Here is a 47,394-nt window from a genome sequence, read left to right as displayed (position 1 = left end):
GGTTTCCTCCTGCTCATCCTGTACGTGGGTTTGAGCCGCTATTACAACGCCCAAGAGCTCGACATGCTTGTGGAAGGTGCCAACGCCAACGGCCAGAACTACTCGGTGACAATCCACAACCAGCTCACCGGCAGCTACTCATTCAATGCCGAGTGACCCAGCCGGAGCACCAAACTAGGTAATACGCAGAGCTGAGTGCCTGTTGGGCTCTGCCTTCCACAGAGCTAGATCATGCGAGCTCGTGCGGACCAATCCAGCCCTCGACGTGGGCGAGCCGGAGCGAGGGTGAACTTCCGCCAGCGCGTGGGCGTGGGGCCTGCGCCGTCAGTGCAACCAGTGCCGGCCGTGACCACGCTGATGGCTTTTGCAGGCCCGATGCCGTGCTATGGGCGACGGCTTCCTTATTCAGCGTCCGTGGACAGCGCCGCCACGAAGGCCTCCTGCGGCACGGACACGGAGCCGATGGACTTCATGCGCTTCTTACCGGCCTTCTGCTTCTCCAGCAGCTTGCGCTTACGGGAGATATCGCCGCCGTAGCACTTGGCCAGCACGTCCTTGCGCATCGCGCGGATGTTTTCACGCGCGATAATCTTCGAGCCGATGGCCGCCTGGACGGGCACCTCGAACTGCTGGCGTGGGATGAGCTCCTTGAGCTTCTTCGTCATCTTGTTGCCGTACCACTGCGCGGAATCGCGGTGCACGATGGCGGAGAAGGCATCCACCGGGTCACCGTTGAGGAGGATATCCACCTTCACCAGGTCCGCCAGCTGCTCGCCGGCCTCCTCGTAGTTGAGGGAAGCGTAGCCCTTGGTGCGGGACTTCAACATGTCGAAGAAGTCGAAGATGATTTCACCCAAGGGCATGGTGTAGCGCAGCTCCACGCGGTCCTCGGACAGGTAGTCCATGCCACCCATCTGGCCGCGCTTGGACTGACACAGCTCCATCGTCGAACCGACGAACTCCTCCGGCACGATGATGGTCATCTTCACGATCGGCTCGTAGACCTCACGCAGCTTGCCGCCGGGCCAGTCCGACGGGTTGTGCACCATGGACTCCTCGCCGTCCTCTGCCACCACGCGGTAGGTCACCGACGGTGCCGTGGAAATCAGGTCCAAGCCAAACTCGCGCTCCAGACGGTCGCGCGTGATTTCCATGTGCAGCAGGCCCAAGAATCCACAGCGGAAGCCGAAGCCCAGGGCGACGGAGGTCTCGGGCTCGAAGGTGAGGGAGGCGTCGTTAAGCTGCAGCTTCTCCAGCGCATCACGCAGGTCCGGGAAGTCCGCCTGGGAGATGGGGAACAGGCCGGAGTAGACCATGGGGTTCGGGTCGGCATAGCCCTTAAGGGGCTCGCTCGCGCCATTCGACGCCCACGTAATCGTGTCACCCACCTTGGTCTCACGCACGTTCTTCACGCCGGTGATGAGGTAGCCCACCTCACCCGGGCCCAGCCCCTTACACTTCTGCATGGTGGGGCTGACGATGCCCACCTCGAGCAGCTCATGGTTGGTACCCGTGGCCATCATGGTGACCTTCTGGCGCGGGGTCAGTTTGCCATCCATCATGCGGATATAGGTCACCACGCCGCGGTAAGTGTCATAGACGGAGTCGAAGACCATGGCACGGGCCGGGGCATCCTCGCCGAACTCGGACGTCGGTGCCGGGATGAGCTCAGCCACCTTATCGAGCAGCTCCGGCACGCCCTCGCCGGTCTTGCCGGACACGCGCAGCACCTCCTCCGGCTCGCAGCCGATGATGTGGGCAATCTCCAGGGCGTACTTCTCCGGGTCGGCCGCGGGCAGGTCGATCTTGTTGAGAACCGGGATGATTTCCAGGTCATTTTCCATGGCCAAGTAGAGGTTGGCCAAGGTTTGGGCTTCGATGCCTTGGGCGGCGTCGACAAGCAGGATGGCGCCCTCACACGCCTCCAGCGCGCGGGAGACCTCGTAGGTGAAGTCCACGTGGCCAGGGGTATCGATCATCTGCATGACGATCTCCTGGCCCTCGAACTCACCGGAGCGAGGAATCCAGGGCAGGCGCACGTTCTGCGCCTTAATGGTGATGCCGCGCTCGCGCTCGATATCCATGTTGTCGAGGTATTGGTCACGCATGTCGCGCTCCTCCACCACCTGCGACAACTGCAGGATGCGATCAGCCAGCGTCGACTTGCCGTGGTCGATGTGGGCGATAATGCAAAAGTTTCGGATCTTGGACGGATCCGTAAACGTAGTGGCCGCGAAGTTTGTAGACATGTGTTTAGAATAGACGACATGTCTAGGTTGGCACGCATTCTCGGTATCGGAGGCCCTGAGCCTGTCGACGTCGGTCTCGAGCGCATCACCGAAGGCTTGGGGTTGAACCAGAATGATTCCGTGACGGAACCGCGCAAAGCCGCCGACATTCGCGTCGAGTGTGCCGCCGCCCACCCGCGCAGCGTTTTCTTCACCCCCGACATGGACGGGCAGGCAGACTCCGGCGAGGTTGTCTGGGTGTGGGCGCCCTCGGATGGCAAGCAGTCCCCGCCGCGCGAGCGGGCCGTGCTCATTGTCTCGCGCACACGCACCACCGTGCTGGGTCTGCTCATCTCCCCCAACCCGGGCCACGCGAACAAAGAGGAATGGCTCGATATCGGCACCGGCGAATGGGACGAATCCGGCCGGCAGTGCTGGGTGCGGATGGACCGCGTGTTGGAAATCTCCGAGGAACAATGCCGCCGACAGGGCACGCTCTTCCCGGAACGCCGCTTCGAACGCATTGCCAACCGGCTGCGCTCGCGTTATCACTGGGCCTGATTTGGGGATTCGGTCCGAGCCCTGCTAAATTTTTTGGGATGCCGGGGCACGCTGGCGGTCAGGACCTTGGGTCCGCCTTCCTCGGTTGCACATTCCTACGACTCTAAGAGGTATAACGATGGCAAACATCAAGTCCAAGCAGAAGCGCATCCTGACCAACGAGAAGTCTCGTCAGCGCAACAAGTCCGTACGCTCCGCCGTGCGTACCGAGATCCGCAAGTTCCGTGAGGCCGTCGCCGCTGGTGACAAGGCTGCAGCCGAGAAGCAGCTGCGCGTTGCCTCCCGCGCACTGGACAAGTCCGTGTCTAAGGGCGTCTTCCACCGCAACACCGCGGCTAACAAGAAGTCCGGCATGGCCACCGCCTTCAACAAGATGGCCTAAATGAAACCGCTCCTGAAGTGGGTCGGGGGAAAGCGCCAGCTGCTACCCGCTATCCACTCCGTGCTGCCCGAGAGCTTCGATACTTATGTCGAGCCTTTCTTGGGCGGCGGAGCGGTTCTTTTTTCTTTGGCGCCCGAACGCGCCCGGGTCAATGACCTGAACACCGAGCTCATCACCGTCTACGAGGTGGTCCGCGATAACGTGGACGAGCTCATCGCCCTGTTAAAGGGCTATCCGAATGATTCGGATTTCTTCTACGAGATGCGCGCCCGCGACCGCGAGCCGGGTTTTGCGCACTTGAGCCCCGTCGAACGGGCCGCCCGCACGATTTATTTGAATAAGACCTGCTACAACGGGCTTTATCGGGTGAATAACTCGGGCCAGTTCAACGCCCCGTTTGGCCGCTATGCCAACCCGAAGATTTGCGATGAGCCCAATCTGCGTGCGGTTTCGGAGTACCTGTCCTCCCACGACGTGACGTTTTATAACGGCGACTACGCCGCGGTGGAGGCCAACGAGGGGGATTTCGTTTACTTCGACCCGCCCTACGATCCGGTCAACCCCACGAGCAATTTCACCGGCTACCAGTCGGGTGGTTTTGGCCGCGCGGACCAGATTCGTCTGAAGGAAACCTGCGACGACCTCAACGCCCGCGGGGTGAAGTTCCTGCTGTCGAATTCCGCGACGGACTTCATCAAGGAGCTGTACGCGGACTACCACATCGACATCGTGGGGGCCACGCGCGCGGTGAACTCCGTGGCCTCGAAGCGCGGCAAGGTCGATGAGGTGCTCGTGCGCAATTATGCTTAACGACGCCGCCTGGGACCTCGTTTACCCCCACATCGCCGCCGGCATCGCGGACCAGGGCTTTGCGGTATTGCCCGCCGCGAAGCTTAAGGAGCTATCGGGCCGCGAGCCGCGGTTGATGGCCAAGCATGACTTTTCGGCAGCGCGCCCCGAAGTGTTTCGAAAGCACGGTTTGTCCATGCTGCCGATTCGCCGCGATGCCTACCTGATTGGCCGCTTTGACCTGTACCAGCCTTTCCCGGAGCAGGCCGGGCCGCTGAAGTCGATGCCGGTTCCGAGCCACATCCAGTCCATTGACTTCGAGAACCTGACCTCGGAGGCAGCGGCACTGACCGCGGCGAGCTTAAGCGGCATGCTCGAAGATTTCCTGGGCGGTAAGCTGGTGCCGACGGTCAGCGGGCGCATGTCGACGCTCACGCTGCCCATGCGTATCGGCGGGCGCGACGTGGTGGTGGACCGCGCCCAGATGGAGATCGATGCCGGCTTCGAATCCGCCGAACACCTCGTGCTCGTGGAGGCGAAGAACCACCTCTCCCCCGACTTCAACATCCGCCAGCTTTATTTCCCTTTCCGCCGCTTCTCGCTGGCTCTGGATAAAGAGGTGGTGCCGGTGTACCTGGTCTACTCCAACGGCATTTTCCATTTCTACCGCTACGCGTTTAGACAGCCGGAGGACTTCCGCAGCATCGAGCTCGTAAGCGCGGCGCGCTATGTTTTGGGCGAGTCTGGCGTGACCGACGCGACGGTGCGCGCGGTGCTGGCGCGCACGCAGGTCGAGGGCACGCGCGTTCCCTTTCCGCAGGCGGACTCCTTTGCGCGGGTCATCAGCTTGCTGGAGAACCCTGTGCCCAAGGCGGAGATGCCCGAGGAATTTGGTTTTACTCCACGCCAGGCGGATTATTACACCAACGCCGCCCGCTACTTGGGCCTGAGCAAGCTCAACGGCACCCGCGATGAACGCAACCTCACCCTCATCGAGGCACTGGCCTGCCGCCCGGTGTTCCGGGACATGGTGCGGCACGTCGTGGATACGGGCCGAGCGGTGGATAAAGAAGAGGCAATGGTCTTCATGCGGGCGGCGAACCTGGGCCTGGGTGATTCGACCCTGCGCCGCCGCTCCGCCACGGTCGCGGCATGGTCGCAGTGGCTCGCGGAGCTGCTGGAACAGGCCTAGGCAGCCTGGATGCCGGCCCACACCAGAGCGCAGCCGGCCACCACGAAGAAGGCGCCGGAGGCTATGTCGATCCACGGGCCGGCGGCCAGGAGGCGGCGGCGAATCGCGCGGGTGGAAATAACCGTCGAGAGAAAGACGAAGAGCAGATAGCTCGACAGCGATAGGCTCAACACCAGTGCCACCGATACCCACACCGGCGGGTGCGGCGGCAGCAGCGGGGCGACCATAGCGGCGAGGAAGAGCACGATCTTCGGGTTGGACAAGTTGGTAGCCAAACCCGTGCGGAAGACCTTGCCCACCGACCCCAAGCGTGCGGCCGCCTCCTCCTCATCGACGGGCGGCTGCTTGCGCAGCTCCAGCCCGGAGCGAATGGAGAGCACGCCCATAAACACCAGGAAACAGCCACCGATCACCTGAATCAACGAGAGGACACCGGGGAAGGCGGTGAGCAGGGCGGCCGCACCGAACACGGTCAGCGTGCACCAGAACAGCACGCCGACCTGGATGCCCGTCGCCGCCGCAATGGCGTGGCGGCGCGAGCGCGTGGCATAGCGCGTCACTAGGACGATGTCAGGGCCGGGTGCTGCCGCACCGACGAGATTCATCAGGAGGATGGCCGCAAACGCGGACCAGCTCATGACAGGCGCTCGAGGAGGTCCTCGCGGCCGAACATGCGGGCCGAGTCGAGGGCGTTGGGCTGGCCGGCGGAGGGGTCGGCGCCGGCGTCGAGGAGGGCGTCGATCACCGCGTCTTCTTTCTTAAAAATCGCTCCGGCCAATGGCGACTGGCCACGGTCGTTGAGGAGGTTGACGTCGGCCCCCGCCGCGGCGAGCTGGCGTACCAGCTCCGCATGGCCGTGGTAGGCGGCGAGCATGATGAAGGACTGCCCGTCCTGGTTTACCATGTCCACGTTGACGCCCTGCTTGATGTACTCGAGCAGCGTGGCATCGCCGTTGCGGGCAAAGTCAAAAAGCTTGGTGGCAAAGTTCTGGATGTCATCCATGGAGGGTTAGTCTAGCGCGCTAGCTCCGCCACCCGTTTAACGGCCGCCTCGATGGCGAAGTCCTCGTCCCCGCCCTGGCCCTTGACCGCGGCATCCAGCTCCGCCATGAGGATCACGGCTTTGGTGATGTTCTCCCCCGACCAGCGCCGCGCCACCGGTTGGGTGAGTTTTACCGCGTAGGGCGCCATGCCGGTCTGGGAAGCCAGCGAGTACTGATCCCCGCGCGCGGAGTAAAGCCGCGCGATATTGCCCACCTTGTTAGCCAGCGCCGAGGCGATGGCCACGGGGCTCGCCCCTAACTGCAGCGCCCGACGGCACGTGGAGACCGCCGCCTCCACGCGGCCAGCCACAGCAGCATCCGCGATATCCCAATTGGCTACCTCTGCCACACCTACGTAGTACGCGTGTACCGCCTCGCGGGTTACCTTGCCTCCTGTGTCGAAGACCAATTGCGAGATGGCGGAGGCGAGTTCGCGGAGGTCGGAGCCGACGCCGTCGAGAAGCGCCTGCACCACATCCGGGGTCGGTCGCACCCCGTGCGAGGCGAACTCGCGGGTGGCCCACTGCGCGAGCTCGTTCGGGTAGAGGGAAAAGACCTCATGCACCTCGGCCGCCTTGCGCAGCGCCGCGATGAGCTCCGGCGGCTTCTTCTTTTTCTTCAGCGTCTTCGCCGTCACCGAGTAGATCAAAATGAGCGTGATGCCGGGCATCGGGTTGGCGCAGGCGTCGAGGAGGATCTTCGTGACCTCCTTGCCGGCCCGCTCCACATCACTGATGACGATGACGCGGTCCTCCCCAAACAGGGAGGGGCTGGTCGCTTCCAGGATTTCGCCTTCGCTCACCTCGGAGGCCTTGAGCTTGGTTACTTCGCCGTGTTGGATACTCAGGCGGGCGCGCTCGGCCAGGAATTCGTCATCGCCGAGGATGAGGTGCACGGGGGCTGAAGACATACCTGTCATCTTAGCAACGCCGCGATGATCCACCCGCCGAGCAACAGGACCGCAATAGGGCCGGCGGCCACGGTGGTCACGGGCATCGAGGAGGCGACAAAGTGGATCCAATCCGCCAAGGGCTCAATGAGGATCACAAGCGGCCTGCCCAGCCCCACCTGCGCCAGGGCGGCGGCGATAAGCCCCACGACGGTGATGACCGGCACGACCGGAGCCACCAGCACGTTGGCGATGACAGAGACCACCGAGACCCGCCCGGACATCAGCGCGATGAGCGGCATGGTCACGATATCCGCGGCGATGGCCACGGCGAAGGCGCGGGCGACAATACCTGTGCCCAGCACGCGCAACAGCAGCGGGGTCAGCGCCACGATGCCGGCGGTCGCCGCCACGGAGAGCGCGAACCCAAAGCTGACCGCTAGGTCGCTGTCCGCCGCGAGCAGGAACAGCACGCCGAGGGAGAGCGCATGGAGCGGTTCCATCTTCGAGGAGTGGAGCACCGCCACCAAACCGGCCAGCCCAGCGACGGTGGCGCGCTGGACGGAGGGCTCCCACCCCACCAGCGCCACGAATAACGCCAACGCGCTTGCCGACGCCCCCACCCTCGCCCGCGGCCCCGGCACCACCAACGCGGCCGCGGTGCACACGATGGCGACGTTAGAGCCGGACACGGCACTCAAGTGCGACAGCCCGGTGTCGATGTAAAGCTGCTTGTCCTCGGGGCTTTGCAGGCTGGTATCGCCCAGCACCATGCCAGGGATAAGGCCGTTATCGCACACGGCGCGGAAGTTCTCCGCCACCGCGGCGGTCCAGCTATGGGCGTGCGCGGTGAGTTCACCGCTGAAGACGGTCTGCCCTACCCCTACCCGGTCAGACGGACCGGGGTGACCGTGCACCGTAACGAGGGAGCCGCTGAAGGCCTCCGGTTCCTCCTTGAGGAAGACCGGCAGCTGCGCCGGATAGCCGGGCACGCGCAAGCGCACCATCCATCCGGAGGCGGTCTGGGTGGGCTCGGCGGCAAGTTTTCCCGTCACCTCCGAACCAAAATGAAAGCCCGCCGCGCGCACCGAGCGCACATGCGCAAGGGTGGCGAAGATGGCCCCACTCGCCGCGCACAAGATGCCCTGGCCGCGCCACTGCCCGCCCAAGAACGCGAACGCCACGAGCCCACCCAGCAGCCAGGGGTAGCCGAAAAGTACTGCGAGCGTGGCCAACCATGCGACCACCGCGGCGGGTACGAGCCGCAGCTCTCTCACGGCCGAACCTTGTCCTTGAGCTTCGCGAACTTCGCCGGGCCGATGCCGGAGACGTCCATGAGTTGCTCCACGGTGGTAAAGCTCCCGACTTCCTCGCGGTGCGCGATGATCGCCGCAGCCGTGGCCGGCCCTACCCCGGGAAGCTCAGTGAGCTCCTCCGCGGTGGCGGAGTTGAGGGAGATAGTGTCTTCGGCCGTGGCACCTGGGGCAGCGGGAGGAGCGCCGACGGTGATCTGTTCGCCGTCGTTAAGCTTCTGCGCCAGGTTGAGGTTGTCGGTGGGCACGCGCGGGCGTGCCACCTCAAGGGCGTCGTTGATGCGCGCGCCCGGTGCCAAGGTCACCAGGCCCGGCTGCTCGACGTCGCCCACGACGGAGACCACGATGTCGGCCGCCACCTCGCTGCTCGGCGCGGCCACCTCATAAGGGTTCTCCGCGCTGCGGCTCAGCCCCAGCCAGGCGAGGAGCGCAACGCCGGCTAGCCCCGCTACGACAAGCGCCAGCCAGGGTGGCACGCGCACGCGCGGAAAGTCGACGTTGAGCAGTTCTTCTTCCCCGGTGGGGCGGGTGAGGTCACGGAGGCGATCAGCAATGGCGTTCATGCCCGCGACGCTACGCAGCGCCCGCACCCCCGTCGAGGGCTTAAGCCGCAGCCTGTGGATAACTTGTTGAAGACATCAACAACGTCTTTAGCTCGGCTCCGCCGTCAGCTAAAGACTGCGGAGACGCCGATGGCTCCGGGGCCGACGTGGACTGCGAGGACGTCGGTAAGCGGCACCAGCATGAAGGAGGAATCCGGCAAGGCCAAACGCAGCAAGTCCTCCAGCCGGCGGGCCGAGACCTTGTCCTCGTTGTACTGCACCACGATGAACGCCGGCTTGCCCTCCGCGCGGGAGGCCACCAGATCCACGAGCTTGGTAAAGGCCTTGGTTTGGGTGCGGGTCTTGCCCACCATCTCCAGCTTGCCGCCCTCAATCGCCATGATTGGCTTGGTGGCCAGCAGCGCGGTCGACAGCATCGCCGTGGCCGCGGACATGCGCCCAGAACGGCGCAGCTCCTCCGTCGAGCTGAGATAGACCAAGGTGTGCCCGCGCTCGAGGGTGTTGATGGCGGCGGCATAGCACTCGTCGAGTGAGGCGCCTTCCTGGGCAAGCTTCGCTGCGGCCATGGCAGCGGCACCCATGACCATGCCCGCGGTGCCGGAATCGATGACGCGCACGGTGTCGGGGAAAACGCCGGAGGCAGTCACCGCCGCCGACCACGTCGAGGACAGTTCCTTCGACAGGTGGATGGCTAGCACCCCGTCATCGCCGGAGCGCTCCATCTGACGGCCGTATAAAGCGGCCAATTCGAGGGCAGTCAGACCCGAGGTGGACAGCTCCGCGCCATCCTTGCCGTGGCTTTCCATGACGTGCAGGTCCACGACGCAGATGTCGAGCTCCTCGACGATATCCGCCGGCAACCCCGCGGCGGAATCGGTGACGACGCGAATCACTAGACGTCCGCCCCGGCGCCACCAACAACGGCGCCGCCCATGTTCCAGCCGTCGAAGTACCACTGGGCGCGGCTGACGTTCTCCGGGGTGAATTCCAGCGGGGAGAGCGGACGAGCGGCATCGAACTCGGGCCGCGCGGTCAGCTGCGACCAGTGAGTGTTCTTCAAACCGGAGAGAATCCCGTACTGGTGGTGCTCAAGGCCCAATAGGTGGCAGGTCAGCGCGGAAATGGCGCCGCCGTGCGCGACGACAAGCACCGCGCCTTCATCCCAGTCGAAGTGCTCCTGCATGAGCTCATCAATGACCGGGCGGGCTCGGTTGGCCACATCGACGCGGCTTTCGCCCTGCGGCGGCGCCCAGGTGGGGTCGTGGCGCCACAGCGCACGCGCCCCGGGGTACTGCTCATCCACCTCGGCGGAGGTCATCCCCTGCCACTCACCGAGGTGGGTTTCACGCAGGCGCTTATCGACGGTTACCGCAAGCCCCAAGTGACGGGCGATGATCTCAGCGGTTTCGCGGGCACGGATGAGGTCCGAGGCGACAACCGCGGTGATGCCTTTATCCTCGAGCAGGTCAGCGGCAGCGCGCGCTTGGGAGTACCCTACGTCCGACAGCTCGGTGTCCAGGTGCCCCTGCATCCGTCCGGTGGCGTTGTAGGTGGTTTGCCCGTGGCGGATGAGGAGGAGACGGCGGGTCATAATTCGTCATCTTCCGGCTCTGGCTGGGCCAGGGGAATCTCATCGATCGAGTCCACGTCGCGCGGGTTGACTTCATCAGACCACTCGCCGGGGCGTTCCGGGGTGTCCAGACCGGGGATGTCGAGAAGCGGGCAGTCGTGGTAGAGGCGATCCAGGCCGTAAAACTCGCGCTGATCGTTGCGCTGGACGTGGACCACGATGGGGCCGTAATCGAGCAAGACCCACCGGTTCTCACGATTGCCTTCGCGGCGCTTGGGCTCAAAGCCCTGCTTGGTCAGCTCGTCCTCGACTTCCTCGACGATGGACGCCACTTGGCGCTCGGTATCGGCGGAGGCCAAGACGAAGACCTCGGTAATCGCCAGCACGTCGGAAACGTCAATAGCGGCAATGTTGGTGGCCAGCTTTTCATCCGCAGCCAAGGCGGCGGTTTCCGCCATCTGGCGTGCTTCATCAGTAATCGACATGACAATCCCTACACAAGTACTTTTCTCTTAAGAACTCTAGTCTTACACGACAAGGCGCATTTTCCTAGTCGAATTCCCCCCGCCTCTGCGCGGATACTACAGCGGTTTTTCCGGGTGCGGGCTGTAGAGGTGATTCTTGGCGATGTATTGCACCACCCCATCCGGCACCAGGTACCACACCGGCTGGCCCTGCTCGGCGCGGGCGCGGCAATCGGTGGAGGAAATGGCCATGGCGGGAATCTCGATCAGCTCGATGTCGTCTTGGGAGCCCTCCGGCAACATGTCCTTGCGTAGCTCGTAGCCGGGGCGGGTCACGCCAACGAAGTGCGCCATCTCCAGCATCTCTTCCCAGTTCCGCCAGCTCATGATGGAAGCGACAGAATCCGCACCGGTAATGAAGTAGAGCTCGGCATCGGGGAAAAGCTCGCGCAAGTCCCGCAGCGTATCGATGGTGTAGGTGGGGCCCTCGCGGTCAATGTCTACGCGGGAGACGGTAAAGCGCGGGTTTGAAGCGGTGGCCACCATGGTCATCAGGTAGCGATGCTCGGCGGCGGTGACCTGCTTATCTGCCTTCTGCCAGGGCTGGCCGGTGGGCACAAAGACCACCGTATCGAGGCGGAAACGGTGGGCTACCTCGCTAGCAGCGACGAGGTGGCCGTTGTGGATCGGATCGAAGGTGCCACCCATGATGCCGATGCGTTGTGGACTAGTCATGGCTGGTGAGTATACCGGCCACAGCATCAATGACCTGCACGTCCTGCTCGGTAGGCTCCCCCAGGAAGTAGGAGGCATGGCGCTTGGCCTTCGTGGCTAACGCTCGGTTGGCGGCTTCCGGGGAGAAGTCGCAGACGAAATCACCGTCCAAGCAATAATCGACGGCGCGGTGTTCCGGCAGCCCGGCGCGGTTCTTGGTCCACGGTACTTGGTGGAGCGGATTGCCGAACGTCAGCACCGCATGCAGGCGCCCGGTATCAGCGAGGTAGCTTTGGGCGCTTGTCGCGACGAGCGCGCCCTGCGAGTAGCCAGCGGCCACCCAGCGCGGGCGGCAGCCGGTGGTGGCTTCATAGTCTTCGACCACCTTTGGGGCGTTGCGGACACCGGTGCGCAGACTATCGACGGCTCTCAGCGTCACCGAGTACGCCAAGTCCCCAATGGGGTGATTCTGGAGGATCTCCATGATTCGCCGCACGACGTCACGCGGGCTGAGGACCTCTCCCTCCTGCGCCAAGGGCGGCAGGTTCATGGCGGCGGGGTATGCCTCCGGATCGAGCGCAAGTACATAGACGCCATCCATAGCGCCCGGGTGGCGCTGCTCGACCTGGTGAAACAGCGCAGCAAAGTTACGCCCCTCAAAGCCCGTGGATTCTGGCGCACGCGCGGAGTAGCGCTGCGGGCCCACGTATTCGCCGTGCTCCTCGTTCTGATCCGAGCCGCGCGCGACAAGCACTGCGGTCTCGGGGCAGGTGTCGATACCGCCCGCCGAGGCCGCAGGAACGTTCAGGAGAAACGCTGCTGCGCCAAGCGCGGCACACATGCTAAGAGAAAGAGGCTTCACCCTTTCCTGTTTAGCGGAAACGAACGCTGTCTACCATGCGGCCGATGGAATCGTAGACCTGGTTATCCCACTCGTGGTAGGTGAAGAAGTACTGGCCGTGGGAGCCGCCAGTGGGCTTAGCGGCGTAGAGGGTATGGGCGGAGAGATCGCACACGGCATCGAGGGGCAGGCAGTAGTCCACGCGGCTGACGTTGGCGCGCATCTGCGGGAAGTGGCCCATCGGGCCGCCTGCGCCCTGGGTCGCACCGACAACGGCCGGATCCCCGGCGCGGGTCAGCGGGTTGCCAAAGGTCACGACACCGGCGAGCTGGCCGCGGTGGGCTAGCTCCAGCTCGTGGTTGGACAGGACCATAGCACCTTGGGAGTAGCCGGACAGGATGTACTGCGGGTGGCAGCCGGTAGCGGCCTCGTAGTTGTTGATGGCGCTGGTCACGCCGCGCTTGCCGGTCTGTACGGAGTACATGAACTGGTTGATGGCGGAGACCGCGGTGTTGATGACCGGGTTGGCGTACTGTGCGGCTAGGCGCACCAAGTCGGCCGCGGTGGTGGGAAGCGACTCGTTCGGCACGGAATACTCCGGGTACGTCGCCGGATAGTATTGCGGCTCCAGCCCCAGCACGTAGACATCCTTCATCAGCGAGTTGCCACCGTGTGTTGCCTGATAGCGCGCTTCAGCGCCGTGCAACATAGCGCGGATGGATTCGCCTTCCCACCCATTGGAGGCTCGGCCACCCTGGTTGGAGTACTGCGTGGGATAGATCTGGCCGTTCTGGCCGGAGCCGCGCGCGGCGACGACGACCACGGCGGGGCACTGTTCGTCGGCATGCGCGGCGGGTGCAGATACGGTGTTCGGGACGATGAGGGCGGCCGCGGCCACGATGGCGGCGGCGACGGAGGAAGCAATGCGGGACAGCATGAGCGGAAGGCACCAATCAGTTCTTTGTTATTACCGCGCTTTAGAGTACCCAGTCCTGTCCCGCCGCGCAGCACGAACCCCACACAAGGCGAACAATCTACTCGAAAAGTTTTCGAGTAGGATGTTTTGCGCAGGTCAGGCTCGAAAAATTCCTTTCGAGTAGCTTTCGAGTAGCTTTCGAGCTCTACTCAGCTCACCCAAAAGGCCCCTCAACAAACCACACTGCCCGCGGATCGCGCGGACCATTACCCCTCCATTTCACAAGCCCCTTGTCACGCATGGCTTGCAATGCACGACGCACAGATGGAATTGACACGCCAAGAGCTTCGGCCACTTCTCCCGTAGACATTGGACGTGCGCTCGTTTCCAACGCTGCCAACGCCCCTTCAGCATGGCGGGGCAAATCCTGCAGCACTTGCTCGTTCAATCGTTGAATTGCCTTCAACGTCAGAACAACGCTGCCACTGGTCTGCACATAAGAGGGATCAGCAAAACCGACGCGGCGCATACCAGCGAACATACGCCGGATGCCCTCGCCCAGTTCTTGGCCTATGCGTAACTCAGCAGTAACGCGTGCAATGAGGGGGTTACGCGCGAAACGTGCTATCGATTCAGGCTTAGCGGGATCAACAAGACCCGGAAAACGTCCGGGGCTAGAAATCTCAATCCGACTGGGGTACACCTCAAATCGAATATGATCACCCGACATACTGTATGAACGGTGCACAACAGCGTTAACTAGGCCTTCCAGCCACACATCATGCGGAATGAGATTCTCGTCCTCAAATAACCCCGCCCCCGACAACCTACGAACCGTCGGCAGCATCCCACCGATTACCTCTTGTGCTGCACGGATCTGATCAGGCAACGGACCATCAAAGCGACGGTCTTCCATCAACTGCTGTTGCTGACCTGGCAGGCGCTCATCTTCTGCGAAGCGAAGTACTCGGATGTGAGCATTCGGGAAAAACTCTTGCGGATTCTTTCCAAACAGCAAGAGCGCGGCGGTCCGCGGACGCCCCTGGCGGTCAATCAGATTCCGCGCGTTGAGTGAATCTACGCCGGAAGACGAACCGATAATGTCAGCGTAATTTTCGACTAAGGACATATCGAGATCTTCTGAGCTAGCATGCGCCGGCACAGTAGCATCGTACTGCTGCTCGCCCTTGGTGTATCGAAGCTCGAGGATGTCATCGGCCTTGAGATGCCTAGACTCGTCTCCCACCCGCAGGTAGCACTCCCCCGACCTCAAATAGTGAACACGTTCGCTGGGCAGGATATGAAAGAGGAACACCTCTACGCCTTCGTCAATTTCGAGCGTTTCAATGCGAACTTTAACGGTCGGATCCGTATGGTCCAACGCGGTCTGCCGCAAATCGTTCCCCTGCCCCGCTGTGGGGCGGCCGTCAAACTCACGATCCGTAATCCCCACGGCAACAATGCCACCCTCAGCGTTAGCCATTCCGACGATTGTCTTTGCCAAATCCTTGGGCTTGATTCGGAACGATTTACGATCGAACCACTGATCTTCGGGCACGCTCAAGAGCAGCTGTGGCTCTTCGTGAAAGTTTCGAGTTACGCTCACAGAGCAACATCCTACTCGAAAAGTTTTCGAGTAGGATGTTTTGCGCAGGTCAGGCTCGAAAAATTCCTTTCGAGTAGCTTTCGAGCTGCCTCTAGGGGCGCGTCTGGCCGGTGCCCTGCAGCACCCACTTGGTAGACGTCAGCTCCGGCAGAGCCATCGGGCCGCGCGCGTGCAACTTCTGAGTGGAGATGCCGATTTCCGCGCCCATGCCGTAGACCTCACCGTCAGTAAACGCGGTGGAGGCGTTGAGCATGACGGCCGCAGCATCCACCTCGTTGGCGAAGGTCAGCAGCACGTCAGCGTCCTGGGCGGCGATGGCTTCGGTGTGGCCGGTGGTGTACTCGGCGATGTGCGCGATGGCGCCATCAACACCGTCGACGACCTTGGCGCAGATATCCATGGAGAGGAATTCTTCGCGCCACTCTTCGTCGGTGGCCTCCACGGCGTCCTTAACGCCGAAGGCTTCGAGCTCCTTCACATCGCCGTGGATGGTGACGCCTGCCTCCTGGAGGGAGGTGATGATGCGGAGCTTTGCGGCGTCGTCAAGCGCGGCGTCGATCAGCACGCCTTCCGTAGCATTGCACACCGAGGTGCGGCGGGTCTTGCCGTTGATCACCATATCGGTAGCCTTGTCCAGGTCAGCGGAGGCATCGACGTAGAAGTGGCAATTGCCGGTACCCGTCTCGATGGCGGGGACGGTAGCGTTTTCCACCACGGCATTGATGAGGCGCGCGCCGCCGCGCGGGATGACCAGGTCCACCAGTCCGCGGGCGGTGATGAGGTCCTGCACAGAATCGTGGGTCTCACAGGGCAAAAGCTGCACGCCTTCGCGCGGCAAATCGAACTCCACGAGGGTGTCCTGGAGGAGCTCCACGAGCTTAGCGTTGGAGTTCTTCGCGGACTTGGAGCCGCGCAGCAGCGGCACGTTGCCGGACTTGAGGGCCAGGCCGAAGGCATCGACGGTGACGTTCGGGCGGGCCTCGTAGACCATGCCCATCACGCCGAGCGGCACACGGACCTGCTTCATCTGGATGCCGTTATCCATGGTGCGGCCCTGCAGAATCTCCCCTACCGGGTCCTGGAGGGAGGCCACCTGGCGCAGGCCGCCGGCAATGCCCTCGATGCGGTCGGCGTCCAGCGACAGGCGGTCGATGAGTGACTCGGACATGCCGTTGGCGCGGCCGGCCTCGATATCGAGCTGGTTGGCAGCGAGGATATCCTCGGTGTGCGCGATGAGGTTCTCGGCAGCGCGGTTGAGGATTTCATTCTTGCGCGGGGTGGGCAGCTGCGCGAACTGTGGCGCCACCGCCTTGGCGGCGCGGGCTTTGGACAGAACTTCTTCACGTTCGGTGTTGCTCATGCCATACCAGCGTACGGAAGGTCTGCCCGCTTGTCAGGGATTTTGTGCAGCTATGGCTTTAAGCAACGCCAGTCTTAGGCCCCGAGCTCGCGGCGGCGCTCAGCGGCGGCACGCAGGCGCTCAGCGCGCTTTTTCTTTTCCCCTTCGGAAAGCTCATCGAAGAGCTCTTCATCCGACTCGCTGAACTTCAACACCCCGCGCGCAGCCCAGGAAGCGAAGAACGCGATGACGGGCGAGATCCAGAAATAGCTCCAGTCAAAGACGAAGAGGCCTAGGAAGAGCGCGATCATCGCCACCGACCAGATGACGGAATCCGCTATCTGCACCTTGCGTCCGCGGGAGAGCATATCCTCCAGCTCCGCCTCGTGGCGGGTAGCGGGTGCTGTAGCACGTGGGGTGGAAAGCTCCGGCAGGTCCGCAAAGAGCTTTTCGACGTCTCCGCGCGTGCGCGCCGCGGCAGCCTCGCCGGTGCGCTGCTCGAATTCATCGGGGCCCAACGCACCGTTGACGAAGTGCTGGCTCAACTGCTCCAGGGCCTCAGAGCGCTCCGCATCACCAACGCGGATATCGGGGTTCTCCATTAATAACCTGCCTTCGGGTCAACCAGAGTGGGCAGCTCCTCCCCCGCCGCGAAAGCCTTGGCCACCTTGATGGTGTGCGCGCCAATCTTCTCGCGCACGGAGCGCTGCGTATTGGCAATGTGCGGGGTGATAACCACGCGCTGATCCCGCCACAGCGGGTGATCCTCCGGCAGCGGCTCTGGGTCGGTGACGTCGAGCGCGGCACCCGCGATCTCGCCCGACTCGAGTGCTGCGAGGAGGTCCTCGGTGTTGATGAGTGGGCCGCGGCCCACGTTAACCACCACTGCATGCTCCGGCATCTGTTGGAAAGCCTCCGCATCCACCATGTGGCGGGTCTCCGGGGTCAGCGGAGCGATAAGGACGAAGTAATCAGCCTTCGGCCAAACCTTGTCCACCTGGGAAATCGGGTAAGTTTCCTCAGCGCCCTCAACCGGGTTGCCGGAGCGGTTGACCGCAATGATGCGCGGCCCGAAACCAGACAGCATGCTAATCAGACGCTTGCCAATGCCACCGGCACCAATAATGGCCACCGTCTTATCGTCGTAGAGGTAGGAGGTGTGGGCCTCCATGTCCGCATAGGAATCGAACGTGCCGTTGACGCGACGGTGCGCGTGCAGCTGCGCCAGAAGCAGCGCGATGGTGGATTCCGCCACCGTGTTGTCATAGACCCCGGCGGCGTTTGACCACGGCACGCTGCTCCCCTTCATTGCGTCGAGCACGTGGTCCACGCCCGCCGAAGGAATCTGCACGAAACCAATGTTCTCCGGCAGCGGGTCCGGGAAGTCGGTGCCGTCGCCGGTGTAGATGAGGAAGGAGGCCTCATCTAGCCGGGCGCGCTCAAAGCCCGCGGCGTCAAGCACCTCGATGGTTTCCTCCCACGGGTGTGGTTCGATGGCGTACTTCATGCACATCCTCCTTAGCTAGTATCCGGCGTCCGGGTCGACGCGCGTGGGCATATCCTCGCCGCGCTCCCACGCGGCGGCGTTGGCATTGAAGATAGCACCCAGGTGGTACTGGGCCACGTGATCCGAGGCCGCCATGTGCGGGGTCAGCGTAGCGTTGGGAAGCTCATAGAGCGGGTGGCCATCCGGAAGCGGCTCCGGATCCATGACCTCGAGGCCCGCTCCCGCGATCTCGCCCGTGCGCAGTGCATCCACGAGATCATCAGTGACTACGGTGCTGCCGCGGCCGACGTTGATAAACACCGCCGAGCGCTTCATGGCGCGGAACACCGCAGCATCAAAGAGAGCTTCCGTCGCTTCTGTCGCCGGCAGAATGCTCACCACGAAATCCGCCTCGCCCCATGCTTCGTCGACGCGCTCGATAGGGAGTGTTACGTCCGCGCCGTCCACTGGGCGGCCCGAGCGGTTCACCGCGGTGATGTGCACGCCAAAGGGCCGGAGATAGGCCATGAGCTGCGTGCCGATTCCTCCCGCGCCCACGATGAGCACGCGCGTAGGCCCCTGTTGGTCATAGAGCCAGGCCTGGGATTCATCGAGCTCACGCGCCACCGACCAGGACTTCGCCAGCGCGAAAGCCTTGTGGTGGTGCGCCTGGGAGAGCATGAGCCCCAGCGCGGATTCCGCCACGGGCTTGGCAAAAGCGCCGGCGGAGTTGCACCACGGCAGGCCATCCGGCCGGATGAGCCCGGCCTCGATATGGCGGTTCACCCCGGTGAAGCAGTATTGCACCCACTGGATATTCTCCGGAATCTCCGGGGTCTGCGCCGGGTCCGAGGCGGTGTTCACAAAGACCTCGGCTTCCGCCAAGCTCTCCACGCGCTCGTGCCCGGCTGCGTCGATATCTGCCACGGTCGCTGCCCACACATCGGGGCCCATGAAATAGCGCATTAAATTCGGGACGCGAAATTGGACAGGTAGTCGGCGTGAACAACCGGGCGGCGCATGTCCTCCGGCAGCTCCTCGGTGTGCTTGCCCAGCAGGTTGCGCAGCGTGGCGGAGTCATAGCCCACCTCACCGCGGCCAATGACCTGGCCCTTGGGGCCCATAATGTCCACGATCTCACCGGCGCTGAACTCACCCTTGATATCCGTGATGCCCACGGCCAACAGGGAGTTTCCGCCGCGGACCACGGCTTCCATGGCGCCCTCGTCGAGGCGCAGCGAGCCGCCGGTATCCGCGCAGTAGAGCGCCCAGAACTTCCACGCAGACAGGCGGCGCTCCTCACGGGTGTGGAAGACGGTGCCTACGGAGGCGTCGTCAAGCGCCTGTCCGATGTTATCCGCCGAGGTCAGCAGCACGGGAATGCCGCCGCGGGTGGCCAAGCGCGCAGCAGAGACCTTCGTGGCCATGCCACCGGTGCCGACCTTGCCGCCGTCACCAGCAACAACCGCCTTGAGGTCCTTGCCGGTGCGCACCTCCTCGACGAACTTGGCATCGGGCTCCGCCGGGTTCTTGTCATAAAGGCCGTCCACGTCGGAGAAGAGGAAGAGGGCATCCGCGCCAACCAAGTTGGCCACGAGCGCGGAGAGGCGGTCGTTATCACCGAAGTGCATCTCGGAGGTCGCGACGGTGTCATTCTCATTAACGATGGGCACCGTGCGCATCTGGCGCAGGCGGTCAATGGTGCGCTGGGCGTTGCGGGCGCGATCGCGCTTGCCGACGTCCGACGCGGTCAGCAGCACCTGCCCAATGGTGCGGTTATAGCGGGCGAAGGACACGCCCCACTCGTAGGCGAGGTGGACCTGGCCCACCGCGGCAGCTGCCTGCTTGGTGGCTAAATCGGTGGGGCGCGTGGTCAGGCCCAGCGGGCCCATGCCCGCAGCCACCGCACCGGATGAGACGATGATGATGTCCGAGACATTCATGCGGGCGCACACAGCGTCAACGATCTTGTCGATCTTCTCAGTCGAGGTCACGAAGTCATCGCGCGTCAACGACGAGGAGCCGATCTTGATGACGATGCGCTTGGCCTTGGAGATCTCCTCACGCAGGGGTGAGGAAAAACCACTGGATTTTTCCGACAGCGTGGTCGTCTCCGGATAGTCCATGTCCGGGGTTGGACCCTCAAAGGGTTCGAGGGGAAGAGGATAGTCGATCTGGTTGTCGTGTTCGGATGACATACCGGCTCAGTATACCGGGCTAGCCCTGCCAGCGATCGCGGTTTGCGGACTCGCGCGTGACCTCCCCATCCGTGCCAAAGTCGAACTCGTCGACGAGACCGCGGCGCGCCTGGGAAGCGCGCTTACGCTCGGCAGCCGAGACTCGCTCGGTGCTCATGAGGCGGCCATCCTGTCCGCGGCCAGCGTCGGTCGCGCGGCCACCAGCCATGGGCTCGTACTCGAAGGTGATGTCCCCGATGGTCACGGGGCAGCCTTCCTGCGCGCCTTGGCGGTGCAGTTCCTCTTCGACACCGGCCTTGGCAAGGCGGTCCGCAAGGTAGCCCACGGCCTCGTCGTTTTCGAAGTCCGTCTGGCGGATCCAGCGGTCGATCTTTTCGCCTTCGACGATGAAGCCGCCCTCCACCTCGGGGTCTGGGGTGACGGTGAAGTCGGCGAACCTGCCCTTCTTTTTCTTGCCCACGGACTTCGGCTGAATAATGGTGTGGTTCTTGTCCGCGGCGACCTTGGGCTGAGCCTTGCGGTGCTCGTTGACCATCTCCATGAGCTTGTACTTCAGCGGGTCGAGGCCCTTGCGCGCGACTGCGGAAATGATGAAGACGGGCCAGCCGTACTTCTCTTCGAGGTCACCCTTGACAAATTCTGCTAGCTCTTCGGCCTCGGGAATGTCCGCCTTGTTGAGGATGATGACGCGCGGGCGCTCGCGCAGATCCCCCAGGCCGGTGTCCTGCTCCAGCAGCTCTTGGTACTTGGCCAGCTCGGTCTCGAGGGCCTCGATATCGGAGAGCGGGTCGCGGCCCGGCTCGATGGAGGCGGTATCCACCACGTGCGCGAGCACCGCGGTGCGCTCGATGTGGCGCAGGAAGTCGAGTCCCAAGCCCTTGCCCTCGGCGGCCCCAGGGATCAGGCCCGGAACATCCGCCATGGTGAAAGACTCATGGCCCATGTCCACTACGCCCAGGTTGGGCTGGAGGGTGGTGAAAGGATAGTCACCAATCTTCGGCTTGGCCGCCGAGAGAACAGAAATAAGGGAGGACTTACCCGCGGAAGGAAAGCCCACGAGGCCGACGTCCGCCATGGACTTCAGCTCCAGGATGAGATCGCGCGCCTCACCAGGTTCTCCCTGCAGCGCAAAGCCCGGAGCCTTACGAGCAGCCGAGGCCAGTGCTGCGTTACCAAGTCCGCCGAAACCGCCCTCCGCAGCCACGAAGCGGGTCCCCGGGACCGTGAGGTCCGCGAGCATCTCCCCATCCTCGGTATAGACCACGGTGCCTGCCGGCACCTCCAGAATGAGGTCCTTGCCGCGCGCGCCGTTGCGCCAGTCGCCAGCACCGTTGCCGCCACGCTCGGATTTGATGTGCGGGCGGTAGTGAAAGTCCATCAGCGTATGGATTTGGGTTGAGACCTCCAGCAAGATGTCTCCGCCGTGGCCGCCGTTGCCGCCATCGGGCCCGCCGAGCGGCTTGAACTTTTCGCGGTGAACGGAGGCGCAGCCGTGTCCGCCATCGCCTGCCTGCAGGTGCAAAACCACTCGGTCAATGAATCGTGCCATGCCCGTTAGTCTAACGGTTCCTGGCATACCGTCCTAGTTGAGCACTGCCGGGGATCTGAAGCCCACGGCCCCTTTAGTCTTCTCCACGCTCTCCCGCCACGCCGGCCGCGTGAAAACGACAAAATCCCGAGCAAACGCTCGGGATTAAGCCATGAAGCTCTTAGGCAGTTGCTTCTGCAGCAGCCTCTTCAGCCGGAACAATGTTGACCAGACGACGGCCACGCTTGACGCCGAACTCAACAGAGCCTGCAGCGAGAGCGAACAGGGTATCGTCGCCGCCGCGACCAACGTTCTCACCCGGGTGGAACTTGGCGCCGCGCTGACGCACGATGATCTCGCCGGCCTTAACCTGCTGACCACCGAAGCGCTTGACGCCGAGACGCTTGGACTCAGAATCGCGACCGTTGCTGGAGCTGGAAGCACCCTTCTTGTGTGCCATGTGGTTTTCCCTCCTTCAGGGATGAATTAGTGCCGGTTAAGGCTTACTTGATACCGGTAATCTTCAGCGTGGTCACCGGCTGACGGTGACCGAGGCGACGCTTGTAACCAGTCTTGTTCTTGTACTTGAGGATGTCGATCTTCGGGCCCTTGCCCTGCTCGACAATTTCAGCGGAGACGGAGACCTTCTCGAGGTCTGCGGCCTTCGACTTGACGGTTGCGCCATCGACGAGCAGAACCGGGGTGAGAGCAACGGAGGAACCCGGCTCACCCTCGATCTTCTCGACCTTGACGAGGTCACCTTCAGCAACCTTGTACTGCTTTCCGCCGGTCTTGACGATCGCGTACATAGAGGGCTACCCCTTATCTAAACTCGGCTCGCTAGCAGCTGGGTGGTGCCGCTAACGAATGGACATTGGACATTGGCGTTTAGAACCACATCCGCGAGAGACGTGCGGAAACCGCAGCGCGTCCCATCGAGCGCATTCATGGTCTAAACAGCGACTGTCAAAGACTACCCCGTGAGGGGGCGAAAAGGCAAAACGCCTTTTCTAGCGCGACCTGCGCCGTGCTACTCGACGCCTCCCGCGCCCGCCCCTGCGCCTTGTCGACGCCGTAGTCTCCTCGCGCTCCTTCGCCTCAGTGCTGTGCTCCGCGCCCCTACCGCGTTCCTTCGGTGCCGGCGCGGATTGGCTCTGCGCCATCTTGCGCACCACTCGGCGGCGACCGCGGCTGCGGGTCGCGCGCACGTTCATGTTCTCGCCCGACTCCGCGGCCTTGCGCTCTGCCTTGGCCTCCTTTTTAGAGGTGGCCAGCGGAGCGTCCTTGGCTGGGGTCTCGTCCTGTGCAAAGTCTTCGCGCTTCGGGCGAATATCCGAACGGGAATTTCCGCGTGTGCGGCGCTTGCGGCGCGGCGAGTTCTCGAAAGCCTCGACGGCTTCCTCGTAGGTTGGCTCCGAGCGCTGTGCGGAGGACTTCTTCTCCGCTTCAGCGTTCTTAGCGTTCCTATCCTGCTTGCCTTGCTGCGCGCGCAAGCCCTCACTCGTCTCCTCGCGCTGTGGCTCCCGGAAGGTACGCGTTGCCCGGCGCGGCTTGCGCGAGCGCTTCTGCTTGGATTTCGGCTTCGATCGCTTCGCTTCCAGGCTTTCCGCTACCGCGTAGCCAATGGACGCGCTATCCGGCGTCTCCGCGTCATCGTCGTCCACGACGACCACGCTGGCCACGAGTTCCTCCAGCGAAGATTCTTCGTCGCGCGCTGCTTCTTCATTGTCAGCACGGGCAGCCTCATGCTCGGAAGCGGCATCGTCGTCCTCGCGATGCATACGGACGGCGGCCGGGTGCTTCTTCGGATCGCGCTGCGGTGCACGGCGTTCCTTACGGCCGCGGCGCTGCGGCTTCGAGTTATCCTCTTCCGTCTCCTCATCAACCGGGTACTCGTGAATGATGATTCCTCGGCCATGGCAGGCCTCGCACTCGGTGGAGAAAGTCTCGATGAGGCCGGTGCCCACGCGCTTGCGCGTCATCTGCACCAAGCCCAGTGAGGTGACCTCAGAAACCTGGTGACGAGTCCGGTCGCGCCCCAACGCTTCCTTGAGGCGGCGCAGCACCAGATCCTGGTTTTCCGGCAAGACCATATCGATGAAGTCCACGACGATCATGCCGCCGATATCGCGCAGGCGCATCTGGCGCACGATCTCCTCGGCCGCCTCGAGGTTATTTCGCGTCACCGTCTCTTCCAGGTTGCCGCCGGAGCCGGTGAACTTGCCCGTGTTGACGTCAATGACCGTCATGGCCTCAGTGCGGTCGATGACGAGGGTGCCGCCAGACGGCAGCCACACCTTGCGGCCCAGGGCCTTCTGCAGCTGCTCATCAATGCGGTAGGCGCTGAAGGCATCCTCGCCATCGTGCTCGCGGGCGTCGTATCGCACCACGCGGTCGGCCAAGTCATGCGCCATGGAATCAACGTAGGCGCTGACCGTGTTGTAGGAACGCTTGCCGTCCACCACCAAGGTGCTGAAGTCCTCGTTGAAAAGGTCACGCACCACCTTGATGAGCAGGTCCGGCTCTTCGTACAGGGTGACCGGCTTGGCGCCCTTCGTTGCCTTTTCGTGCGCGGCGCGGGCGCTAATGTCCTCCCACAATGAGTGGAGGCGGTTGACGTCGGACGCGATGTCCTCCTCCGACACGTTTTCCGCTGCGGTGCGGATGATGGCGCCGCCATCCCCCGGGATGACGCGCTCCAGAATCCCCTTGAGGCGCTTGCGCTCCGGCGCCGGCAGCTTGCGGGAAATGCCCGCGCTGCGCCCGCCCGGCACATACACCAGGAAACGACCGGCCAGGGAAATCTGAGTGGTCAAACGTGCGCCCTTGTGCCCGATGGGATCCTTGGCCACCTGGACCAGGACTTGGTCACCGGACTTCAGCGCGTTTTCCACCTTGCGGCTGCGCCCACCAATGCCCAGGGCGCGCCAGTCGATGTCTCCCGCGTACAGCACGCCGTTTCGGCCCTGTCCGATATCGACGAAGGCGGCCTCCATCGAAGGCAAGACATTTTGCACGCGGCCCAAGTAGATATTGCCAATCTGGGAAGGGTGCGTCTCGGTCGTGACAAAGTGCTCGACCAGGAGATCATCCTCCAGCACACCAACCTGGGTGATGATGCCAGCGCCGTCGGTACGCTGCTTATCGCGCACCACCATGGTGCGCTCTACAGATTCGCGGCGCGCCAAAAACTCCGCTTGGGAGACGATGTGCTGGCGCTCGCGGCCCTTCTCCCGCAGCTCCGCACGGCGGCGACGCTGCGCCTCGATGCGGGTTGAGCCCTTAATCGCCTTCGGCTCGTCGATGTGCTCGACTTCCTCGCGGACTACCCCGCGGCCTTCTGCTCCGCGGCCACGAGAGGTACCGCGGCTGCCGCGACGGCGACCGCGCGGCTGGCTTGCCGGTGCCGAATCTTCCTCGATTTCTTCCTCGCGTTTTTCTGACTTCTGACGCTTGGCCAGCGGAGTGATCTTCGGCGCCATGAAGACCGGCGCGAAGTCGTACACGTCCGGGTCTTCCTCAGCCATCGGGGTGATCAGCGGAGTGAGCTCGTCGTCCTCGTCGCTATCACCGGCCTCGGCGAGCGCCTCGTGCAGCATTTCGGCATCGACCTTGTCGACGATCTGCGAAATCTCGTTATCAACGTTCTTGCGCACGCGCTCGCGCAGCTTTTCTTCTTCCTCGCTCAGCTGCTCCGGCTGCCCGGCCTGTTCAGTATCCTGTGTCGAGTCCTGTGCCTGTGCAGCTTCCTGCGGCTCCCCCGCGCCATCCTGTTGCGCAGCAGACTCTTCCGGTGCGGGTTCCTCTGCCTGCTCCTTCGGCTCAGCCTTCTTGCCTGCCTTGCTCACGCGCTTCGCCGCGCGCTTGGTGCGCTTCTTCTTCACCGTCTTCTCCGGCTTTTCCTCAGCCGGGGCTTCAGTAGTTTCTTCGACAGGTTCTTCGGGGGTCTGCGCAGCATCGGCCGTGACTGCAGCCTGCTCGGCGTCCTCGGCGGCGGCCTGATTGGTGTCCTCAGTGGCTGGCACGAGGGCATCGATAAGCTGACCCACCTCCTCCGGCGTAAGTGTGGATTGTGCGGACTTCTTGATGCCCATCTCCGCGAACTGGGCCACCAATTCCTTGGAGGCCACGCCCACCTGCTTAGCCAAGGCATAAAGGCGAGTCTTAGGCGCGAGCGCCTCGCGGTCAATCCCCGCTACAGCCGCGGCCAACGTCGATTCAGTGCGTGCTTCTTCTGTTTCTGTTTTCTTCTTGGATGCCATCAGTGGCTAATCTCCTGACGTTGTGCTCACCCCGGGCGCAGGTTGCCGCCACACGGCGGTGAGACTTTGAAAAAATTCTCTTCATCTTTATTTAGTTGTCAGTGCCTTCCATTCTGGCACAGAGCTCGACCGAGGCTCACATGTTAGTATCGCCGCTATGTCCGACAGCGCGCCCACAAACACACCGGCAGAGCGGAAAATACCTGTCCACGCGCCACGCACAGTGGCGCAGGCGCGCGCTCGTAACGAGATTGCACTGCGGGATATTGTGACCGTGGCCGTGCCCGCGGGCATCGCCTCCGGCCTTCGCGCCGTTGACCTCCCTTACCCCTACGCGGTCCCGGTCTACGCGGTACTCATCATGGTGATGCTCTACGGAGTCTTCCGCATCATTCGCAGCGAGCCGAGGTTGGTGCAGGCCTCCCAAGAAGAGTACCGGGCGGGCGATTACCCTCTTCTCGCCTATTTTCTACCGGTGCTTGCTATCTTCTCCCCTCTCATCACTGAGGGAATTAAATCCACCGGGATTATCGGCGATGTCTCACCCAACCCTATCCTTATCGCCGCTGGACTTACTGCTTTCTCCATCCCTGCGTTCATCTTCGGTGGCCGCGCTTTCGGTACCACCTCCTACCGAGTGGGCAAGCGACGCATCAAGGCCATCACCGAACAAGGAAGCCTCGAAGGCGTCACTCAAGCGAGCATCGCCGCAGTAGAAACTCACCCGGAAGTCCTCAGCGGGCTAGTCGCCGCCGGTGCAGTCACTGGCAATACCACCTCCATCTCTGAGCTGGGGCGGCTGATCGGCTACGAGGAGGGGCTCGAAGAAGAACTCCGTGAACTCGAAGCGGCCGGCGTGGTGAAACTGCCTGGTCTCATCAAGTGGAGTGGTGAGCGGACCTTTAACATCACTCTGACCGAAGCTGGCGTGCGCAGCATGGACGCTGCACGCACGCGCTAGCGCGGAAGAGTGGCATCTCCCGGGAAGAGTTTCGGGCCAATCCAAAGTATGAAATAGACCAGACCAACGAGGACTGGAATCTCAACAAGAGGACCAATCGTTCCGGCAAGGGCTTGAGCAGACATCGCTCCGAAGGTGCCGATGGATACTGCAATAGCAAGCTCAAAGTTGTTTCCTGCTGCAGTGAACGCCACGCTGGCAGACTGCGCGTAATTCATGCCAACGGCCTTTGCTACGCCCAGCGACAGCACAAACATGCCCACGAAGTAGATAACCAGCGGCACGGCCACGCGCACTACCGTTGCTGGCTGCTCCACAATGTGCTCGCCCTGCAGGGAAAAGAGCAACACAATTGTGTACAGCAGACCAATCATGGCCAGGGGCGATACGGCTGGGAGGAAGCGGTTCTCAAACCATTCCCGTCCTTTTACCTTTTCGCCCCACACGCGAGACAGCGCACCCAACAGGAACGGTATGCCCAAGAAGACGAGTACGGCCTTGACGATGGCCCAGAAGGAAAAGTCAGCGCTCGTCGTGTCCAGGCCCAGCCATCCGGGGAGGACGCGCAGGTAGAACCAACCCAGAACACCAAACATAGCGACCTGGAAGATGGAGTTCAGGGCGACAAGCACAGCCGTTGCCTCGCGGTCAGCGCATGAGAGGTCCGACCACACAAGCACCATGGCGATACAGCGAGCAAGGCCCACAATGATGAGGCCGGTGCGCAGCTCCGGCTGGTCCGCCAAGAACAGCCACGCCAGGGTAAACATAAACGCCGGCCCCACCAGCCAGTTGAGGACGAGCGATACCGCCATGAGGCGGCCATCCGTGGCAATTTCCTTGGTCTTCTCGTAGCGAACCTTGGCCAAGGGTGGGTACATCATGACGAGGAGACCAATGGCGATCGGGATGGAAATCCCGCCGATTTCAACGGCGCCCAAGGCTTGGCCAATCCCGGGAATGAAGTGGCCAATGAGCAGTCCGGCAGCCATCGCCAGAATGATCCACATGGGTAAAAATCGGTCAAGAAAAGACAACTTCGGGCGCTGCGACACAGCCATGTCCCCCCCTCCTTCGACGTTAAACAATGGACAATACAAACATGCAATATACAGCACGTATTGATACGCGTCAATATAACGTAGGGTGCAAGGATAACCCCTATACTGATCGCATGGCTTCCTCTTCCACGCCCGAAACCAGCGCGCCCAGCACTGAGTGTTGCTCCTTAAGCACAGGCCCGCTCAGCGACGCCGAGGCGAGGCATTTTTCGCAGCAATTCAAAGTGCTGGCAGACCCTGCCCGCCTGCGTCTTTTGTCCATCCTGTGTGATGAAGGCTGTGGGCCCATGAGCGTCACGGAACTCACCGAGCTCACTGCGCTGAGTCAGCCCACGGTCTCGCACCACCTAGCGCGCCTGCGGGAAGCCGGCTTGCTATCCAGACAGCAATGCGGCCGCACCGTCACCCATCAGGTGCACAAAGACGCTTTTGCGGCCTTGCGCACGCTGCTGTCGTTCGACTAACCGGTACCTGATCGGATCTGCGCTCGAGCACACAGGACGGGTTCGGGTTAAGGGTCAGAAATGACAAAAGCCCGAGCGCTATGCTCGGGCTTCGTTACGCGCTCAGCGCGGTAATCATAGTTAGAGGTTCGGGAACCAGATGGAGATCTCGCGCTCAGCGGACTCCGGGGAGTCGGAACCGTGGACGACGTTCTCGCCAACGGTCAGAGCGAAGTCACCGCGAATGGTACCCGGGGTAGCCTTCTCCACCGGGTGGGTGCCACCGGCCAGCTGACGCCATGCGGCGATGGCGGACTCGCCCTCGACGATGCCAGCAACCAGCGGTGCGGAGGTGATGAAGTCAACGAGCTCGCCGAAGAAAGGCTTGTCCTCGTGCTCGGCGTAGTGCTTCTTTGCGGTCTCCTCGTCGGCGACGCGCAGATCCATGGCGACGAGCTTCAGGCCCTTGCGCTCGATGCGGGAGATAATCTCGCCCACGTGGCCGTTCTTGACGCCGTCCGGCTTGATGAGAATCAGTGTACGTTCAGTCATAGGGCACATAGTACAGAATGGGTGCTCCCGCGTCCTGCCAGTGGGCCAATTATTAAGCGCTACGTAAGACGTTGCACGATTTCCTCCGCGCGCTCATGGCTCGTGCCACGAAACCACAGCTGCACTTGGCGCACGGCCGTGCCGTATTGACCGCTCTCCAGCAGGCCTTTCAGATCCTCGCGCTGCCACTCCTCCAGATCCGCAAACTCCACCGGCTTCTCATCGCGCTGCTGCTTGAGCATGCCCACGACGAGGAACACAAAGGCCGGGAGCATCAGCGCAAGCGGGAGCGCAAAGCCCCCAACATACAGCTTGGCCACGAGTGCGGCGATGCACAGCAGCGCGGAAAGACCATAGAGGAGAAAGAGCATGCCCGTTAGTGTAGCGCGTCCAGCGTCGACTGCAGCCAGGCGCGAGAACTCATGAGCAGGCGCTTTGCCACCGCGGTATGGGGAGCCCACAGCTCGAAGGCATGCACGCCGCCGTCTACGACCTCGCATTGCGTGGGCACGCCGGCAGACTTCAGACGCTCGGCGTAGTCCACAATTTCGTCGTAGAAAAGCTCACTGCTCCCCGCATACAACCAAGCCGGTGGCAGACCTGCTAACTCCGCGCGGCGACCGGGCACGGCATAGGGTGCGTCTGGGTTGCCGTTGGTGTAGTAGCGCCAAGCCTGCGCATTGGAGTCCGCGTCCCAGATGGGATTGCGGTCGGTGGAGGCAGCGCGGTCATCGAGCATCGGGCAAAAGAGCCACTGCCCCGCCGGCTGAATTCCGCCTTCATCTAGGAGGCGCTGGCACAGTGCGGCGGCGAGCCCTCCCCCGGCGCTTTGGCCGCCGATGACAATCCGATCTGGGCTGATTCCCAGATCTTCCGCATGCGTGAGGAGCCAGTGGTGGGCCGAGTGGACGTCGTCAAGCGCGGCCGGATAGGGGTTCTCCGGGGCATAGCGGTAGTGCGGCGCAATGACGGTGACACCGACTTCCGCGGCGGTCTCCTTGAGGTGTTTAACGTCTTGGCGCGGATGGCCCATGAGCAGCCCTCCGCCGTGGATCCACAGCACAGCGCCGCGCGGGTTCTCCGGGCTATAGATGGTCGCGCGGATATCGGAATTCTTCACCTGCTGCGTGCGCACGCCCTGGATATAGGGTGCGGGCCACAGCGCGGGAACTACACGCCCGGCGCGGCGGATCAGCGGATTGGTTGGATCCCACAGTGAGATGAACGCCGCGCCCGCGCGCAGCTCCGGGCGAATATACACCGCTGCGGCCTACTTCTCAGTCAGGTGCTGCGTGGTGAGGTAACCGCGTTCCATGCGGGCGACGATCACCGAGCGCATATAGGCCGCGAGTGCCCAGAGCAGGGCGAAAATGATAAAGATCGTGGCGACGGACCAGTGGACCATGAAGCCGAGAACAATGCCGATGACGTGGAGGACAATCTGCACGCCGACGATCCAGGGCTTGTTCATGAAGGGGAAAGACGCCAGGAGTAGCACCATGAAGCCGATAACCACGCCGTAGTTGAACGGGGTCCACAGAGTGCCGTCATACAGCTTGTACAGCATTGGCAGCGCCAGAACCAGGGTGAGCAGCTCCAGGGTTAGGGAGCTGGCCACCACCATGCCGCCGAATTGCTTGAGGGGATCCTTGGCCGGTGCTTGGCCAAGTCCAAGCGGACCGATCTCATCCTCGGGAACGGGTTTGCGGGGGCTCATGCGGGCTCCTTTCCAAAGAGTGCGCGGGCGTCGCCGGCGGTGACCACTGAGCCAGTAATCACGATGCCGGATCCGGACTGCACGTCGGCGTCCTCCGCCAATTCAACGGCCTGAGTATAGGCACTAGGCAGGTCGGGCTCGACGTACACCCGTTCCTCACCGAAGATGTCGCGCGCCAGCTCCGCTAGCTCATAGGCATCGCGGGCGCGCGGCGAGGTGTTCTGCGTGATCACGACTTCCGTGAGGACCGACTCGAGGGCAGTGAGGATGCCGGCGGCATCTTTGTCCGTGAAAATGGACACCACGCCGATGAGGCGCGCAAAATCGAAGTCGCGGTCGAGCGCTGCGGCCAACGCCTTGGCGCCGTGCGGGTTGTGGCAGGCGTCAAGGAAGGTAGTAGGGCTGGTGCGCACGCGCTCCAAGCGGCCGGGGGAAATGGCCTTGGCAAAGCCGGTACGCACCGAAGCAATGTCGAGCGGATGGCCTGCCGACGCCCCGAAGAAGGCCTCCACCGCAGCCAAAGCCACGGCCGCGTTCTTGGCTTGGTGCTCGCCGTGCAGCGGCAGGAAGATGTCTTCGTACATCCCACCCAGGCCCTGGATGGTGAGCTGCTGGCCGCCCACTGCAATGCGGGATTCCAGCGCGGCGAACTCGGAGCCCGCGCGCGCTACGCCGGCGCCGACGTCGACGGTGCGCTGCAGCAGCACGCGCATGGCTTCTGGGTCTTGCTCGGCAATGATGGCGATGTTCTCCCCCGGCGTGAGCACGTCGTCGGCATCGTGCTCACGGGCCTTGATAATGCCGGCCTTCTCACCGGCGATCTCGGTGATGGTGTCACCGAGGTAGTCCGTGTGGTCGAGGCCTACCGGCATGACCACGGCCACTTCCGCGTTAACCACGTTGGTGGCATCCCACGTGCCGCCGAGGCCCACCTCGACGACGGCGACGTCGATGGGGGCATCGGCAAAGGCTGCGTAGGAAATGGCAACAAGCACTTCGAAGGTGGACATGGGAATGTCGGAGCGGGAATCCACCATCTCCACATAAGGCTTGATTTCGCGCCAGATGCGCACGAAGTCGCGCGGGTGGATGGGGTGGCCGTCGATGCCGATGCGCTCGGTCACCAGCTGTAGGTGGGGGCTGGTGACGAGGCCTACGCGGCGGTGGAAGGAGCGCAGCAGCGAATCGATCATGCGGGCGGTCGAGGACTTGCCGTTGGTTCCAGCGACCTGGATGACGTGGAAGGAACGCTCCGGATTGCCCAACAGATCCATGAGCATCTCGATGCGCTCGAGGCTGGGCTCAATGATGGTCTCTGGGGCGCGCGCGTTGAGCTCCGCGGTTACCTGAGCCAGCTCCGCGAGCTCCTCCGGCGTGGCCTGCTCGGGCGCTGCCTCCTCGTAGTCATCCTCGCCGCCGAGGTTGAGTGTTAGGCCGGAGTCGGTGATTTCGACCGGCCCGCCATCGGTGCCCTCCGCGAGGGCATCGACGACCTCAAATTCCTCGCGGTCTTTCTCCCCCGCCACTACTTGAGTCCCTTCAGACGTGCGGTGATGCGCTCGACTTCTTCCTGGGCCACCTGCTGGCGAACGCGGATCTTCTCCACGACTGCCTCCGGCGCCTTGGACAGGAAGGCCTCGTTGCCCAGCTTCTTGCCGGTCTGGTCCAGTTCCTTCTGGGCCTTGGCCAGATCCTTCTCCAGGCGCTTGCGCTCGGCTTCGACGTCGACGGCGCCGGAGGTATCCAGGGTGACCTCGACGGTGGCCTGGGACAGGCGCACCTCGATGGAAGCAGAGGCGGTGAAGTCTTCGCCCGGCTCCGTGGTGTTGGCCAAGTTGCGGATGAGCCCCTCCTGCTCCTGCAGGTCGGCCGCGGCGAAGTCGAGGCGGCCCGGGACCTTCTGGGAAGGCTTGACACCCTGATCGGAGCGGAAGCGACGCAGCTCGGTGATGAGCTTGTCGGCGTCCTGAATGCGGCGCGCGGCCACCTCATCCTTCTCCGCGCCACCGTTGGTGTGCTCCTGGGTAGGCCACTGCGCGGTGACAATGGTCTCCCCGCCAGTCAGAGCCTTCCACAGGACCTCGGTGACGAAAGGCATGGTCGGGTGCAGCAGGCGCAGAACCAGGTCAAGAACGCGGCCCAGAACGATCTGGGTCGTGCGTCCGGTGGCCTGCTCCTCGGCGCTCGCCCCATCGAAGTCACGCGGGATCTGGGTCTTGGCAATCTCCAGGTACCAGTCACACAGCTCATCCCACACGAAGTGGTAGAGCAGCTCATTGGCCTTGGCGAACTGGTAGTCATCCAGGTAGGCGTCCACCTTGGCGCGGACCTCTTCGGAACGGTCGAGGATCCAGCGGTCGGCGTCGGTCAGCGCGTCGCGTGCCGGCAGCTTAGCCACACCCGCGCCGTTCATGAGCGCGAACTTGGTGGCGTTGAAGAGCTTGGTGGCAAAGTTGCGGCCGGCAGCAGCGGCGTCGACAGCCAGCGGCAGGTCCACGCCCGGGTTCGCACCGCGAGCCAGGGTGAAGCGCAGCGCATCCGCGCCATAGTCGCGGACCCAATCCATCGGGTCAATGCCATTGCCCAGGGACTTCGACATCTTGCGGCCCTGCTCATCGCGCACCAGGCCGTGGAGGTAGATATCCGTGAACGGAACCTGCGGGCGGCCGTTCTTGCCCTCACCGAGCAGCTCCGGGGTGTGGGCGCCGGCGAAGGTTCCGAACATCATCATGCGGGCGACCCAGAAGAAGAGGATGTCATAGGCGGTGACCAGCACGTTCGTGGGGAAGAACTTCTCCAGATCGGCGGTCTTTTCCGGCCAGCCCATCGTGGAGAAAGGCCACAGCGCGGAGGAGAACCAGGTGTCCAGAACGTCCGGGTCCTGGACGTAGCCTTCCGGTGCTTCCTCGTCGGGGCCGAGGCAGACAATATCTCGCTGGCCGTCCTCGCCCTGCGGGCCGTACCAGATTGGAATGCGGTGGCCCCACCACAGCTGGCGGGAGATACACCAATCGTGCATGTCATCGACCCACTCGAAGTAGCGCGGCTCCAGGGACTTCGGGTGGATGGTGGTATCGCCCTCGCGGACGGCATCGCCGGACATCTTTGCCATCTTCTCCACGGCCACGAACCACTGCAGGCTCAGGCGCGGCTCGATGGGCTCGCCGGAGCGCTCCGAGTGACCCACGGAGTGGACGTAGGGGCGGATCTCCTTGACAATGCGGCCCTGCTCGCGCAGCGCCTCACGGATCTCCACGCGGGCTTCCTCGCGGGTCAGGCCGTCAAACTTCGTGCCGGTATTCGCGATGTGTCCGGTGGTGTCCATGATTGTGGGCATGTCCAGGTCGTGGCGCAGGCCCATGGCGTAGTCATTCGGGTCATGCGCCGGGGTGATCTTCACTGCACCAGTACCGAATTCCATATCCACGTAATCATCGGCGATGATCTTCAGGCTCAGGTCATCGCGGAAGGGGTGCGGCAGCTCCTTACCCACCAGGTGGGCGTAGCGCTCGTCGTCGGGGTGGACGGCGATGGCGACGTCGCCCAGCATGGTTTCCACACGGGTGGTGGCCACGATGAGGTGCGGTTCATCGTCGTTCAGCGAGCCATAGCGAATGGACACGAGCTCGCCCTCGACGTCCTTGTACACGACCTCGATGTCGGAGACGGCGGTCTCCAGCACTGGGGACCAGTTGACCAGGCGGTTGGCCTGGTAGATCAGACCCTCGTCGTAGAGGGTCTTGAAGATGGTCTGCACGGCGCGGGAGAGGCCATCGTCCAGGGTGAAGCGCTCGCGGGACCAGTCCACCGAGTCACCGATGGCGCGCATCTGGTTCTGGATGGTGCCGCCGAACTCTTCCTTCCACTCCCAGACCTTGTTGATGAATTCTTCGCGCTCATAGTCCCAGCGCTTCTTGCCTTCCTGCTCGCGCAGGCGGGCCTCCACCTTGGTCTGTGTGGCGATACCGGCGTGGTCAGCACCCGGCAGCCACAAGGTGGCATAGCCCTGCATGCGCTTGCGGCGAATGATGGAGTCGATCAGAGTGTGGTCCAGGGCGTGGCCCATGTGCAGCTGGCCGGTGACGTTCGGCGGCGGCAGCACGATGGAATAAGGCTCCGCCTCCGAGGACGCGTCCGGGGTGAAGTAACCGGCGTTCACCCAGCCTTCGTAGAGGTCCTTCTCTACTGCCTGCGGCTCCCAGGACTTGGGAAGCTGGTCCGCGCGGTTGGTGCCAACGAGTTGCTCTTTATTCTGATCAGTCACCTGGCCAACTCTACCCTGTGCGTCAACTGGCACCAGCGCTCTGTCTAGAGTAAGGGCATGTCTCACAATCCTGGCCACCGCGCCCGTCTCCGCACCCGCCATTTCGCCCGTGCCAAAGAAAACTCTCAGGCCTTCGCGTGCTTGACGAGCTATGACTGCATGACCGCCGAAATCTTCGACGAAGCCGGGGTGGATCTCCTGCTCGTCGGCGATTCCCTGGCCAATGTGGTTCTGGGCCGCGAAACCACGCTGTCTCTCACCCTCGATGAGATCATTCCGCTGGCCCGCGCCGTGGTCTCAGCCACCTCCCGCGCCTTCGTGGTGGTGGATCTGCCCTTTGGTTCCTATGAGGCCGGCCCCACCCAGGCCCTGGAGTCTGCTGTGCGCATCATGAAGGAAACCGGCGCGCAGGCCGTGAAGCTGGAGGGTGGTGCGGAGCGCGCACCGATTGTCGCCGCGCTTGTCGCCGCCGGCATCCCGGTCTGCGCCCACATCGGCTTCACGCCCCAGCAGGTCCACGCCTTGGGCGGCTTCGTGGTCCAAGGCCGCGGTGCCGGTGCGGAGAAGCTTCACGACGACGCCCGCGCCCTCGCCGAGGCCGGCGCCTTCGCCGTGGTGCTGGAGATGGTCCCCGCCGCGTTGGCTGGGGAGGTCACCAAGGAGCTGCCCATTCCCACCATCGGCATCGGCGCGGGTGCGCAGACCGATGGCCAGATTCTGGTGTGGACCGATGCCTTCGGCCTGGGCGGGCCCAAGGCGCCGCGCTTCGTGCGCCGCTACGCGGACCTGCGCGGTGCGCTACTGGAGGGCGCGAAGGAATACGTGGCGGATGTGGGCGAGCGCTCCTTCCCCAACACCGAGGAATCCTTCGAGGACTAGGGTTTAGCCATGCAGATCCTGAAAACTAAAGCTGAACTCCGTGCCTTCCGCGCCGCAGTCTCCGGCACCGTGGGCTTGGTGCCCACGATGGGCGCGCTTCACGACGGCCACGCGTCCCTCCTCCGCCGCGCCCGCGAAGAGAACGACACCGTGGTGTGCTCGGTCTTCGTCAATCCCCTCCAGTTCACCGACCTCGGCGACTGCGAAGACTACCGCGCTTACCCGCGCGATCTGGATGCGGATGCCGCGCTGCTGGACTCGCTGGGTGTTGATGCCGTCTTCGCCCCCGGCGTGGAGGAGATGTACCCGGGTGGCACCCCGCGGGTGTGGGTGCGCACGGGTGAAATGGGCTCGGTTTTGGAAGGTGCCTCGCGCCCCGGCCACTTTGACGGCGTGGCCACCGTGGTGAGCAAGCTGTTCAACCTCGTTTCACCGGACCGCGCCTACTTTGGACAGAAGGATGCCCAGCAGGTGGCCATTATTCGGCGCTTGGTAGCGGACCTTGACCTGCCGCTGGAGATCATCAGCGCGCCCATCGTTCGCGCAGCGGACGGCGTGGCCGAGTCCAGCCGCAACGCTCGCCTGAGCCCTGCCGAGCGAGAGCAAGCCGTGGCGCTGTCCCAGGCGCTCTTCGCTCTGCAAGACGGTGCTTCCCTCGAGGAGGCTGAAACCCAGCTCGCCTCCTCCCCCGGCGTCACGGTGGACTACCTCACCGTGGTGGACCCGGCCACGCTGGAGCCCATTGATGCGCAACACCGGCCCGCCCTGGCGCTGGTTGCGGCGCAGGTGGGGCCGGTGCGGCTCATCGATAACTTGGCGCTTGAGGCCTAGCCCTCGAGCAGGTGGGCTACAGCCTCGCGCTCCTCACGCAGCTCCTGAACCGAGGCCTCGATGCGTTCCTTCTGGAAATCGTTGAGCTCGAGCCCCTGAACGATTTCCCACTTGCCGTCGCGGGCGACGGTGGGGAAACCTGCGACGAGGCCCTCGTCCACGCCATAGGAGCCATCCGAGACGACGGCTGCGGTGCGCCAATCCTCAGTGCCGTGGATCCAATCATGCATGTGATCCACCGCCGCAGACGCTGCGGAAGCGGCTGAGGACTTACCGCGCACGGCGATGATCTCGGCACCGCGCTTAGCCACCTTCGGAATCATCTCCTCCTTGTACCAGGTCTCATCTACCTCGGCGTTGGAGAAGGTCAGGTCTGGGAACTGGGATGCAGAGTGGTTGCCCCAGACGGCAACCTTGTTCAGCTCCGCGGTGGGCATGCCCGTCTTGAGGGAGACCTGGCTCTGGGTGCGGTTGTGGTCCAGGCGCATGAGCGCGGTGAACTGGCTCGGGTCCAGGTCCGGTGCACTGTTGGCAGCGATATAAGCGTTAGTGTTGGCCGGGTTGCCCACGACGAGGACGCGGACGTCGCGCGCGGCGACGTCGTTCAGCGCCTTGCCCTGCACGGTAAAGATGGCACCGTTGGCCTCCAGCAGGTCTGCGCGCTCCATGCCCTTGGTGCGCGGGCGGGAGCCCACGAGGAAAGCGGCCTTGGTGTCCTTGAAAGCCACGTTTGGATCATCGGTCACGGTGATGCCGCGTACCAGCGGGAATGCGGAATCATGAAGCTCCATCGCCACGCCTTCAGCTGCGTCAATGGCGTCCGGGATTTCCAGCAAAGCCAGCTCCACCGGGGTGTCCTTGCCATAGACATCGCCCGCAGCGATGCGCCACAGCAGGGAGTAAGCGATATTTCCGGCGGCGCCGGTCACGGTAATCTTGACGGGTTGGGAAGCAGTCATGTGTGAATCCTTTCGGCTCGGTACTCACCTTCCCAGCCTAGTCCCGTTTTTCGCCCCCATGGGGTGTAATTTTACCCCCGAAAGATGCGAGTTCTTTGTACTTGAGCTCCATGACCGTCTTTTTTCGGCATAGTGGACAACTGTACGCATATTCATCGACTAGACGGGACTTTCCATGAGCACTGAGACTGCATCGGTCGACTCCGGCTCTGTTGAGCGCGTGATCGATGTTGCGATTGCAGAGTTTGCTGAGCACGGCTATGCCGAGACCAAGCTCGAATCCGTGTCGAAGCTGTCTGGGATGTCCAAGCGCATGATCCACTACTACTTCGGGGACAAGAAGGGCCTCTACCAGCAAGCCTTGGCGGCGGCGGCGCGGCGCCTCAACCCGCCGGAGGGCAGCCTGGAGATCAACTCCGCCGTTCCGGTCGAGGGCGTGCGCACCTTGGTGGATTGGTTGTTCCGCCAGCATGTGGATAACCCTGAGGCCATTCGGATGCTGACGATGGAATCCTCCCACAGTGTGCTGGAGTCCTCGCAGGCGCTTGTCGACGTTTCCGAGATCTCCCTCCACCTAGACCGGCTGCTTATGCTGGGCCAAGATTCCGGCGCGTTCCGCCCAGGCATTTCCGCCAACGACATCTTCACGTTGATTTCTGCGCTCACGATGTACCGGGTGACGAATCACGCGATGATGAGCAACCTGCTCGACATCGACATGCATACCCACAACAACACCGAAGGCCTACACCGCATGGCCGTCGATGCCGTGCTGGCCTTCCTCACAGCAAATATCCCCGACATCGGTTTTGAGTCCTACCTCGCTCAGAACGAAACTGAGCTTGACGCCGAGTCTGCGCCCTTGGATGTCTACTCCACCGAGGACGAGGGCGACGTGCCCACGGGTCTCTACGAATAGCTCATCACCCCCATATGGCGCCAGCGGCCCATAGTCCCCGCCCTACCCGCTCAGCATGCACGCAAAGACCCATCCCGGCGCCGTTTTGGTGTGGAGATGGGTCCTGGCCCCCGGAAAGTAGACACGTCGGGGGTCAGACCCGTGACCCGCTGAACTCGTCGTGGCCAACCTCACCTCACTACGCACTCTGAAACCGGAAGAGCCGCTTAATGGCCACCAGTGTGTGTTAACCTTGACGAGCTCACTGAAAAGATTGTGGGCTTCGTCGACGCAATCAAACACGTCCGTGCCGTTTCGCAGCCAGCAGTCAAGCCGCCGGGATCTCTTTGAAGAACACGAACAGCATCTGCTTACGGATCTGCCGACAACCCCGTGGCAACACACCGAATGGAAACGGGCAAAAGTGGCCCCGGATTTCCACATCACGGTTGCAACAGTGGGCTACTCCGTTCCGCGCCAGCTTGTTGGCCGCACTGTCGATGTGCGTATCACCGGCCAACTGTTGACCCTCTTTGACCGGGCAACCGTGTCAACCCACCGGGTTTCGCATAAGCGTGGGGCCTATGTCACTGGCTACGAGCACATTCCATCTGGAATGGACTCCAATCGTGGACTGTGGACAAGCGACTACTTATATCGCGAAGCCAGCAAAGTTGGTCCGGTAACACGCAAAGTCATCGGAAGAAGTGAGTGTCTGATGCAGCGGCTGAATGAAGAAGTGGTTGCATTCTCTAGCCACTTGCAGACGACCAGCCGAAGAGAAACATGCTTCACTTAGTTCCTCGAACGGTGGTCAGCGATGTACTTGTGGTGAAGGTATTTCCAAAGGGAGTAGAAGAGCCCGAACAGGATGAAAGATAAATAGAGTGCCCCGGCTAATAATAGCGAGACCATCATTGACAGCCCGGCGATTGCAAATTTTATCGACGAACCAAGAACTATCACATGAATGATCGAGCTGACCAGTGCGAATATAGCTGCAATCCCAAGGCTGACACACATAAACAGAAATGGTAAACCTGCGAATCTGACAAGATAGATCACCGAGACAGGAAACCCAATTTTATTAAGTCGGTCAGTTGTAATCGTGACCTGATCTACAGCCATTAGAAATGATGTGACCGACAATATTCCTACAAAGAACAGGGGCAAACCAAGCATTACAAGAAAATCCCAATTCTGGATTCCCCCACCCACTTGATTTAATGCGTCAGCCTCTGTGTGTGAAACTGAAAGGACAATAGCTGGAATGCCCAGCACGTAGGACAACGGCAAGACGATAGACTTCGTCATATTATGAAGCTCTGCAGAGAATGCGCCCAGTACAGCTATCCCGGGAGTGACACCAGCCAATCGGGTAGTACCTTTCTCTATCGCTCTGACGATGTGCAGAATAAAGCGACTACATAGCCAAAACAAGGCAGATACCATAGCTAGAATGACAAAAAGTCCTGCTTGAGCACCAGCCTGGACCGCTATTACAAGAAAGACGACGGGCAGTACAGCGGCCAAGTCTCCCCACCGCAGCCTATTGAGCCCGTCAATTGAAACACGTACAGGCTTCGCTCCCGATGCCTGAGTCTTCTGCTTCAAAGCGTAACCAATGAACGTGATAATGCCGACAATGAAAACGCTAACAGTGATTATGAGCGTAGCCATCAAAATTGAATTCAGCGATATCGGCTCAAAAAACTGACCAGGGTACAACAAATCGTCAGAGTCCCGACGGGAAATCAGCATCACTAACCGCTGAAAGAGTACAGCTACAGGATAAGAAAGTAAGATAGCCAAGACTTCGATGAATAGGAGCTGTGCGATGAGCATGACAAGGTACCGTCGAGCCGGCCATCCCACAATTTGTAGACAACCGATGAAATAGTCAAGTTTGGTAAACGCTCTATTCACTATCTGCGGAATGCAGAAAATCGAGGCAATCGTCCAAGAGATAGCAACATTTGTCGCTACATTCACCGTGACAGCCTCACCCACTGCTGTACCTTCAGTCGCGGCTCGGGTATTAAGAACAGCTGCAAGTACGCCGATTGAAAAACCGATAGCTACCGCAGCTGCAACGTTGGGACCTAACGACGCTCGAAAATACGATTTTGTAACTTTAAGCGAGATTGCTTGATCGCGATTGGGATTATCCATTGATTGTCCCGCCGTCCAAACGAACAATACGATCACATAGCTTTGCAATGACCGGATCATGGGTAACGATTAGACCGTGTCCCCCCTGTGAACCGCACCAGTTTTTGATTTCACCAAAAGCCCGATGTGCGTTCTTTTCGTCCAAGCTCCCTGTCGGCTCATCGGCGAATAACAACTTTGGGCCACTAGCCAAGGCCCGCGCGATTGCTGCCCGCTGTGCTTGTCCACCTGAGACTTCTTCAGGCAGAGAGTTCCTTTCTGTTCCAATAGCCAAGCTGTCTAAAACTGTTTTGGGGGAGATCCCCTTCGGCTTACCCGACAAGGCCCAAGACAACTCCGCGTTCTCAAGCAGGTTTAATCCCGGAATCAATAGGTGGTCTTGGAAAACTATTGATACAGAATCCCTTAGATGTTTACGCACCTTTCGTTTTGGCAGGCCCGATATCTGGATTCCATCAAGCACGCTCTTACCTTCGGATAACCGCCCAATACCAGCGAGTCCATTAAGCAGAGTGGTCTTGCCTGACCCAGACGGCCCCATGAGGGCTACCACTTCGCCATTCGCAATCGAGAAGTTCACATTCCGGAATAGCCAATCCTTCCTGTTCTGCACCGTGAATTGAAATCCAGCGTCAATAACCTCAAACATCTACCGGTCCTTCACTGTAGGAAGAAAATTTATCAAGAATGCCATGCCAATGATTCTCTTTAACCGATCAACATCCCATGGCGTATTGGCATGTCCCCCGGAAACATGTAGTTGGATAAGGTCTTCGCGCAGATTCAAGCCGAAGCGGAGCTGGTCCCTGTTACTAATACGTGAATCGTACATAGATGAAAATGACAAGATTGGTAGGTCTTTTTGAGCGACTTCGAAGCCTTTTCTGAGCAAACGTCGGGAAGAGAATGGCAACCTTTGTAAAATATGTTGATTATCAAGGTCTGACAAATATGAGGAACCCTTTGCTGAGATGCATCGATCAAATATCAGGCCCGAATAGGCGGTTCGCTCCTTAGCGATCGACAGAGTAAGGGGCACCGAACCAGCAGAGACGGTGCTAGCAACCACCCGACCTTTGGTCGCAAAATGTTTTGAAATGCAGCTCAAATCATCGGCATAGTCTGCGAGACAGTCTCGTGGCTGAGGCAAAAGCAGCTCCCGAACCCTAAGTAGATTCGAGCCTTCAAACGTAGTTGTGGCGTCTGCAACTCGTTGGCCATAAACCCCATACGAGTGCACTAAGTACGTGTCACAATCATTGTTGACAGAATCTGCTGTGGAAATCTCAACATCACAGATGCTAGATGAGTGTGCTAAATCAAAGACTGGCCAAGAAAGTGATGACCTCCAATACTGTTGGATGTCGCACGATAGCCGTTGAAGAAAGTCGGAGGACACCTCATCTGTAGCCCTGATAGATTGTTGCAATAGCGATTGAGCATCAGTCGCGGAGAAATTTTCTGAAATGTAATGAATTGAAGCTCCAGATTCCAATACTTCCGGTGGGAGTTTTCTAAATGGCCAGGTTTCAGAAATTACGCGATACTCTGCGTTTGCATCCGGAGAGCAAAATTCCCACTCAAGTTCGCCATGCACAAACCTGCACCGCAAAGACTCAATATGTCCCGACCTCCAAACTTTTATAAAGATTTCAGGCTTGTTACGATCCACTAGGAGTACTGGCTCCGCTACAGGGAGAGTCTCGGCTCGAGTTGGAGCATCTGCAAACAACACACGCAAGTACCATCTTTCGTGGCCAGTTGGATCATAGATGCACAGAAGGACTCTGAACTCAACGAGCTCAATTATGTTCGTGACTGCACAAAATGAATCTAGGACTGCAATATCAGGCGAGCCCGAAGTATGAGTGGCTGCATGAAAGCTTCCTGTCTTTTGATCATAATTCAAAATCATCGAGCGCCTCCATTGAAACAATCCTGAGAAGTCCAGGCAAAAGTATGAACCCTCCTGCACCTTCTGATACATCAAAAACATAGCGAAGGGAAGAATCGTCTAAGAAAAGGTCTCCCGCGCTATCCATCGGTAGTAATCTGCGCACCCGCCTGTAGAGGGCAGGTACTGAATATGGACGATCCAGGTAGCTGCTAATTCCAGCGGTTCCCACTATGAGCCCCATCATCCCGTTCGCGAGGCCACTACAAATGCTGAATTCAGTGTCCACAGCGTTCAGCAGACGTTCTGCCTCTGGGCGCAGCCAATCGCCGCCTAGAGTCTTCTTTATCATTGGCAAGAGTAGACCGAATCCGGCGCTCCCTGTGCTGAGGTACGGAAGTAGGCGGTTACCCTGGACGGCGAATAGAGCTCCTTCACTATTGGAGTCGTAGTTCGTCAATTCCTGTTCAACTAAGTAGGTAATGGCTTCTTTTGCTAGTGCAACATCGGATTCATGCATTTCTTCCAACCAGAGAGACAAAATCCATGCCAATCCCAGAGGCCCATACAGCAGGCCTGTACGCTGGTCGTTCGGCCGGTTAGAGTTCTCATGCAAGGGCTTTTCGAAGTGTAAACTCCGTGCTTGCTTTGCAATACGAAGAATCCACTTACGTACTACTCCTTGGTATGCACAAACTTGGCTCGAGAATCGTGCAATCAACAGGAGCTGCAGTACTTCGGATCGTGAGATGCTTGCAGCTGGGGCCTCGATGGACTGGTACTGCTCTTCCAGTCGGTCTATGATCTCAGGAAGCCCAACACCGTAGGATGATTGACTGTGCTGCAAAAAACTAGGTACGACTCGAGCTAAATCCCAGTCGGCTTGTAGAGCTGTCTTGAGATACGCAAATTCCAGGCAATACCCTGCGCCATTTTCAAGGCGATCAGGTGAGACTGAGATGCTGCCAGTTTCGCGGATGCAAAGCTCGGCATCATGACTGATCTTCTGCCTCATTGTTCTTGCTGTAATCGTAGGTTTTTTTGAGTCCGAGAAGGAAGGGTCTAGTAGGGGGTTTCTCAGACGACCATCAACAGCGGCGAGCTTCCTTAGCTGTTTCAACAGCGTGGATACTCTGTGATCATTCAGCATACTTTCATAGGGGTCATCCCATCTGCGATCCCAGCCGGCCTCGTTGAATTGATTTACTCGTGTATTCCCGAAGGTCAGTTCCTGAATAATTTGTCTAAAGGCGAACCAGTCGGATTCTTCCGCATCGTTTACGTTGAAATTGGCGTAGCCTTGTGCTTTAGAGCTTCCGGGAACGTCGTCCGAAGAATTTGTAGCCTCCTCAAAGTCTACGAAATACACTTCTTCGCCATCAGTTAGAACATTACGACCGTGGAGGTCGCGATGGTATACCTCACTGTAATGTAACAGCTTTATGCGCTTTTCCAGCCGAGTTGCAACTTTCAGCACTTCGCGAAGATAAGGAACCCAATCGTCGCCATTTCTCGCATATAGTGGAAATTTCGCTTTCTTAAACTGATGAAGATCTAGGCATTCTAAATCTTCTGTTATTAGCGCGACATCAGTGGCTAACTCGGTTAAAGCAAGAACTCTTGGAGTCGCACCAGAGCTTATAAGTCTGCTTAGTTGTGTGTGCTCGTTCTTGACTCGAAAGGCTCCGTCGTTCAAGTCTTGATCAAAACCTGCAAATTTCCGGCCAAGCTTCAAGAACGCTTTCTTTCCATCAAAAGTGCAGCGGTATATTCCGCCGGCGTTCGACTGCTTTACGAGAGTGACATTTGAAACATCGAGAGTCCTCCCGCTTTGCAGACGGGCAACAGCCTCATGCACGATCTTTAAGTCTGTCTCGGGACTTTGCACTGGGTCCAAGACCTCGCGGCGGTCAGGAACGAGGTCTCCATCGTCATTCAATAAGCAGTACTCTCCGTCGGCATTGACCATTGGGACGAAAGCTCCATACCTGAAGTGGATGCAGGGAACGGGACCGGGCAGGTCGGTTAGAATTTCAGGCCCGTCAAATGGTTTAAGCCTAGAGGCAAGGGCGATTACTACTTTTTCAAAGGATGCTTTGTCGGGGTAAATAGTTATCAGCTTCCCTGCCGATGTGCGATTAGCATTTTTACTGTTTGCAAGAAAGTATGAGTCCCGTGTATTGACTATCTTGAAGTGCAACCGATACTCATCAATAACCGCTAATGTTTGAGTTACGACTTCATCAAGGTCGGTCGGACTTGATGAGATATGTATCTTCCAGCCTTGAGGGGAAATATCGGAACCGATTAGCCGATAGCTGGTCCAATATTCGCCCCGTCGGAGTACATAACCATCGAGCTCTCCCGTCAAGAAATCCTCTGTGGTGTCCTCCAGAGTTGGGAGTGCGTAAAATCTTCGCGAGCGAAGGAGAGCTCCTTCGAAGTTAAACATTTTCCTCAAGCTCCAATACGTTAGCCGGCAGCATAAATTCAACGAAGTCGGAGTTGTGCGTGGACAGTATTACCCTCGCACCATTGTTGACGTGGTTGCGTAGTAGCTTTGCGAGATCTCGTTGATCGTCCGTGCCAAGAGAAGAAGTTGGTTCATCCAGGATTAGCGTTTCTTTGTTAGATGAGAGCGCAGCAGCAATAGCCACTCTTTGTCTCTCGCCTCCGGACATGCGGGCGATAGTGGTCGTCAACGTGCAATCGGGCATTCGCAGACAACTCAAGTTGTTCATGAATCGCTCGGAGTCTGGTCCACTTCCATATAGCTGTAAGGTATCTTCAAGAGTATGTGGAAGTAGCTTCGGTTCTTGACTTACAAAGGCAGTGTCGGTGGGCCCGACCGTGGCTGCAACGTCGTGCAGGAGCGTAGTCTTACCGATGCCGCTAGGACCCAAAATTATGGTGATGCCAGTTGAATCCAGCAGCTTTTGCTGGTTTCTATCCAGGACTTTTAAGACTCGTTCCGGCAGGGCCTTTCGAGGATTCTCAATATCATTTAGAGTGGAAATTTCACGCCACGCAGTGTGTGCCTTTGCCCGTTGGCTGGCCAAAGATAAAGCCCGAAGCAGTGGTGCCATTAATATGAACATGTACATTAGAAACTCGATGAGTTCCGAAGGATCCATGGCTCCTACCCGCACTCGCCATGACGCTACGCCCAAAGTTGTGACGGCCAGGATGGGTACTATAGAACCATTAAATGGTGCAAACTGAGCTTGTATAGTGGCTGACCGGTAGGTTGCTTGCTGTAAATTATCAAAACTGTTTGTTACGATTTTTTTTAGGTGTTCAAGACGCCCATTCAGTGTTGCTACCTTGGCGACCGAGAAGTATGTCAATAGGGTGTCGCTTAGTTCATCTCGAGAGCGGAGGTTTGCCTGTTCCGCCCGAGCCATGCGTTTTAGAAATGGCACACTCAATGCTGAAAGGGAAACTCCCATCGCTAGCACTAAGAGCGTCAATATTGTATCAATACGCAAAAGGGCTATGAAGGCGAAAATGAACATTCCCGCCCCAGGAAGTATCTTGCTTAGCAGTCCTACGATGTAGTGTGCAACTGTATCAGTATCGCCAACGACAACTTGTAGTCCTCTCCCGTGGTTCAGCTCAAACTGGTTTGCGTCGACCGTTGAGATTAGGTCTTTTTGAAGAGATCCTCTTATTTTGGCAATCAAGCGCCCTTCTTGTCGAATCAATAGCGCATTGAAAGTGGTTGCAAGAACTACTACCAGTAATAGGGCTAGTGCTTGCTCTTCGAGACTCTCCCCAACGTTGTTAGAGCCGTCAATTAGCTTCGCTAGTAGGGCGGGCTGTACTATAGAGAATCCTGCGAAGGCGCTTGAAAACGCAAGACACCAAATAATCTGGCTCGTAACTCCCCAACGGCGAAAGCGTCTGGCGATTTCCATAATCATGAGCTACCCACTAAAGTAGACTGGCGGGAGAGGCCCCCTCCCGCCAGTATAATCGGATACATTGCTTTACTAGGCGCTAGTTTCCACAGTAAGACCAAGTGATGGTGCTGACGTCGTTGTCGCCGCAGTGATTCTGGCTGAAGGTGCTCTCCTTCCGTTCCTCACTCTTCATTGCAAGGTCGGTTTCGTCGACCATGGCCTGCAGTGTACGGATGTTCATGTCGCCTCCTTTCCTGAGCTAGGTTGTATCGGTCAGACTATTTATGCCAAGACTGCCGGTCAATGAATGAGGATCAGTGTTTACAAAGAATTAACCGGGAATTAATCGTGGGCATTTGAGACTTATTCCGCTTTGCAGGCAGGCATCGCAAGAAGTTGCGACTCGACCGCCACTTGACTTCGTATCGAACGGTTCCCGGACTGCGACGACCGGAGGTCACAGACTTGAAAGGGTGACGTGTCCTCCGGTTTTCGTCGTGTGGGTAGTTGATGGGAGCTGTCCTCTGGTTGGGGACTTGTAGACGGTAATCTTTCGATCACTACCTGGCTTTGTGCTGACAGAGCCCCACTTGGGGTTGGAGTGGTCTAGGAATTCGGTCCAGTTCATTTGAGAGTGTCTGATGGTTTGTGTGTGGGTACGGGCCTGACCCCGGAAAGTAGATGTTCATGATTCCGTGAGGTTACCCTCGTTTAGTGGACACCCTATTTGTACGGATCCTGTGTCCGTAGGAGAGGATGTTCATTGTGAGTCAACAGCGCAAGAAGTACACGCCGGAGTACCGGCGTGAAGCCGCAAACCTGGTAATCGAGTCAGAGCGCCCGATTGCCCATGTGGCTAAGGAGATTGGTGTTTCCGCCGGGCTTTTAGGCCGCTGGGTCAAACTCGAGCGTGAACGCCGAGGAGCTTCCGATGGGATGAGTGAGGCTGATCTTCGTGCTGAGAATGCTCGCCTGCG

Annotated in this window: 47 protein-coding genes; 11 read left to right on the top strand and 36 right to left on the bottom strand. The window is 60.6% G+C overall.

Annotated features, from left to right (window positions below; genetic code table 11):
* Window positions 1–401: 401 nt before the first annotated feature.
* Window positions 402–2,249 carry a translation elongation factor 4 gene (gene lepA, locus HMPREF2807_RS01790; RefSeq protein ID WP_010190853.1) on the bottom strand — a complete coding sequence of 616 codons (1,848 nt, stop codon included), beginning with the start codon at window positions 2,247–2,249 and terminating at the stop codon, window positions 402–404.
* 18 nt (window positions 2,250–2,267) lie between these two features.
* On the opposite strand from lepA, the gene HMPREF2807_RS01785 reads away from it, so the two are divergent.
* The 4 genes from HMPREF2807_RS01785 to HMPREF2807_RS01770 all read left to right on the top strand — a co-directional run bounded on the left by HMPREF2807_RS01785 (window position 2,268) and on the right by HMPREF2807_RS01770 (window position 5,152).
* A complete protein-coding gene (locus HMPREF2807_RS01785) occupies window positions 2,268–2,789 on the top strand; it encodes a type II toxin-antitoxin system PemK/MazF family toxin (protein ID WP_049156445.1) in 522 nt (173 codons plus the stop codon).
* Between the two features lie 118 nt (window positions 2,790–2,907).
* The gene (gene rpsT, locus HMPREF2807_RS01780) at window positions 2,908–3,171 is read left to right on the top strand and encodes a 30S ribosomal protein S20 (protein ID WP_010190855.1); all 264 of its coding nucleotides are present in this window, start codon (window positions 2,908–2,910) and stop codon (window positions 3,169–3,171) included.
* Complete coding sequence (locus tag HMPREF2807_RS01775; RefSeq protein WP_049156448.1) at window positions 3,172–3,981, top strand: DNA adenine methylase; 810 nt, start codon at window positions 3,172–3,174, stop codon at window positions 3,979–3,981. It abuts the gene before it with no gap.
* Entirely contained in the window at window positions 3,974–5,152 is a 1,179-nt protein-coding gene (locus tag HMPREF2807_RS01770; RefSeq protein ID WP_232751594.1) for a type II restriction enzyme, read from the top strand. Before HMPREF2807_RS01775 ends, HMPREF2807_RS01770 begins: the two co-directional genes overlap by 8 nt.
* Here HMPREF2807_RS01770 and HMPREF2807_RS01765 read toward each other — a convergent pair.
* The 21 genes from HMPREF2807_RS01765 to HMPREF2807_RS01665 form a co-directional block, all read right to left on the bottom strand.
* The gene (locus HMPREF2807_RS01765; RefSeq protein ID WP_046648996.1) at window positions 5,149–5,790 is read right to left on the bottom strand and encodes a LysE family translocator; all 642 of its coding nucleotides are present in this window, start codon (window positions 5,788–5,790) and stop codon (window positions 5,149–5,151) included. The genes HMPREF2807_RS01770 and HMPREF2807_RS01765 overlap by 4 nt on opposite strands.
* Window positions 5,787–6,155, bottom strand: coding sequence for an ankyrin repeat domain-containing protein (locus tag HMPREF2807_RS01760; RefSeq protein WP_046648995.1), 369 nt, complete (start codon window positions 6,153–6,155; stop codon window positions 5,787–5,789). The genes HMPREF2807_RS01765 and HMPREF2807_RS01760 overlap by 4 nt, the downstream gene beginning before the upstream one ends.
* A gap of 11 nt (window positions 6,156–6,166) precedes the next feature.
* Entirely contained in the window at window positions 6,167–7,114 is a 948-nt protein-coding gene (holA, locus tag HMPREF2807_RS01755; protein ID WP_070509990.1) for a DNA polymerase III subunit delta, read from the bottom strand.
* Complete coding sequence (locus HMPREF2807_RS01750; protein WP_070509987.1) at window positions 7,111–8,361, bottom strand: ComEC/Rec2 family competence protein; 1,251 nt, start codon at window positions 8,359–8,361, stop codon at window positions 7,111–7,113. Before HMPREF2807_RS01750 ends, holA begins: the two co-directional genes overlap by 4 nt.
* Window positions 8,358–8,960 carry a ComEA family DNA-binding protein gene (locus HMPREF2807_RS01745; RefSeq protein WP_049156481.1) on the bottom strand — a complete coding sequence of 201 codons (603 nt, stop codon included), beginning with the start codon at window positions 8,958–8,960 and terminating at the stop codon, window positions 8,358–8,360. The genes HMPREF2807_RS01750 and HMPREF2807_RS01745 overlap by 4 nt, the downstream gene beginning before the upstream one ends.
* A 104-nt stretch (window positions 8,961–9,064) precedes the next feature.
* Window positions 9,065–9,853 (bottom strand): DegV family protein, encoded by a 789-nt coding sequence (locus HMPREF2807_RS01740; RefSeq protein ID WP_046648993.1) that lies wholly within the window; start codon window positions 9,851–9,853, stop codon window positions 9,065–9,067.
* Window positions 9,853–10,551 (bottom strand): histidine phosphatase family protein, encoded by a 699-nt coding sequence (locus HMPREF2807_RS01735; RefSeq protein WP_070509984.1) that lies wholly within the window; start codon window positions 10,549–10,551, stop codon window positions 9,853–9,855. The genes HMPREF2807_RS01740 and HMPREF2807_RS01735 overlap by 1 nt, the downstream gene beginning before the upstream one ends.
* The gene (gene rsfS / locus HMPREF2807_RS01730) at window positions 10,548–11,015 is read right to left on the bottom strand and encodes a ribosome silencing factor (RefSeq protein ID WP_046648992.1); all 468 of its coding nucleotides are present in this window, start codon (window positions 11,013–11,015) and stop codon (window positions 10,548–10,550) included. The genes HMPREF2807_RS01735 and rsfS overlap by 4 nt, the downstream gene beginning before the upstream one ends.
* Before the next feature lie 96 nt (window positions 11,016–11,111).
* Window positions 11,112–11,729, bottom strand: coding sequence for a nicotinate-nucleotide adenylyltransferase (gene nadD, locus HMPREF2807_RS01725; RefSeq protein ID WP_049156470.1), 618 nt, complete (start codon window positions 11,727–11,729; stop codon window positions 11,112–11,114).
* Window positions 11,722–12,570: a cutinase family protein gene (locus HMPREF2807_RS01720; RefSeq protein ID WP_070509981.1), complete on the bottom strand. Its 849-nt coding sequence runs from the start codon at window positions 12,568–12,570 to the stop codon at window positions 11,722–11,724. The genes nadD and HMPREF2807_RS01720 overlap by 8 nt, the downstream gene beginning before the upstream one ends.
* A 10-nt stretch (window positions 12,571–12,580) precedes the next feature.
* Window positions 12,581–13,486 (bottom strand): cutinase family protein, encoded by a 906-nt coding sequence (locus HMPREF2807_RS01715; RefSeq protein ID WP_070509978.1) that lies wholly within the window; start codon window positions 13,484–13,486, stop codon window positions 12,581–12,583.
* Between the two features lie 193 nt (window positions 13,487–13,679).
* The gene (locus HMPREF2807_RS01710) at window positions 13,680–15,071 is read right to left on the bottom strand and encodes an RNA-binding domain-containing protein (RefSeq protein ID WP_070509975.1); all 1,392 of its coding nucleotides are present in this window, start codon (window positions 15,069–15,071) and stop codon (window positions 13,680–13,682) included.
* A gap of 91 nt (window positions 15,072–15,162) precedes the next feature.
* Window positions 15,163–16,431: a glutamate-5-semialdehyde dehydrogenase gene (locus tag HMPREF2807_RS01705; protein ID WP_070509971.1), complete on the bottom strand. Its 1,269-nt coding sequence runs from the start codon at window positions 16,429–16,431 to the stop codon at window positions 15,163–15,165.
* A gap of 74 nt (window positions 16,432–16,505) precedes the next feature.
* The gene (locus HMPREF2807_RS01700) at window positions 16,506–17,012 is read right to left on the bottom strand and encodes a DUF1707 SHOCT-like domain-containing protein (RefSeq protein WP_070509968.1); all 507 of its coding nucleotides are present in this window, start codon (window positions 17,010–17,012) and stop codon (window positions 16,506–16,508) included.
* Complete coding sequence (locus tag HMPREF2807_RS01695) at window positions 17,012–17,917, bottom strand: D-isomer specific 2-hydroxyacid dehydrogenase family protein (protein WP_070509965.1); 906 nt, start codon at window positions 17,915–17,917, stop codon at window positions 17,012–17,014. Before HMPREF2807_RS01695 ends, HMPREF2807_RS01700 begins: the two co-directional genes overlap by 1 nt.
* Before the next feature lie 15 nt (window positions 17,918–17,932).
* Window positions 17,933–18,862, bottom strand: a complete 930-nt coding sequence (locus tag HMPREF2807_RS01690) for a D-isomer specific 2-hydroxyacid dehydrogenase family protein (protein ID WP_070509961.1) — start codon at window positions 18,860–18,862, stop codon at window positions 17,933–17,935.
* Window positions 18,862–20,022 (bottom strand): glutamate 5-kinase, encoded by a 1,161-nt coding sequence (gene proB / locus HMPREF2807_RS01685; RefSeq protein ID WP_232751595.1) that lies wholly within the window; start codon window positions 20,020–20,022, stop codon window positions 18,862–18,864. The genes HMPREF2807_RS01690 and proB overlap by 1 nt, the downstream gene beginning before the upstream one ends.
* 91 nt (window positions 20,023–20,113) lie before the next feature.
* Window positions 20,114–21,643: a GTPase ObgE gene (gene obgE, locus HMPREF2807_RS01680; RefSeq protein ID WP_049157130.1), complete on the bottom strand. Its 1,530-nt coding sequence runs from the start codon at window positions 21,641–21,643 to the stop codon at window positions 20,114–20,116.
* A 160-nt stretch (window positions 21,644–21,803) separates the two neighbouring features.
* The gene (rpmA, locus tag HMPREF2807_RS01675; RefSeq protein ID WP_070509955.1) at window positions 21,804–22,082 is read right to left on the bottom strand and encodes a 50S ribosomal protein L27; all 279 of its coding nucleotides are present in this window, start codon (window positions 22,080–22,082) and stop codon (window positions 21,804–21,806) included.
* Window positions 22,083–22,125: 43 nt separating this feature from the next.
* The gene (gene rplU, locus HMPREF2807_RS01670) at window positions 22,126–22,431 is read right to left on the bottom strand and encodes a 50S ribosomal protein L21 (protein ID WP_010190885.1); all 306 of its coding nucleotides are present in this window, start codon (window positions 22,429–22,431) and stop codon (window positions 22,126–22,128) included.
* A gap of 201 nt (window positions 22,432–22,632) precedes the next feature.
* Window positions 22,633–25,884, bottom strand: coding sequence for a translation initiation factor IF-2 N-terminal domain-containing protein (locus tag HMPREF2807_RS01665; protein WP_046648983.1), 3,252 nt, complete (start codon window positions 25,882–25,884; stop codon window positions 22,633–22,635).
* Between the two features lie 157 nt (window positions 25,885–26,041).
* Between HMPREF2807_RS01665 and HMPREF2807_RS01660 the strand changes: the two genes are divergently transcribed.
* A complete protein-coding gene (locus tag HMPREF2807_RS01660) occupies window positions 26,042–26,845 on the top strand; it encodes a hypothetical protein (RefSeq protein ID WP_049157132.1) in 804 nt (267 codons plus the stop codon).
* On the opposite strand, the gene arsB is transcribed toward HMPREF2807_RS01660, so the two are convergent.
* Window positions 26,842–27,906 carry an ACR3 family arsenite efflux transporter gene (gene arsB / locus HMPREF2807_RS01655; protein ID WP_049157134.1) on the bottom strand — a complete coding sequence of 355 codons (1,065 nt, stop codon included), beginning with the start codon at window positions 27,904–27,906 and terminating at the stop codon, window positions 26,842–26,844. The genes HMPREF2807_RS01660 and arsB overlap by 4 nt on opposite strands.
* Before the next feature lie 113 nt (window positions 27,907–28,019).
* Between arsB and HMPREF2807_RS01650 the strand changes: the two genes are divergently transcribed.
* Window positions 28,020–28,370: an ArsR/SmtB family transcription factor gene (locus HMPREF2807_RS01650; protein ID WP_046648980.1), complete on the top strand. Its 351-nt coding sequence runs from the start codon at window positions 28,020–28,022 to the stop codon at window positions 28,368–28,370.
* Window positions 28,371–28,490: 120 nt separating this feature from the next.
* Here HMPREF2807_RS01650 and ndk read toward each other — a convergent pair whose 3' ends face one another.
* Genes ndk through HMPREF2807_RS01620 form a run of 6 tightly spaced genes read right to left on the bottom strand, consistent with a single transcriptional unit; the run spans window position 28,491 to window position 34,882 of the window.
* Complete coding sequence (gene ndk, locus HMPREF2807_RS01645) at window positions 28,491–28,901, bottom strand: nucleoside-diphosphate kinase (RefSeq protein ID WP_039676402.1); 411 nt, start codon at window positions 28,899–28,901, stop codon at window positions 28,491–28,493.
* A 59-nt stretch (window positions 28,902–28,960) separates the two neighbouring features.
* Window positions 28,961–29,272: a hypothetical protein gene (locus tag HMPREF2807_RS01640; RefSeq protein WP_046648979.1), complete on the bottom strand. Its 312-nt coding sequence runs from the start codon at window positions 29,270–29,272 to the stop codon at window positions 28,961–28,963.
* A gap of 5 nt (window positions 29,273–29,277) precedes the next feature.
* On the bottom strand, window positions 29,278–30,162 hold the full coding sequence (locus HMPREF2807_RS01635; RefSeq protein WP_070509952.1) for an alpha/beta hydrolase: 885 nt from the start codon (window positions 30,160–30,162) through the stop codon (window positions 29,278–29,280).
* Between the two features lie 9 nt (window positions 30,163–30,171).
* On the bottom strand, window positions 30,172–30,618 hold the full coding sequence (locus HMPREF2807_RS01630; protein ID WP_046648977.1) for a DUF4233 domain-containing protein: 447 nt from the start codon (window positions 30,616–30,618) through the stop codon (window positions 30,172–30,174).
* Entirely contained in the window at window positions 30,615–32,144 is a 1,530-nt protein-coding gene (locus HMPREF2807_RS01625) for a bifunctional tetrahydrofolate synthase/dihydrofolate synthase (protein ID WP_070509949.1), read from the bottom strand. The genes HMPREF2807_RS01630 and HMPREF2807_RS01625 overlap by 4 nt, the downstream gene beginning before the upstream one ends.
* Window positions 32,144–34,882, bottom strand: coding sequence for a valine--tRNA ligase (locus HMPREF2807_RS01620; RefSeq protein WP_070509946.1), 2,739 nt, complete (start codon window positions 34,880–34,882; stop codon window positions 32,144–32,146). Before HMPREF2807_RS01620 ends, HMPREF2807_RS01625 begins: the two co-directional genes overlap by 1 nt.
* Window positions 34,883–34,939: 57 nt before the next feature.
* On the opposite strand from HMPREF2807_RS01620, the gene panB reads away from it, so the two are divergent.
* Together panB and panC are read left to right on the top strand one after the other, a co-directional pair.
* Window positions 34,940–35,761, top strand: a complete 822-nt coding sequence (gene panB, locus HMPREF2807_RS01615) for a 3-methyl-2-oxobutanoate hydroxymethyltransferase (RefSeq protein WP_070509943.1) — start codon at window positions 34,940–34,942, stop codon at window positions 35,759–35,761.
* 9 nt (window positions 35,762–35,770) lie between these two features.
* Window positions 35,771–36,592, top strand: a complete 822-nt coding sequence (panC, locus tag HMPREF2807_RS01610) for a pantoate--beta-alanine ligase (RefSeq protein WP_070509941.1) — start codon at window positions 35,771–35,773, stop codon at window positions 36,590–36,592.
* Here the strand turns inward: panC and HMPREF2807_RS01605 are convergent.
* Window positions 36,589–37,551 carry a malate dehydrogenase gene (locus tag HMPREF2807_RS01605; RefSeq protein WP_070509938.1) on the bottom strand — a complete coding sequence of 321 codons (963 nt, stop codon included), beginning with the start codon at window positions 37,549–37,551 and terminating at the stop codon, window positions 36,589–36,591. The two genes, panC and HMPREF2807_RS01605, sit on opposite strands and share 4 nt — an antisense overlap.
* A gap of 175 nt (window positions 37,552–37,726) precedes the next feature.
* Here HMPREF2807_RS01605 and HMPREF2807_RS01600 point away from each other — a divergent pair, with 175 nt between their 5' ends.
* Together HMPREF2807_RS01600 and HMPREF2807_RS13335 are read left to right on the top strand one after the other, a co-directional pair.
* Entirely contained in the window at window positions 37,727–38,470 is a 744-nt protein-coding gene (locus HMPREF2807_RS01600) for a TetR/AcrR family transcriptional regulator (RefSeq protein WP_070509935.1), read from the top strand.
* A gap of 286 nt (window positions 38,471–38,756) precedes the next feature.
* Window positions 38,757–39,248, top strand: a complete 492-nt coding sequence (locus tag HMPREF2807_RS13335) for a Mu transposase domain-containing protein (protein WP_232751593.1) — start codon at window positions 38,757–38,759, stop codon at window positions 39,246–39,248.
* On the opposite strand, the gene HMPREF2807_RS01595 is transcribed toward HMPREF2807_RS13335, so the two are convergent.
* The 6 genes from HMPREF2807_RS01595 to HMPREF2807_RS13845 form a co-directional block, all read right to left on the bottom strand.
* Window positions 39,245–40,681, bottom strand: coding sequence for a hypothetical protein (locus tag HMPREF2807_RS01595; protein WP_161799818.1), 1,437 nt, complete (start codon window positions 40,679–40,681; stop codon window positions 39,245–39,247). The two genes, HMPREF2807_RS13335 and HMPREF2807_RS01595, sit on opposite strands and share 4 nt — an antisense overlap.
* The gene (locus HMPREF2807_RS01590) at window positions 40,614–41,270 is read right to left on the bottom strand and encodes an ABC transporter ATP-binding protein (RefSeq protein ID WP_049157198.1); all 657 of its coding nucleotides are present in this window, start codon (window positions 41,268–41,270) and stop codon (window positions 40,614–40,616) included. Before HMPREF2807_RS01590 ends, HMPREF2807_RS01595 begins: the two co-directional genes overlap by 68 nt.
* Complete coding sequence (locus HMPREF2807_RS13850; protein WP_141745876.1) at window positions 41,271–42,536, bottom strand: hypothetical protein; 1,266 nt, start codon at window positions 42,534–42,536, stop codon at window positions 41,271–41,273.
* Window positions 42,520–44,967 carry a class III lanthionine synthetase LanKC N-terminal domain-containing protein gene (locus HMPREF2807_RS01585; RefSeq protein ID WP_070509932.1) on the bottom strand — a complete coding sequence of 816 codons (2,448 nt, stop codon included), beginning with the start codon at window positions 44,965–44,967 and terminating at the stop codon, window positions 42,520–42,522. The genes HMPREF2807_RS13850 and HMPREF2807_RS01585 overlap by 17 nt, the downstream gene beginning before the upstream one ends.
* On the bottom strand, window positions 44,960–46,438 hold the full coding sequence (locus HMPREF2807_RS01580) for an ABC transporter ATP-binding protein (protein ID WP_049157201.1): 1,479 nt from the start codon (window positions 46,436–46,438) through the stop codon (window positions 44,960–44,962). Before HMPREF2807_RS01580 ends, HMPREF2807_RS01585 begins: the two co-directional genes overlap by 8 nt.
* 76 nt (window positions 46,439–46,514) lie before the next feature.
* A complete protein-coding gene (locus tag HMPREF2807_RS13845; protein WP_158010520.1) occupies window positions 46,515–46,658 on the bottom strand; it encodes a hypothetical protein in 144 nt (47 codons plus the stop codon).
* Window positions 46,659–47,182: 524 nt separating this feature from the next.
* On the opposite strand from HMPREF2807_RS13845, the gene HMPREF2807_RS01575 reads away from it, so the two are divergent.
* Window positions 47,183–47,394: transposase (locus HMPREF2807_RS01575; protein WP_198531361.1), on the top strand; the 212-nt coding region annotated here is incomplete at its 3' end.

Origin of the sequence: Corynebacterium sp. HMSC074A09 (assembly GCF_001811545.1) — a bacterium.
In the GTDB taxonomy this organism is placed as follows: domain Bacteria; phylum Actinomycetota; class Actinomycetes; order Mycobacteriales; family Mycobacteriaceae; genus Corynebacterium; species Corynebacterium hiratae.
This window is presented reverse-complemented; position numbering and strand designations above follow the sequence as displayed.

Bases quoted from the DNA above. Each gene is read 5' to 3' on its own strand.
- HMPREF2807_RS01760 (WP_046648995.1), bottom strand. From the start codon at position 6,155: ATGGATGACATCCAGAACTTTGCCACCAAGCTTTTTGACTTTGCCCGC.
- proB (WP_232751595.1), bottom strand. From the start codon at position 20,022: ATGGACTATCCGGAGACGACCACGCTGTCGGAAAAATCCAGTGGTTTT.
- HMPREF2807_RS01785 (WP_049156445.1), top strand. From the start codon at position 2,268: ATGTCTAGGTTGGCACGCATTCTCGGTATCGGAGGCCCTGAGCCTGTC.
- HMPREF2807_RS01590 (WP_049157198.1), bottom strand. From the start codon at position 41,270: ATGTTTGAGGTTATTGACGCTGGATTTCAATTCACGGTGCAGAACAGG.
- HMPREF2807_RS13850 (WP_141745876.1), bottom strand. From the start codon at position 42,536: ATGATTTTGAATTATGATCAAAAGACAGGAAGCTTTCATGCAGCCACT.
- HMPREF2807_RS01585 (WP_070509932.1), bottom strand. From the start codon at position 44,967: ATGTTTAACTTCGAAGGAGCTCTCCTTCGCTCGCGAAGATTTTACGCA.
- HMPREF2807_RS01695 (WP_070509965.1), bottom strand. From the start codon at position 17,917: ATGAAGTACGCCATCGAACCACACCCGTGGGAGGAAACCATCGAGGTG.
- HMPREF2807_RS01580 (WP_049157201.1), bottom strand. From the start codon at position 46,438: ATGATTATGGAAATCGCCAGACGCTTTCGCCGTTGGGGAGTTACGAGC.
- rsfS (WP_046648992.1), bottom strand. From the start codon at position 11,015: ATGTCGATTACTGATGAAGCACGCCAGATGGCGGAAACCGCCGCCTTG.
- HMPREF2807_RS01640 (WP_046648979.1), bottom strand. From the start codon at position 29,272: ATGCTCTTTCTCCTCTATGGTCTTTCCGCGCTGCTGTGCATCGCCGCA.
- HMPREF2807_RS01735 (WP_070509984.1), bottom strand. From the start codon at position 10,551: ATGACCCGCCGTCTCCTCCTCATCCGCCACGGGCAAACCACCTACAAC.
- HMPREF2807_RS13845 (WP_158010520.1), bottom strand. From the start codon at position 46,658: ATGAACATCCGTACACTGCAGGCCATGGTCGACGAAACCGACCTTGCA.
- panB (WP_070509943.1), top strand. From the start codon at position 34,940: ATGTCTCACAATCCTGGCCACCGCGCCCGTCTCCGCACCCGCCATTTC.
- HMPREF2807_RS01690 (WP_070509961.1), bottom strand. From the start codon at position 18,862: ATGCGCTATTTCATGGGCCCCGATGTGTGGGCAGCGACCGTGGCAGAT.
- HMPREF2807_RS01775 (WP_049156448.1), top strand. From the start codon at position 3,172: ATGAAACCGCTCCTGAAGTGGGTCGGGGGAAAGCGCCAGCTGCTACCC.
- HMPREF2807_RS01595 (WP_161799818.1), bottom strand. From the start codon at position 40,681: ATGATCCGGTCATTGCAAAGCTATGTGATCGTATTGTTCGTTTGGACG.
- rpmA (WP_070509955.1), bottom strand. From the start codon at position 22,082: ATGGCACACAAGAAGGGTGCTTCCAGCTCCAGCAACGGTCGCGATTCT.
- HMPREF2807_RS01715 (WP_070509978.1), bottom strand. From the start codon at position 13,486: ATGCTGTCCCGCATTGCTTCCTCCGTCGCCGCCGCCATCGTGGCCGCG.
- nadD (WP_049156470.1), bottom strand. From the start codon at position 11,729: ATGACTAGTCCACAACGCATCGGCATCATGGGTGGCACCTTCGATCCG.
- rpsT (WP_010190855.1), top strand. From the start codon at position 2,908: ATGGCAAACATCAAGTCCAAGCAGAAGCGCATCCTGACCAACGAGAAG.
- arsB (WP_049157134.1), bottom strand. From the start codon at position 27,906: ATGGCTGTGTCGCAGCGCCCGAAGTTGTCTTTTCTTGACCGATTTTTA.
- HMPREF2807_RS01700 (WP_070509968.1), bottom strand. From the start codon at position 17,012: ATGGAGAACCCCGATATCCGCGTTGGTGATGCGGAGCGCTCTGAGGCC.
- panC (WP_070509941.1), top strand. From the start codon at position 35,771: ATGCAGATCCTGAAAACTAAAGCTGAACTCCGTGCCTTCCGCGCCGCA.
- lepA (WP_010190853.1), bottom strand. From the start codon at position 2,249: ATGTCTACAAACTTCGCGGCCACTACGTTTACGGATCCGTCCAAGATC.
- HMPREF2807_RS01770 (WP_232751594.1), top strand. From the start codon at position 3,974: ATGCTTAACGACGCCGCCTGGGACCTCGTTTACCCCCACATCGCCGCC.
- rplU (WP_010190885.1), bottom strand. From the start codon at position 22,431: ATGTACGCGATCGTCAAGACCGGCGGAAAGCAGTACAAGGTTGCTGAA.
- HMPREF2807_RS01600 (WP_070509935.1), top strand. From the start codon at position 37,727: ATGAGCACTGAGACTGCATCGGTCGACTCCGGCTCTGTTGAGCGCGTG.
- HMPREF2807_RS01660 (WP_049157132.1), top strand. From the start codon at position 26,042: ATGTCCGACAGCGCGCCCACAAACACACCGGCAGAGCGGAAAATACCT.
- HMPREF2807_RS01765 (WP_046648996.1), bottom strand. From the start codon at position 5,790: ATGAGCTGGTCCGCGTTTGCGGCCATCCTCCTGATGAATCTCGTCGGT.
- HMPREF2807_RS01650 (WP_046648980.1), top strand. From the start codon at position 28,020: ATGGCTTCCTCTTCCACGCCCGAAACCAGCGCGCCCAGCACTGAGTGT.
- HMPREF2807_RS01665 (WP_046648983.1), bottom strand. From the start codon at position 25,884: ATGGCATCCAAGAAGAAAACAGAAACAGAAGAAGCACGCACTGAATCG.
- HMPREF2807_RS01705 (WP_070509971.1), bottom strand. From the start codon at position 16,431: ATGAGCAACACCGAACGTGAAGAAGTTCTGTCCAAAGCCCGCGCCGCC.
- obgE (WP_049157130.1), bottom strand. From the start codon at position 21,643: ATGGCACGATTCATTGACCGAGTGGTTTTGCACCTGCAGGCAGGCGAT.
- HMPREF2807_RS01630 (WP_046648977.1), bottom strand. From the start codon at position 30,618: ATGAGCCCCCGCAAACCCGTTCCCGAGGATGAGATCGGTCCGCTTGGA.
- HMPREF2807_RS01745 (WP_049156481.1), bottom strand. From the start codon at position 8,960: ATGAACGCCATTGCTGATCGCCTCCGTGACCTCACCCGCCCCACCGGG.
- holA (WP_070509990.1), bottom strand. From the start codon at position 7,114: ATGACAGGTATGTCTTCAGCCCCCGTGCACCTCATCCTCGGCGATGAC.
- ndk (WP_039676402.1), bottom strand. From the start codon at position 28,901: ATGACTGAACGTACACTGATTCTCATCAAGCCGGACGGCGTCAAGAAC.
- HMPREF2807_RS01605 (WP_070509938.1), bottom strand. From the start codon at position 37,551: ATGACTGCTTCCCAACCCGTCAAGATTACCGTGACCGGCGCCGCCGGA.